Annotated in this window: 45 protein-coding genes (1 of these 45 running past the window's edge); 44 read left to right on the plus strand and 1 reads right to left on the minus strand. The window is 46.8% G+C overall.

Features of this window, described 5'->3' with window-relative positions:
* The first annotated feature begins 246 nt into the window (after window positions 1–246).
* The 29 genes from ACRRU2_RS20710 to ACRRU2_RS20850 all read left to right on the plus strand — a co-directional run bounded on the left by ACRRU2_RS20710 (window position 247) and on the right by ACRRU2_RS20850 (window position 34,663).
* Complete coding sequence (locus tag ACRRU2_RS20710) at window positions 247–1,851, plus strand: spore germination protein (RefSeq protein WP_432504647.1); 1,605 nt, start codon at window positions 247–249, stop codon at window positions 1,849–1,851.
* Window positions 1,838–3,064, plus strand: coding sequence for a Ger(x)C family spore germination protein (locus ACRRU2_RS20715; protein ID WP_432504649.1), 1,227 nt, complete (start codon window positions 1,838–1,840; stop codon window positions 3,062–3,064). Before ACRRU2_RS20710 ends, ACRRU2_RS20715 begins: the two co-directional genes overlap by 14 nt.
* A 6-nt stretch (window positions 3,065–3,070) precedes the next feature.
* Window positions 3,071–3,295, plus strand: coding sequence for a hypothetical protein (locus ACRRU2_RS20720; protein WP_432504651.1), 225 nt, complete (start codon window positions 3,071–3,073; stop codon window positions 3,293–3,295).
* 17 nt (window positions 3,296–3,312) lie between these two features.
* On the plus strand, window positions 3,313–4,476 hold the full coding sequence (locus ACRRU2_RS20725; protein WP_432504653.1) for a GerAB/ArcD/ProY family transporter: 1,164 nt from the start codon (window positions 3,313–3,315) through the stop codon (window positions 4,474–4,476).
* Between the two features lie 124 nt (window positions 4,477–4,600).
* Complete coding sequence (locus ACRRU2_RS20730; protein WP_331697766.1) at window positions 4,601–4,966, plus strand: NADH-quinone oxidoreductase subunit A; 366 nt, start codon at window positions 4,601–4,603, stop codon at window positions 4,964–4,966.
* Window positions 4,957–5,472 (plus strand): NuoB/complex I 20 kDa subunit family protein, encoded by a 516-nt coding sequence (locus tag ACRRU2_RS20735; protein ID WP_331697765.1) that lies wholly within the window; start codon window positions 4,957–4,959, stop codon window positions 5,470–5,472. The genes ACRRU2_RS20730 and ACRRU2_RS20735 overlap by 10 nt, the downstream gene beginning before the upstream one ends.
* Window positions 5,472–5,951, plus strand: a complete 480-nt coding sequence (locus ACRRU2_RS20740) for an NADH-quinone oxidoreductase subunit C (RefSeq protein WP_331697764.1) — start codon at window positions 5,472–5,474, stop codon at window positions 5,949–5,951. Before ACRRU2_RS20735 ends, ACRRU2_RS20740 begins: the two co-directional genes overlap by 1 nt.
* A gap of 6 nt (window positions 5,952–5,957) precedes the next feature.
* Entirely contained in the window at window positions 5,958–7,058 is a 1,101-nt protein-coding gene (locus ACRRU2_RS20745) for an NADH-quinone oxidoreductase subunit D (protein ID WP_331697763.1), read from the plus strand.
* A complete protein-coding gene (gene nuoH / locus ACRRU2_RS20750; protein WP_432504656.1) occupies window positions 7,058–8,071 on the plus strand; it encodes an NADH-quinone oxidoreductase subunit NuoH in 1,014 nt (337 codons plus the stop codon). The genes ACRRU2_RS20745 and nuoH overlap by 1 nt, the downstream gene beginning before the upstream one ends.
* A gap of 19 nt (window positions 8,072–8,090) precedes the next feature.
* Window positions 8,091–8,540, plus strand: coding sequence for an NADH-quinone oxidoreductase subunit NuoI (gene nuoI, locus ACRRU2_RS20755; protein ID WP_331697761.1), 450 nt, complete (start codon window positions 8,091–8,093; stop codon window positions 8,538–8,540).
* Window positions 8,541–9,059, plus strand: a complete 519-nt coding sequence (locus ACRRU2_RS20760) for an NADH-quinone oxidoreductase subunit J (protein WP_331697760.1) — start codon at window positions 8,541–8,543, stop codon at window positions 9,057–9,059.
* Window positions 9,060–9,362 (plus strand): NADH-quinone oxidoreductase subunit NuoK, encoded by a 303-nt coding sequence (nuoK, locus tag ACRRU2_RS20765; protein WP_432504658.1) that lies wholly within the window; start codon window positions 9,060–9,062, stop codon window positions 9,360–9,362.
* Between the two features lie 5 nt (window positions 9,363–9,367).
* Window positions 9,368–11,245, plus strand: coding sequence for an NADH-quinone oxidoreductase subunit L (gene nuoL, locus ACRRU2_RS20770; protein ID WP_432504660.1), 1,878 nt, complete (start codon window positions 9,368–9,370; stop codon window positions 11,243–11,245).
* Entirely contained in the window at window positions 11,245–12,873 is a 1,629-nt protein-coding gene (locus tag ACRRU2_RS20775; RefSeq protein ID WP_432504662.1) for a complex I subunit 4 family protein, read from the plus strand. The genes nuoL and ACRRU2_RS20775 overlap by 1 nt, the downstream gene beginning before the upstream one ends.
* A 4-nt stretch (window positions 12,874–12,877) precedes the next feature.
* Window positions 12,878–14,482, plus strand: a complete 1,605-nt coding sequence (locus ACRRU2_RS20780; RefSeq protein ID WP_432504664.1) for an NADH-quinone oxidoreductase subunit N — start codon at window positions 12,878–12,880, stop codon at window positions 14,480–14,482.
* 114 nt (window positions 14,483–14,596) lie between these two features.
* Window positions 14,597–14,806, plus strand: coding sequence for a hypothetical protein (locus tag ACRRU2_RS20785; RefSeq protein WP_432504666.1), 210 nt, complete (start codon window positions 14,597–14,599; stop codon window positions 14,804–14,806).
* A gap of 250 nt (window positions 14,807–15,056) precedes the next feature.
* Complete coding sequence (locus tag ACRRU2_RS20790; RefSeq protein ID WP_432504668.1) at window positions 15,057–18,278, plus strand: S8 family serine peptidase; 3,222 nt, start codon at window positions 15,057–15,059, stop codon at window positions 18,276–18,278.
* 130 nt (window positions 18,279–18,408) lie between these two features.
* Window positions 18,409–18,639 (plus strand): DUF1146 domain-containing protein, encoded by a 231-nt coding sequence (locus tag ACRRU2_RS20795; RefSeq protein WP_331697752.1) that lies wholly within the window; start codon window positions 18,409–18,411, stop codon window positions 18,637–18,639.
* A gap of 319 nt (window positions 18,640–18,958) precedes the next feature.
* Window positions 18,959–20,371, plus strand: coding sequence for a UDP-N-acetylglucosamine 1-carboxyvinyltransferase (gene murA, locus ACRRU2_RS20800; RefSeq protein ID WP_331697751.1), 1,413 nt, complete (start codon window positions 18,959–18,961; stop codon window positions 20,369–20,371).
* A gap of 788 nt (window positions 20,372–21,159) precedes the next feature.
* Entirely contained in the window at window positions 21,160–22,944 is a 1,785-nt protein-coding gene (locus ACRRU2_RS20805; protein WP_432504671.1) for a polysaccharide deacetylase family protein, read from the plus strand.
* Window positions 22,945–23,073: 129 nt separating this feature from the next.
* A complete protein-coding gene (locus ACRRU2_RS20810; protein WP_432504674.1) occupies window positions 23,074–24,315 on the plus strand; it encodes a DegT/DnrJ/EryC1/StrS family aminotransferase in 1,242 nt (413 codons plus the stop codon).
* A gap of 39 nt (window positions 24,316–24,354) precedes the next feature.
* The gene (locus tag ACRRU2_RS20815) at window positions 24,355–25,374 is read left to right on the plus strand and encodes a dienelactone hydrolase family protein (protein ID WP_432504676.1); all 1,020 of its coding nucleotides are present in this window, start codon (window positions 24,355–24,357) and stop codon (window positions 25,372–25,374) included.
* A gap of 36 nt (window positions 25,375–25,410) precedes the next feature.
* Complete coding sequence (locus ACRRU2_RS20820) at window positions 25,411–26,352, plus strand: carbohydrate ABC transporter permease (protein ID WP_432504678.1); 942 nt, start codon at window positions 25,411–25,413, stop codon at window positions 26,350–26,352.
* 14 nt (window positions 26,353–26,366) lie between these two features.
* The gene (locus tag ACRRU2_RS20825) at window positions 26,367–27,203 is read left to right on the plus strand and encodes a carbohydrate ABC transporter permease (protein ID WP_432504680.1); all 837 of its coding nucleotides are present in this window, start codon (window positions 26,367–26,369) and stop codon (window positions 27,201–27,203) included.
* Window positions 27,204–27,309: 106 nt separating this feature from the next.
* Window positions 27,310–28,683 carry an extracellular solute-binding protein gene (locus ACRRU2_RS20830; RefSeq protein WP_432504682.1) on the plus strand — a complete coding sequence of 458 codons (1,374 nt, stop codon included), beginning with the start codon at window positions 27,310–27,312 and terminating at the stop codon, window positions 28,681–28,683.
* 511 nt (window positions 28,684–29,194) lie between these two features.
* The gene (locus tag ACRRU2_RS20835) at window positions 29,195–31,003 is read left to right on the plus strand and encodes a sensor histidine kinase (protein ID WP_432504684.1); all 1,809 of its coding nucleotides are present in this window, start codon (window positions 29,195–29,197) and stop codon (window positions 31,001–31,003) included.
* Window position 31,004: 1 nt separating this feature from the next.
* Entirely contained in the window at window positions 31,005–32,630 is a 1,626-nt protein-coding gene (locus ACRRU2_RS20840; protein ID WP_432504687.1) for a response regulator transcription factor, read from the plus strand.
* 142 nt (window positions 32,631–32,772) lie between these two features.
* The gene (locus ACRRU2_RS20845) at window positions 32,773–33,477 is read left to right on the plus strand and encodes a glucosamine-6-phosphate deaminase (protein ID WP_432504738.1); all 705 of its coding nucleotides are present in this window, start codon (window positions 32,773–32,775) and stop codon (window positions 33,475–33,477) included.
* A 1-nt stretch (window position 33,478) separates the two neighbouring features.
* Window positions 33,479–34,663: an N-acetylglucosamine-6-phosphate deacetylase gene (locus tag ACRRU2_RS20850; protein WP_432504690.1), complete on the plus strand. Its 1,185-nt coding sequence runs from the start codon at window positions 33,479–33,481 to the stop codon at window positions 34,661–34,663.
* A gap of 12 nt (window positions 34,664–34,675) precedes the next feature.
* Here ACRRU2_RS20850 and ACRRU2_RS20855 read toward each other — a convergent pair whose 3' ends face one another.
* Entirely contained in the window at window positions 34,676–35,866 is a 1,191-nt protein-coding gene (locus tag ACRRU2_RS20855) for an ROK family protein (RefSeq protein WP_432504692.1), read from the minus strand.
* Window positions 35,867–36,088: 222 nt separating this feature from the next.
* Here ACRRU2_RS20855 and ACRRU2_RS20860 point away from each other — a divergent pair, with 222 nt between their 5' ends.
* The 15 genes from ACRRU2_RS20860 to ACRRU2_RS20930 all read left to right on the plus strand — a co-directional run.
* Window positions 36,089–37,105, plus strand: coding sequence for a Gfo/Idh/MocA family protein (locus ACRRU2_RS20860; RefSeq protein WP_432504695.1), 1,017 nt, complete (start codon window positions 36,089–36,091; stop codon window positions 37,103–37,105).
* The gene (locus tag ACRRU2_RS20865) at window positions 37,102–38,010 is read left to right on the plus strand and encodes a Gfo/Idh/MocA family protein (RefSeq protein ID WP_432504698.1); all 909 of its coding nucleotides are present in this window, start codon (window positions 37,102–37,104) and stop codon (window positions 38,008–38,010) included. The genes ACRRU2_RS20860 and ACRRU2_RS20865 overlap by 4 nt, the downstream gene beginning before the upstream one ends.
* Before the next feature lie 213 nt (window positions 38,011–38,223).
* A complete protein-coding gene (locus tag ACRRU2_RS20870) occupies window positions 38,224–39,252 on the plus strand; it encodes a Gfo/Idh/MocA family protein (RefSeq protein WP_331697738.1) in 1,029 nt (342 codons plus the stop codon).
* Window positions 39,253–39,952: 700 nt separating this feature from the next.
* Entirely contained in the window at window positions 39,953–45,403 is a 5,451-nt protein-coding gene (locus tag ACRRU2_RS20875) for a bacterial Ig-like domain-containing protein (RefSeq protein ID WP_432504702.1), read from the plus strand.
* An 849-nt stretch (window positions 45,404–46,252) separates the two neighbouring features.
* Window positions 46,253–47,590: a stage II sporulation protein D gene (gene spoIID, locus ACRRU2_RS20880; protein ID WP_432504704.1), complete on the plus strand. Its 1,338-nt coding sequence runs from the start codon at window positions 46,253–46,255 to the stop codon at window positions 47,588–47,590.
* A gap of 66 nt (window positions 47,591–47,656) precedes the next feature.
* A complete protein-coding gene (locus ACRRU2_RS20885) occupies window positions 47,657–48,409 on the plus strand; it encodes a peptidoglycan DD-metalloendopeptidase family protein (RefSeq protein WP_432504706.1) in 753 nt (250 codons plus the stop codon).
* Window positions 48,410–48,628: 219 nt separating this feature from the next.
* Entirely contained in the window at window positions 48,629–48,919 is a 291-nt protein-coding gene (gene spoIIID / locus ACRRU2_RS20890) for a sporulation transcriptional regulator SpoIIID (RefSeq protein WP_331697734.1), read from the plus strand.
* A gap of 200 nt (window positions 48,920–49,119) precedes the next feature.
* Window positions 49,120–50,109 (plus strand): rod shape-determining protein MreB, encoded by a 990-nt coding sequence (gene mreB / locus ACRRU2_RS20895; protein WP_432504708.1) that lies wholly within the window; start codon window positions 49,120–49,122, stop codon window positions 50,107–50,109.
* Window positions 50,110–50,346: 237 nt separating this feature from the next.
* A complete protein-coding gene (locus ACRRU2_RS20900) occupies window positions 50,347–51,210 on the plus strand; it encodes a flagellar hook-basal body protein (RefSeq protein ID WP_432504710.1) in 864 nt (287 codons plus the stop codon).
* Between the two features lie 52 nt (window positions 51,211–51,262).
* A complete protein-coding gene (locus tag ACRRU2_RS20905; RefSeq protein ID WP_432504712.1) occupies window positions 51,263–52,105 on the plus strand; it encodes a flagellar hook-basal body protein in 843 nt (280 codons plus the stop codon).
* Window positions 52,106–52,112: 7 nt separating this feature from the next.
* Complete coding sequence (locus tag ACRRU2_RS20910; RefSeq protein ID WP_331697730.1) at window positions 52,113–52,652, plus strand: DNA-directed RNA polymerase subunit beta; 540 nt, start codon at window positions 52,113–52,115, stop codon at window positions 52,650–52,652.
* 153 nt (window positions 52,653–52,805) lie between these two features.
* Window positions 52,806–53,324 (plus strand): CDP-alcohol phosphatidyltransferase family protein, encoded by a 519-nt coding sequence (locus ACRRU2_RS20915; RefSeq protein ID WP_331697729.1) that lies wholly within the window; start codon window positions 52,806–52,808, stop codon window positions 53,322–53,324.
* A 156-nt stretch (window positions 53,325–53,480) separates the two neighbouring features.
* The gene (gene fabZ, locus ACRRU2_RS20920; RefSeq protein WP_331697728.1) at window positions 53,481–53,912 is read left to right on the plus strand and encodes a 3-hydroxyacyl-ACP dehydratase FabZ; all 432 of its coding nucleotides are present in this window, start codon (window positions 53,481–53,483) and stop codon (window positions 53,910–53,912) included.
* A 76-nt stretch (window positions 53,913–53,988) separates the two neighbouring features.
* Window positions 53,989–55,713 carry a phospho-sugar mutase gene (locus tag ACRRU2_RS20925; protein WP_432504740.1) on the plus strand — a complete coding sequence of 575 codons (1,725 nt, stop codon included), beginning with the start codon at window positions 53,989–53,991 and terminating at the stop codon, window positions 55,711–55,713.
* Window positions 55,714–55,736: 23 nt separating this feature from the next.
* Window positions 55,737–57,671, plus strand: partial view of a DUF5693 family protein gene (locus ACRRU2_RS20930; protein ID WP_432504715.1) — the 5' portion only. Its footprint extends 192 nt past the window's final position; the window shows 1,935 of its 2,127 coding nt (coding positions 1–1,935); its start codon is at window positions 55,737–55,739; its stop codon lies beyond the right edge, outside the window.

Genomic DNA, 57,671 nt, shown 5'->3' on the forward strand with positions numbered 1-57,671 from the left:
TGATGGCAAGTTAGGTCACCGATAGGTGATTTTGTTCTTAATGATAAGAATTTATAAGTTTTTCTATAAACTTGTTCTTATCATTCATCGGTAAACACGCCTTTCCAAAGACGGCGGAGACGTTTATCTTCGTTCTATTTGCTATTTAAATTGAGTCTGCGTTCACTATGTTAAGAGTCAGTACATAAAATTGCCATCAATAAGCAATGCTAAGAGAGTATTCTTGTACAGAAGGGAGCATTGTTCATGGGCAGCAAACTACAATCTGGGCGTAAAACGCTTCGCAGAAAAAAGCAAATGCCGCTTATTGCAAAGCATGAGCAAGAGCAGGAGCAAGAGTATGCAGGTGTTCCTTTATTCGATTCTATTACTAAAAACCAAGAAAAAATAAAACAGGATTTGGGCGACAGCCGTGACGTATCGATACGGAAGCTTATATTAAATGACGCTGCACAGAACGAGTTCCTTATCGTTTATATCGACGGCATAGTAAGCGATGAAAGTATAAATAAATTTATCGTCGAGCCGTTGCAAATTTACGCTAATGAGGATAATAGTGAAAAAATTACGCCAGACTTGCTGCGAAACCGCTTGGTTGCGATTAGCTCAGTCGAGCTAATCAGCGATTGGGGTATTTTTTATCGTTATTTATTTTTATGCGGCTGCATGGTCTTTATTAACGGCTTTGACACTGCTTTATTCGCAAAGGTACCCGGAGGCGAAGGTAGAGGCATAGAAGAGCCTAAAACTGAAATGACGATTCGAGGCCCGAAGGAAGGCTTTACGGAATCCCTTTATACGAATATGGCTCTAATAAGAAAAAAATTGCGCAGCCCAAAGCTTTGGTCTGAGATGTGGACAATCGGCAAGCTGAGCCAAACGCCTGTCAGCATGGTTTATATCAAAGGACTTGCAGATGAAAAAGTGATGCAAACATTGCGAGAACGGCTGGAAGCAATTGATATAGACGGCGTGCTGGAAACAAACTATATAGAAGAATTAATTACAGATCAGAAGTGGACCTTGTTTCCTACGATTATTAACAATGAGCGGCCGGATGTAATTGCAGGGATGCTGCTAGAGGGAAGAATTGTCATTATGGTCGATGGCTCTCCATTTGCCTTAATTATGCCAGTTTCACTAAATTCCTTCTTCCAAGCAGCGGAAGATTATTACCAGCGCTTTGATATCGCCACATTTTTACGTTTGCTGCGCTTTATTTCTTTTTTTCTTGCTTTGCTGATGCCATCCATTTATGTAGCCATTGTCAGCTATCATCAAGAAATGATTCCAACCCCTTTGCTGCTCAAGCTGGCTGCCCAGCGCGAAGGTGTTCCGTTTCCTGCATACCTGGAAGCATTTTTAATGGAGTTCGTATTTGAAATATTGCGCGAGGCTGTACTACGCATGCCGATAGCCGCAGGCAATACGGTATCCATAGTGGGCGGTTTGGTTATCGGACAATCCATTGTCGAAGCCGGTATTGTATCGCCGGCAGTCGTAATTGTCGTATCTTTCACAGCAATTACAAGCTTTGTTTCTCCGGCTTATAACTTAGGGATTGCGGCTAGATTGCTGCGGTTTCTGCTGCTGCTGGCTGCTTCTACACTCGGCTTTTATGGAATTAGTCTCATTCTGCTGCTTCTTCTTCTGCATTTAAGTCATTTGCGTTCGATCGGCATGCCTTACTTGAAGCCATTTGCTCCATTTCTAGCAAGTGACTGGAAGGATTCTATAATTAGAGCCCCGTTATGGAAAATGAAGCTGCGCCCGCAATTGCTTGCAGGAAATAACCGGCAGCGAGAGCAGGTTCAACAGCCGGAGGAGGAGCAGTCTAATGATCAGACGTAAAAGCAGACTGCTTGCGGTCTTCATGATGGGGGCGCTGATCAGCTCTATGCTGACGCTTGCCGGCTGCTGGGATTTGCGGTATTTGGACAAGCTCGGTGTCGTGATGGCGCTTGGAATCGATGAAGATCCGTCTGGGCAGCATTTGCTGCAGGTTACCGCCCAGGTAGTATTAACGCAGAACGCATCGGCTGATACAAAAGTTGTTTCTAGCGGGCCTCCAGTCACCATATTTACAGAAACCGGGGATACTTTATTTGAAGCCATCCGGAAAATGTCGAGCAAAACATCGAGACGTTTATTTTTCTCTCACACCCAGATGCTTATTATTAGTGAAGGCATTGCAAAGAAAGGCATATATCCGCTGCTGGATCTGATTGAACGCAATCCGGATATACGAGGAGATATATCCGTTGCAATCATTCAAAGCGCCTCAGCCAAAGACCTGCTGGATATGACGATGCAATTAGAGTCAATCCCTGCAAATCAGCTGTATCAATCCATTTTAGTCAATGAGTTTTCCTATGGGAGCAATCATCATGTTACCGTACAGGACATTATTCGTGTAGCGGGTAGGGGCAAGGAGCAGGTAGCTGTTCCGGCCATTAGAATCATAGGGAACAAGGAAAACAAAAGTAAAGAAGATAATATAACGCCCATTCAGCCAGAGTCCTATCCGACTGTTGCTTCGATGGCTGTGTTCAGAAATGGGAAGCTGGCAGGTTATTTGACTCCAACAGAATCAAGGGGCTACGGCTGGTTGAAAAATAAAATTGTAAGTACAGTTGTCAAGCTGCAATGCCCGAACGAAAAGAGAAATCTGATGGTTGAAATTCAAAAATCGATATCGGCTGTGAAAAGCAAAATTGATGATAAAGGCATGCCAGTCATTAAAGTAAGGATAGATATAATGGCCAGTATACGAGAAGTAATGTGCTCGTCTCTATCCGTTACAGATGAAGCCGTACTGAAGCAGATAAGCGACCAGACCAGCAAGGCTATAGAAGAGGAGATTGAAGCCACTGTCCGGACCTTGCAAAAACGATTAAAGTCTGACGTGCTTGGTTGGGGAACGCTTATATACAGAGAACGTCCTAGCCTTTGGAAAAAAATTAATCAAGAGTGGCCAAATCTGTTTTCCAATATAGAATATGAAATTGTGTGCAAAACGATTATTAAAGGCGCCGGTGTAAGAGATGATGCCGTATTGGAGTGACTGCTGATGACGAGCTGCATAATCGCAATAGTGCTGACTATTATAATCAGCATCTTCTATATTTCTTTTTTATCCAAGAAGAAGCAGTATAAGGAATTGACTTTCTCTCTGCTGCTTTTAGCAATCGCCACTTATTTGTATGTGGGAATGCGGTTAAAGTTGACGGTGCCCAATCCTATTAGCTGGATAGAAATAGCGATTACGCCGCTCGTTAAACTAATGAATTTTTAGATTGGAGGTGTTACATAATGAGTCAATTAACAGATATAAATAACACAAAAATATCAGCCAGCCAGCTAGCCAAGCTGTTATATTTGTATTCCATTGGAAGTGCTGTGCTTATCGTTCCCACTATGGTCACAATCGTTGCGAAGCAGGATGCGTGGATTACGATGCTGCTTGTTATTCCTTTGCAAATTTTGGTACCCTTGCTTTACATCTATTTATCAGAGCGTTTTCCGAATCTTTCAATTGCCCAGTATTCTGAAAAATTATTAGGCTGGTTTGGCGGCAAGCTGATTACGGCTTTGTTTGTCTTTTATTTTCTTATGCTAAGCTCATTTGTGTTAAATAACATCTCAGAATTTCTTAATTTGTCTGTACTGCCGATTACGCCTCCTTTGTTTATCAATGTAACGTTTATGCTTGTAGTGTTGTATGGCGTGTTCCTAGGCATTGAAACAATCGCCAGATTAGGCGAGATCATTTATTTCTGGACCATTGCAGTTATTATTGTCGTGGTGCTTGCGTTATACAACCAATTTAATATACACCGTTTTGAGCCGTTATTGTATGAGGGCTGGCTGCCGATTCTTAGAGGAATGAAAGTCTTGATGGGGTTTCCTGTTGCAGAATATGTTTTTATGACATTATTGCTGCCTATGGTTAAGGAGGAAGACCGGCCTAAGCTAAAAAAGAGTATGGTTTGGTCTGTCATAGCGATTGCTGCAACAGGTCTCATCCTTGTGCTGCTTCTGCAAGGAGTGCTTGGCATTTTTGAAACAAGCCGCAGTCAGTTCGCCATATTTGATATGGCCAAAAATATTAATATTGAAGAAATTGTAGTCAGGGTAGAGGTGCTGGTAGCGCTAGTATGGATTGGCTCATCCTTTATGAAGCTGGTCGTATGCGTATATGTGTTATGCTTGTTAACCTCCAAGCTGTTTAAGCTTAGCAATTACAGACCTATTATTTTGCCATATATCGCCGTTATAATACCGCTCTCGATGACGCTTTACCGCAATATTGGACATGCCAAACACTTTTCCCTCAATATATGGGGGCCTTATAGTATTCTGCAAGGAATTGTTATACCGCTTCTCTTGTTTGCAATAGCTGTCATGTTCCATAGAAAGCATCAGTATGATAGTAATGGAGGAGGAGAGAAATTGGCGCAGAAGCTGGAGGAGTGAATGATAATCGAAAGGCAGAGGATAACAGGCATCATAGACGAAGGTGGAAGGTTTTGTTATAATTGTGGGGTAAATTGCATGCGCGGATTCGCTCCGCGGCAAATCATATGACGGAGGCGATTGTATGGACACCTACATGAACAATTACATCGTCGTCGCAGTTTTTATCGTAATGGGAATATTGCTTCCTGTAGTTGCACTTACCGCAGGCCGCTTGCTTAGACCGCATCGTCCTACGCAATCGAAGCAGACTACGTACGAAAGCGGCAATGAGCCGGTAGGCGAAGGCCAGGTTCGATTCAACATCCGTTATTATTTGTTCGCACTTATGTTTGTCATCTTTGAGGTCGAAACCGTTTTCTTATATCCTTGGGCCGTAGCATATCAGAAGCTCGGTCTTTTTGTGCTGTTCGAAATGATCATTTTTGCAGGGATGCTGTTAATAGGGCTTCTATATGCCTGGAAGAAGAAGGTGTTGAAATGGAATTGAATCTGGAGTCTATTTCATTAGAGGATCGCCGGGAGCTGGAGCGAAATGTTTTTTGGGGAACGCTGGAGCAGCTGAAGGGGTGGGCAAGAAGCAATTCGTTATGGCCGCTAACTTTTGGACTGGCCTGCTGTGCGATTGAAATGATGGGTACAGGAGCTTCACATTACGATCTGGACCGATTCGGCGTTATGTTCCGAACCTCCCCTAGGCAATCCGATGTAATGATTGTATCTGGTACTGTAACGAAAAAGATGGGGCCGCTGCTGCGCCGCTTGTACGATCAGATGCCAGAGCCGAAGTGGGTTATCGCTATGGGCTCTTGCGCAACTGCAGGCGGTCCGTATGTCCATTCCTATGCGGTCATTAAAGGCGTTGATCAGATTGTGCCGGTGGATGTGTATATTCCCGGCTGTCCGCCAAGCCCGGTTGCATTAATATACGGAATAAACAAGCTGCAAGAGAAAATTCGTATAGAGTCGCGGCCGGGGAAGAAGGTGACCGGATAATGAGGGAGCAGGAAGAGCTGAGCAAAGTATCTGATTTATTGTCCGAGGCTTTGCCGGCAGGGGCTGTCAAAGCTGCTTATTTGAATGAGCTGAGCGGTCAGATGCCCACGCTGGAGCTCGCGGCAGACAGCTGGCTGGATGCTGCCAGGCTTCTAAAGCATCATGATGCGCTCGGATATCATTATCTTCGCAATATATCCGGTGTGGATTACGAAGAACATATGGAGGCTGTCTATCATTTGTTGTCGATGCAGTCTGGACAGACGCTTGCGATTAAAGTGTCCGTATCACGGGAGGAGCCCAGCCTTCCATCTGTATCCGCTGTTTGGTCAGCAGCTAATTGGAACGAAAGGGAAATATATGATTTGCTCGGCATACAATTTAGAGAGCATCCAGATTTGCGCCGAATTATGATGCCTGATGATTGGGTTGGTTATCCGCTTCGCAAAGATTATAAGCCGCTTGATTCGGAGGTGTAGCAGCCTGTGATACGGACGGAAGAGCTGTTGCTTAATGTCGGTCCGCAGCATCCCAGCACACATGGCGTATTTCGAATAATCGTCAAGCTTGACGGAGAGGTCATCACAGAGGCGACGCCTGTTATGGGGTATTTGCATAGAGGGACAGAAAAGATTGCAGAAAGCTTGAATTATACACAAATTATTCCTTATACAGATCGCATGGATTATGTATCAGCCATGACGAATAACTATGTTCTGGTTCATACCGTAGAAACGATGATGGGGCTGGAGATTCCATTGCGCGCTGAATTTATGCGGCTTATCGTAATGGAGCTGCAGCGGGTCGCCAGCCATTTGGTATGGTGGGGCACTTATTTGCTTGATATGGGAGCGATGAGTCCGTTTCTATATGCTTTTCGCGATAGAGAAATGATCATCAATATGTTCAATGAGCTGTGCGGCTCCAGGCTTACTTATAATTACATGAGAGTTGGCGGCGTGAAGTGGGATGCTCCGCCCGGCTGGATTGACAAGGTGCGCGATTTTGTTCCATATATGGAGAAAAAGCTGGACGAATATGACCGGCTTGTTAGCGGCAATGAGGTATTTCTGGCGCGAATTAAAGGAATCGGCCAATATGACGCCGCAACAGCGATTGATTACGGGCTGTCGGGCGCAAACCTAAGATGCACGGGCGTAGATTGGGATTTGCGCAAGGCTGAGCCTTACTGCTTGTATGATCGGTTTGAATTTGACGTTCCGCTTGGCCGCAATGGAGATTGCTACGACCGTTACCGCATACGGCTCGAAGAAATCAAGCAAAGCCTGCGCATATTGCGACAGGCATTGGAGCAGTTTCCTGAGGATGGGCCAACGATGGGAAAAGTTCCGCGTGTTATAAGGCCGCCGGAAGGGGAAGCGTATGTGCGCATAGAGTCCCCGCGCGGCGAAATTGGCTGCCATATTGTATCGAAGGGCAAGGCAGAGCCGTACCGCTTGAAGTTCAGAAGGCCGTCCTTTATTAATTTGCAGCTGCTGCCCAAGCTGCTTATTGGCGAGACGATGACTAATCTTATTACGATTCTCGGAGGCATTGATATCGTGGTTGGGGAGGTCGACTGCTAATGGGAGATCTGCTGGACGAAGCGATGACTTGGGGCAATGCAGCTATTATTTTTTTATGGGTTGTCGTATTTCTGTTACTTGTGTTAGGCTTCGTTACATACGCTATTTATTTCGAGAGAAAAGTAATCGGCTGGATGCAGCTGCGTAAGGGGCCGAGCCGGGTAGGACCGCTTGGGCTATTGCAAACGGTCGCTGATATAGCCAAGCTGCTGATGAAGGAGGATGTTATTCCGAGGAAGGCAGATCGGCTGCTTTTTATATTGGCGCCTGTTCTTGCTTATATTCCCGCGTTCTCCGTACTGGCTGTGATTCCCTATACACAAAACCTGTATTTTGCAGATTTGAATGTAGGCTTGCTGTATTATGTAGCGTTGTCGGGAATTACGACACTGTCTATGATTATAGGCGGCTGGGCTTCCAATAATAAATATGCGCTGCTAGGCGGCATGCGGTCCGCCGCTCAAATGATAAGCTATGAAGTGCCGCTTGTCATATCTGTTACAGGCGTCATCATGCTGAGCGGCAGCTTGAATCTGAGAGAAATCGTTGCAGCGCAGGGCGGGGGCTGGTTTTGGAATTGGCATTTGCTGCCCCAGATTATCGGCTTTTGCGTATTTTTTATAGCTGCGCTGTCCGAGCTCAATCGTACGCCATTTGATTTGCCTGAAGCGGAATCGGAGCTTGTAGCAGGCTATCATGTCGAATACAGCGGCTTTCGCTTTGCATTCTTTATGCTCGCCGAGTATGTCTATGTGTACGCGATAGCAGCGCTGACTACGGTGCTTTTCCTTGGAGGCTGGCATGCTCCTGCGCCGTTTTTAACATTTATCCCGCCTATTCTATGGTTTCTTTTGAAGTTTCTCTTTATCGTCTTCTCATTGTTTTGGATACGGGCTACGTTCCCGCGTGTCCGGGTCGATCAATTGATGAGCCTGGCATGGAAGGTGCTGCTGCCGCTTGCGCTGCTAAATGTACTGGTAACGGCTGTTTATATGGAATTATGGGTGAAATAGGGATAAAGGAGGAGAGACAATGAATGGCTGGATGAAGGGGCTTGGCGTTACGTTCAAATCTATGACCTCATCAAAAGTTACGACGTCCTATCCCGATGTACCTTTTGAAATGCCGGACCGCTTTCGCGGTATTCAGCATTTTATACCCGAGCTGTGCATCGTATGCAATCAGTGTGCGCGCATTTGCCCTACCGATTGCATTACACTGACAGGCAAGGCTAACCCTGACCCGGAGAAACGGGGCAAAGTTATTGACACATTTGATATTAATTTTGAAATTTGTATTTTATGCGATTTATGCACCGAGGTATGTCCGACTGAAGCTATTGTTATGACGAACCACTTTGAGCTGGCTGCATACAGCCGTGATGAGCTGTACAAGGATGCGCAGTGGCTGTCTGACAACAATACGCTAGTGCGCCAGGATAATAATAATATTGGCGCGCCTAGCAAAGGAGGCGCCAAATAATTGTTTAATATAGCCAATACGGGAGAGCTGTTCGTATTTTTTCTCTTTTCGGTCATGACAATAGGCGGCGCAGTGCTTATGCTCAGCTTAAATAAGGTTGTTCATATGGTGCTTTCCATGTCGGCTGCTTTTATCGGGCTTGCAGGCATATTTATATTGCTGGATGCTGAGTTTGTGGCGTTTGTACAGGTGCTTATTTATGTAGGAGCTATATCCATTCTGATGATATTTGGAATGATGATGACCAATCACAAGCAGGACAGCGAAATACAGCCCAAGGTGCTATACGAGGTATTATGCGCAGTTGGCGCGCTATGCTTGTTTGGCCTATTGTTTTTTGTGATCCGCACGACAGAGCTGCCTGAGCCTGCTGTGGCCCATTATGAAGGAGATCAGACCTTCTCCATCGGGCAGCTGATTTATACCGGTTATGTTATTCCGTTCGAGCTGCTGTCTGTTTTGCTTACAGTTGCTTTTATCGGTGCCATTGCAATTGCCAAGAAGGAGGCGGATGAGTAAATGCTATCCTCCTATTTGACGCTTGCTGCCATATTATTTTGTATCGGCTTATATGGCGCCCTGGTACGGCGCAACGCAATAATCGTGTTGCTGTCCATTGAGCTTATGCTGGGCGCGGCTAATCTTAATTTAATCGCCTTTTCCAAGTATGGGGTTATCCCCTCCTTAACGGGACATATTTATTCCTTGTTCACTATAACAATCGGTGCGGCGGAAGCCGCAGTTGCTATCGCTATCGTAATTGCGCTGTTTCGGGCGCGAGGAACCGTACAGGTTGATGAATTCAATGCGATGAGGAGGTAAAGCGGATGACAGAAACATACTCCCAATCAGCTTGGCTAATTCCGCTGTTTCCACTCGTAGCTTTTCTAGCCTTGATGGCGCTCGGCAAAAATAATAGAGCGGCGGGGGTGCTCGTCGGAACAACGGCATCCTTGCTTTCTTTTCTATTATCCTTGCTAGTGCTAGTTGAGCGCCTTAAGCCAAACGCGACTGAATACAGCTATGATATCAGCTGGCTGTCAGTGGGGCAGTATTCGCTGCGAATCGGTTTTGAAGTAACGAATTTTATAGCTATGATGCTGGTCATGGTATCTTTGGTAAGTCTGCTGGTACATATATATTCTGCAGCCTATATGAAGCGTGACGAGCGCATAACGGTGTTTTACAGTTATTTGTCGCTATTCGTTTTTGCAATGCTCGGCCTTGTATTGTCTGATAATCTGCTGACACTTTATATTTTCTGGGAAATTGTCGGCGTAAGCTCATTTTTGCTTATTGGCTTTTGGTTTGCCCGACCGGCTGCCAAGGCTGCAGCAAAAAAAGCGTTTATTGTAACTAGAGTTGGCGATGTCGGGCTGCTGCTCGCGATCTTGCTGCTGTTCTGGTATATGCCGGACCACTCGCTCAGCTTTACGATGCTGCAAAGCGTGTTTGAAGGGCAGACGGGCACGATTACGACGAGTGTGGCAACGGCTGCGGCACTATTGATTTTTTTGGGCGCGATCGGCAAATCAGGCCAGTTTCCGCTTCATATTTGGCTGCCGGATGCAATGGAAGGGCCAACGCCGATAAGCGCATTGATTCATGCTGCCACTATGGTTGCGGCAGGCGTCTTTTTAGTAGCAAGAACGTTTGATATATTCGAGGCTTCGGCTATCGCAATGCAGACGGTTGCTTATGTTGGCGGCTTTACGATGCTCTTCGCAGCCGCAGTCGCGCTTGGCCAGAAGGACTTGAAGCGAATTTTGGCCTACTCTACGATTAGCCAGCTTGGACTTATGATGATGGCGCTGGGTCTAGGCGCGCTTACAAGCGGCGTGTTTCATTTGCTCACACATGCCTTTTTCAAGGCATTGTTATTTTTAGGAGCGGGCTGCATTATTCAATATGCCGGCACTGGTAATATTTTCGAGATGGGCGGACTTGGGCGTAAAATGCGGCTGACAGCCTGGGCTTTTGCTGCAGGAGCGCTGGCTCTGTCAGGCATTCCGCCATTTTCAGGCTTTTGGTCGAAGGATGCTATTATGGCGGAAGCTTGGCAGAGAGAGCCGCTGTTGTTTTTTGCAGGCATTATCGCAGCTATGCTAACAGCGCTTTATATGACCCGATTATTTGTAATGGTGTTTATGGGCGAGGAAGCGGCAGGCCTACGGCATGACGATCCGGCCAAGCCTTCAGGTGCAATGACGATTCCTTTGGTTGTGCTGGCTGCTATAACGCTGGCTATTGGTTTTGTTGAGACGCCTTGGAAGGGCTGGTTAGGGGAATGGCTGAGTTTGGGCGATTCAGCAGCTGCTCATGGGGGAGGGGCATTCCCGTATATCGCTTTTCTAAGCTCTATATTAGCAGGGTTGGCAGGGATATATTTAGGCATCAAAATGTATGGCGGCAAAAAAACAGCGCCGACTTCTCCGTTTGGCCGCGTTTTAGAAAACGGGCTGTATATAAATGAATTTTATCAATATGTGATCGTGAAGCCGTATCGCGGCGTAGGCAATGCCCTCCTGCTTTTTGATAAAGGCATCATTGGCGGAATTGTGCAGCTGTTTGGCTCTTTCGCTCATGCAGCTGCCAGATGGATTTCAGCCCTGCAGAGAGGGCAGGTTCAGGCTTATGTTCTGACAGGCTTGATCGGCGCAATAATTATTGCTGTAATTATGATCGGAAAGGGGCTGTTGTCGTAATGGAGCTTCAGCAATTTCCGGTATTATCGATTTTGTTGCTACTGCCCTTGCTGGGACTTGTCGTTGTGCTTGCTATTCCCAGTCGAAGCACAAAATGGCTGCGCATAGGCGCTGTAGCTGCTGCTATGCTGCCGCTGGCTTTATCGATATGGCTTTATGTGGATTATGATAAAGTACAGGGCCATTTTGATTATAGAGAGCAGGTCGATTGGGTGTCTGTTCCACTCAATACAGAGGTGCTCTCGGAAGTTGGCGAAGCTGAATTTTCATTCCAGTATGCGGTTGGCATCGATGGCATGTCGCTGTCGCTGCTTCTTCTGACAACAATAGTTACCGCGATGGCAGGACTGGCTGCGGTGCAGATCAAAAAGCGCCGTAAAGCCTTTTATGCTTGGTTTTTTATATTGGAATTCGCCATGCTTGGTGTGTTTATGGCGCAGGATTTATTTTTATTTTTTATCTTTTTTGAAATTACGTTGGTCGCCGCTTACTTTTTAATTGGCATTTGGGGCTTCTTCAATCGCGAGAAAGCTGCCAACCAGTTTTTAATTTATAACGGCATAGGCTCTGCTGTAATGCTGGTTGCTTTTGTTATTTTAGTGAACACGGCCGGTTTTCGCATAGAGGATGCAAACGGTGTGCTTCACATGGTATACAGCGGCAGCTACAGCACGATTATACAGCAGCTGTCTGATCCGGCAGCCTGGGCAAATATGTCGCCTGTTCAGGCAGGCGGAATCAATCCCTTTTACTTGACCGATGGCATGAAATGGACGATGTTTACGCTGCTGCTTATTGCTTTCGCTATTAAGCTGCCTGTTTTCCCATTCCACACCTGGATGCTGAAGGTGCATAAAGAAGCGCCGCATCCCGTTGTTATGATCCATTCGGCTATTTTGCTCAAAATGGGCGCCTACGGCTTGCTCCGCTATGGCGTATTATTGTTCCCCGAGCAGGCAAAGGCCGGTGCGCTGACACTTGCTATTCTCGGTCTTGTCAATTTGCTGTATGGCGCATGGCTTGCCTTTAGGCAGCAGGATTTCAAGCTGGTTCTAGCCTATTCATCGGTCAGCCATATGGGAATCGTGCTGCTTGGCATCGCTGCTATGAACGAGATTGGCATGCAGGGAGCCATTGTGCAAATGGTATCGCACGGGCTTATTTCCGCCCTGCTGTTTCTCATTGTAGGCACGTTGTATGAGCGTACGGAAACGACGGAGCTGAGCAAGCTGGGTGGGCTCGCGCGCAGCATGCCATTCATGAGCGGCATGCTGCTGGTGGCCGGCCTTGCCTTGGCAGGCATACCGGGCTTGTCGGGCTTTATAGGCGAGCTGCTGGCTTTGCTTGGCGTCATGGAGAGCATGAAGCCGGTAGCTATAATCGGCGCTGCAGGCTTGGTTCTCACGGCTGTCTACGTGATGCGCAGTGTTCTCCGCATCACTTACGGCAAGCAGCCAGAGTGGCTTGCCGCCAAAAAGGATGTGCGGCTCATTGAAGCGCTGCCGATGATAATACTGCTTTCATTCATTGTATTGCTTGGCTGCTATCCATCCGTATTGACGGATAAGCTTGATTTTAGCGCTACAGCTTATATACAGCATCTATTAGCGCTGCGGACAGGAGGGTAAGGAGATGAAAGATGGACAATTGCCAGTACCGCTGAGCTGGTCGGATCTCTATTATCTAGCTCCTGAGCTGATCGTCAGCGCCATGTTTATTTTACTAGTCGCAGTTGATTTGCTATTGCCCTCCCGCAGTGGAAGAAGGATGATAGGCTGGTTGGCGCTAGCCGGGCTTGGTTCTGCTATCGGCGTTATCATTTACGACCTTTCAAAGCGCTTTTCAAGCTCTGAAACGGCGCAGTCAATCGAGCTGCTCGGCGCGACCTACCGGGTTGATGATTTCGGCGAGTGGATGAAGCTGATTATTTTACTAGCAGTTATGCTAATCCTTTTATTGGGAATCGGATCGTATCGGCAGGAGCAATATATTACAGCTAGGGGCGAGTATTTTTATATGCTGCTGCCTGCCGCGCTAGGTGCGATGATGCTGGTCTCGTCCGGCAATCTGATTACCCTTTATGTTGCTCTTGAGCTGCTCGGCATATCGAGCTATGTTTTGATCGGATTGCGCAGGAAGCATGCTCTGGCCGCGGAGGCTGCCTTTAAGTATGTAGTAACAGGCAGCATCGCTTCAGCCTTTATCTTGTTCGGCCTGTCTTATCTATATGGCGTAACGGGCTCTGTCGAGCTGCTGGCGATGCAAGAAGCGATGCCAATGGCTCTGCAGCAATACGAGGCGTTCGTGTATACGGGCTTTGCGTTTATGCTTATAGGGATCTTTATTAAGGTTGCTGCCGCTCCGTTCCATGCATGGGCACCGGATGTGTATCAGGGAGCATCGACGCCTGTAGCTGCTTTTCTGTCAGTCGTAGCGAAAGCGGCTGTGCTTGGGTTTGCATTGCGTATATTGTACGCTGTGCTGCTTCGGGCAAGCTATGGGTTATCCTCAACTGCAGAGCAGGATTTATTCAAAATCGTACTTATTATTGCAGCCATTGCGATGCTCGTTGGAACAATCGGCGCGCTGCGACAATGGAATGTGAAGCGGCTGTTAGCTTATTCTGGCGTTGCCAATGCAGGTATTCTGCTCGTTCCGATCGGCATCTCCATTTCGCTGGTCCATAGCAATAATTTGAACGAGTTCATATTTTATCTGGTTGCTTACATGCTGATGAATGTGGGCGCATTCGCTGTATTGACTGTAGTGAGCGAAGCGGCAGGCCATAACGAGCTGCGGGGCTTCGCCGGTATGTACTATAGAGCTCCATGGACTGCCGTTGCGATGATTTTAATCATATTATCCCTTGCAGGCTTGCCTGTTTCCGGAGGATTTTTTGGAAAGCTGTTTATTTTATTAGGAGCAGCCAGTGTGAAAGCTTATTGGCTATTGGCCATTATGGTGCTGAGCAGCGTAATATCTTACTATGTGTATTTTGGCATCATCCGGCAAATGTTTATGCGCAGCGCAGGAGCAACCGAACAGCAAGCTGCTGAAAAACATAGCGGGCGAGAAAGTGTCCAAGCAGATGGCCGTATTCATATTCCAGTCACGACAGGCATCGTTATATGGTTCTGTGCAGCGGGCAGCTTGCTGCTTGGTTTGTTCCCTGGGGCATTGATGGCGATTATTGATCCTATCGTGCAAATATATTTTGATCTTAGAGTAAATATGTAGCAGCACCCCGAAAAAATATAAGCGGCATAATCAATTAAAAGTGCTAAATATCACTTCGCTTGGCTGCGTCTTGTTTTATGATAAAGACATAGAACAGATGAGGGAGCGATTCACATGACTGAAGCTACAGTAACTTATGGTTTATTGCAATATTGTTACAATTGTCCGGATGCTATGAATTGCTGGAATGAAGAGATTTGCCAGAAATGCTGGGAAGAAACTGGAGCGGTGCTTGCTCCGCCTGCAAATAAGGAAAACAAAATAAAAGAAGGCGCTGTTGATGCAACGACAGCAGAGCAGCTTCGCCGCTATTGGATTGATTAACTTGGCTTTGCATATTTATAGAAGCTGAACGCTAGAGGAAATTCTTTCTCATGCGTTCAGCTTTTTTGCTGTCATATGGGTGCTAAATGCTCTAGTTATTCCAGTTAGGTCTTAAGACTCATTGGCGCGAAATATAGGGTGTCTTGTCGGCTAACTATTGGATAAAAGAAGGTATTTGCCGCTTTTTGAACGAATTATTAATAGTAGTAAATCTATTAACCTACTAAAAACAAAAGGCAGATTGCATAATATGAATAAAGCAAAATATTTTTATTTTCGTTTAATTGCAGAGTGCTGTTTATTTACGAGCAGAGTGAAAGGAATTAGAGCTGTGCTTCAGCAGCCTGGCCCTTCGCTGCGCCGCGTGGTGCTCATGCTCCTCATATTTGCCATGCTATTTGCCGGGGGCTGGCCTGGGAGCAACGTCACTCAGGCGGCTACACCTTATAATGCGGCCGAGGCAGCAGAAGGAGTTCAAGAAGCACAGCCGCAAAGCTGGCTGCTCAAGTGGGAGGATGCGGCTCAGGCCCGTGCGCTTGATGGCGTTAAGGTGCTGGGCAGGCAGCCGGAGACAGCCGTAGAGGTTATTTGTCCTGCCGATAGCCATGTCCATGTGCCGGATTGGCTGGAGCGCCTGGAGCGAGAGCCAGGCGTCGCTTACGTGCATCCGAATTACAGCGTTCATATATTGCAGGCAGACGGCGGACCATTTAAGCCGCAGCTTCAGTCCGGTGTGGGCGATGAGTATTCACGAATGGACATCACTGAACAGGAAACGGCAAAAGAGCAAGCAGAGCAGCAGGAAGCTCAGTCAAATACAAGTGACAAGCCAGCACAGCTGGAAGGACAACAAGCTAATGATTTCGAACAAGCTGAGAGCAAGCCTGCGCATCAGAAGACTGCAACAGGCGCCGAGCCTTCGCTTAAGAACGAGGTACAGCTGTCCCAAGCAGCAGCGCTCTCAGCAGTGCAAGCAAATGCAGGAGCTTTTTCCGCTAACGATCCTTTTTCATCCAAGCAAAGTTATTTGTCACAAATTGGGGCACGCAAGGCGTGGGAAACCGCCCGGGAGCAAACGAATATAACTATTGCAATCGTTGATACGGGAGTTGACTTGAATCATCCTGATCTGAAGGCCAATCTGGTCGAGGGGTACAATATTTTATCACCTAAAAAACCGCCTATGGATGATAACGGGCACGGGACAGGTGTAGCAGGAGTACTTGGAGCAGTAGGCAATAATGGCCTTGGAATTTCGGGGATATTGTGGAAAGCAAAGCTAATGCCTATTAAAGCGCTTGATCATCATGGCGACGGGACGGAGCAGGATTTAGGTGAGGGCATATTGCAGGCTGTGCGCAGCGGCGCCAAAATCGTAGTGCTGTCCGTAGGCTTGTATCGTTATTCGCCTTATATGGAGGACATTGTAAAGTATGCAGAGAGCAAGGGGGTTTTGCTCGTAGCCGCTGCGGGCAATGATGGTTTGCTGCTGGGCAGCAAAGTTGCAGTCAAATACCCGGCCGCATATCCAACCGTGTTTGCCGTTGGCGGTGTCAAGCCTGACAATACGGCTGATTCGAGAACAAATAGCGGACCTGAGCTGGATATAGCAGCACCCTGGAATGTATATACGACAGGTCTTGGCGGAGGTTACCGCAAGGATGAAGGAACGTCGCTTGCAGCGCCGCAGGTTGCAGCGGCGGCAGCGCTTGTCTGGGCGCAGCATCCAAAGCTAGAGCCCTATGAGGTGCGTGAGCTGCTTCGTCAGACCGCCAGGGATATCGGTCCAGCCGGACATGATGAGTTATCCGGTTATGGACTTTTGCAAATCGACAAGGCTGTAGCAGCAAAATTGAAAAAGGATGCATATGAACCGAATAACAGGAGCACAGAAGCTGCTAGGCTTCCTTTGCAATCCTATCTGGTTGCGGAGCTGACTGCTCCTAGCGATCAGGATTGGTTTTATATTGACGCTCCGGCTGCCGGTGAAATTGTGTTAAAATATGAGTCATTGGCGGCTAAAGAGCAAGGCACTCAGCCTATTCGCATTACTCATGTCGCAGGAGGGAAGGTACAAAGCTCTGAAAATATTAAACTGGCTTCCAAATCGTTAACGATTTCTGTATCTGAAGGAAAGCAATATTTTCAAATCGCTTTTGCAAACCCTAATAATACGGCTAGCATTCCTTACATGCTGACGAATACTTTTTTACCTGCACCTGATCCTTATGAACCGAACGACAAATCTTATGAAGCATATAATTTGCAGCCTAAATCGCAGGTTATTACAGGCAATTTTCATAAAAAAGCAGATCGTGACTGGTTTGCTATCCAATTCACAGAAAACGGCAAGCTGCAGCTTAATTTAAGCACCGATACGGTTCGAATAGATCCGGGCCTTGCGATTCAAAGAGCAGGCGGACAGCTTATGACGTATGATACCGAAGGAGAAGGAGCTGCTGAGAAGTCCCCGGTCATTTCGGTTACGCCGGGCAAGTATTTAATTCGCGTTCATAACGCTATTTCTACAGAAGCAAGCCCAACCTTAGGCACCTATACGCTTGCAATCGAATATACAAAACAGTATAGCGATCCTAATGAGCCCAATGATAAGTCGTATCAAGCGTTGACGATTAAGAGCGGCACTGAATATATTGGCGTATTCGACACGAAGGCTGATGTCGACTGGTTTCAATATCGTCTGACAGAGCCGGGGACGGTCTCGCTGCAGATGTCCGATATCCCTGGAAATGCGATTGTAACTTTGGAGCATTACGATAAAACATTGACAAAATTGCAAACAACGCAATCAAAAAGCGGCGGCAAGCTGCAAACGAGCGAACAAGTAATGCAGCCGGGCGTATATTATGTTAAGCTGATGTCAAGCCAGGCTTTTGACAGTCAATATTACCGCTTTAAGCTGCAGGTGGAGCCTTTGGTGGCGGGCTTTAGCGATATAAGCAGCCACTGGGCCAGAAAAGAAATTGTCAGCCTGGCAGACAGAGGGATTATTAACGGCGTAGGCAACTATCGCTTTGCTCCTGACCGTTCTATTACACGCGCGGAAGCAGTGGCCATGATTGTCAAAGCCTATAATCCAGTACCGAGGCAATCAGGAAGCCGCAAATTTTTAGATGTCCAATCTACGCATTGGGCCAATGGATATATTGCAAGAGCGGTCCAGCAAGGCTGGATTAATGGCTTCCCTGACGGCAGCTTTAAGCCGGACCGTCCGATCACGCGGGCTGAGATGGCAGTCATTATCGGCAAAGCGGAAGGAATTAAGCCGCTTACGCCATATTCGCGACCCTTCAGTGATGTCGCTGTAACGGATTGGCATGCCTCGATGATTTATGCCATGAGGTCCAGTGGTAAGCTTACAGGCGTTGAAGCTAATGTATTTAAACCGGATAAACGGGCAAGCCGCGCAGAATTTACGGTACTTTTGTATCGGTTTTATGTACAAAAATAGGCTATACGTCGTAGAGACTTATGAAAAAAAAGTTTTTAAAGTATGTTTAGGGTTTATATATGATTAATATATCTGTTATTCATTGCGCTATAATGCATCGTATGGACATATATGGAAAGAAGGAGCAGTTATGAGTGTTGGAGTCGCTGGATTATTTGCAATCGTTGTAACCCTGCTTTGTATTATCCTCGTCTGGGTGTTGTTGCAGGATGTAAAGTGGGATCGACTGTTTCGTTTTCCGCGCGGAGCCAAATCCAGAATGTTCCAAGTTGTAGTCGCCGTCATTATAGGCCATTTGCTAGCACAGTTTTTTTTGCAGTATTGGGATTACACTGTCATGCTAAAAAGCTTGGTGGAATAACTATAGCGAAAGTTGTCAACAATGGAACTACCTAGCTTTTAAAATTTGCTGAAATTAGTCGAATATTTAAAGATCAACTCCGTTTTGGTCGAAAGGCATAATGTGCAAATAAAATGAGCTTGTCGATTAGTGTAACTGAATGCTAAAATGGAATTTAGGTTTAAATTAGGATTATTTAAGTTGATTAGCAATCGAACCTGAGATAAGGTTCTTAGTATGCACGTCCAGCTACATAGAACGGATTCCTGCAATATAATGGAAACAGCTTCTCTGGAACAGGATGGCAGAATAAAATGCTACTCGCGGAGGGAACAGAAAGATGACTAAAATTATCGTCCGCGGAGGTCAGCGACTACAAGGGACAGTCCGCGTCAGCGGAGCAAAAAATGCAGTCTTGCCCATACTAGCTGCCTCATTATTAGCGACGGAAGGTGACAGCGTCATCCATGACGTACCCCTTCTCGACGACGTTATGACGATTCAGAATGTGCTTGAAAGCTTAGGAGCACAAATTTCTTTCAATAATGAAACGATGCGGATTTCCGTGCCAATTATTCATGCCTATGAAGCGCCTTATGAGCTGGTTCGCAAAATGCGGGCATCCTTTCTTGTTATGGGACCGCTGCTTGCCCGAATAGGCAGGGTGCGCATATCATTGCCTGGAGGCTGCGCAATAGGAACGCGTCCTATCGACCAGCATTTGAAGGGCTTTGAGGCGATGGGCGCTGAGATTACACTTGGACAGGGCTTTATCGAAGCCAAAGCGGCTAATCGTCTTAAAGGCGCCAAAATTTACTTGGACGTAGCAAGCGTAGGCGCAACCGAAAATATTATGATGGCGGCTGCTTTGGCAGAGGGCACGACCATTATTGAAAATGCTGCTAAAGAGCCGGAGATTGTCGATCTTGCGAATTATATTAATGCAATGGGCGGCAAGGTTCGCGGCGCTGGAACAGGTATGATCCGCATTGAAGGCGTCGACCGTATGCATGGCGCCAAGCATAATGTCATTCCGGACCGTGTTGAAGCAGGCACTTATATGATTGCTGCTGCCATTACAGGCGGCGATGTATTTGTTGAGGGAGCGATTGCTGATCATCTTACTCCAGTGATTTCAAAGCTGCAGGAGATGGGCGTTGATATCGAAGAAAGCGACAATGGTCTTCGTGTGCGCGCTGGCAGAAAGCTTAAATCGGTAGATGTCAAAACGCTGCCGCATCCAGGCTTCCCTACTGATATGCAGTCGCAAATGATGGCGCTGCTGCTTGCATCTGAAGGAACAAGCGTCGTTACGGAAACTGTGTTTGAAAATCGCTTCATGCATGTTGAAGAATTCAACAAAATGAACGCGCAAATTAAAGTGGAGGGACGTTCAGCCGTTGTAACTGGCGGGGTTCCGCTTATTGGCGCCAAAGTATGCGCTACAGACCTGCGTGCTGGAGCTGCGCTTATTTGTGCCGGGCTGCGTGCTGATGGTGAAACAGAAGTAACTGGCCTGCACCATGTAGATCGCGGTTATGTGGATATTACAGGCAAGCTGGCTGCTCTAGGCGCCGATATTTTCCGCGTGGAAACAGAACCTGTTGCAGAAAGTGCTGAAGCTGCTGCTTCGATTCCAACTGCCGACGTTGTTCAGGCGGCGGAAGAAATGGTCGAGGATAAAGCTGATGCCGTCTATGCCAAGCGGGATAAGGATGTTGCTGTATTGAAGGTACAGCCGTCTTGGGCATAATTTTTAGCCAAGGCTATATAAACACTATAATATTGCAATGGAAACTGCTGTTTCCTGCCTTTAAGGCAGGACCAGCAGTTTTTTTATTTTTAAACGTTTGGTTCATACGCTAAAACTAACTTTTTTGAAACAAGCACTCACGCGCTCAAGCTAACTGTATTTCCTCAGCGTGTTGAAAAAGCTCCGCAGCAGTTAAATAGCCCGGATAACAGACCTAAGCAGTAAGCGGTAAGCCTAAATAACCGAGCAAAAGTCGTAATGCCATCTGTTTAGAATTGTAACGGAACTGAGAGGCTCTATTTTGCAAAAAAAAAAGGTGTTTTAAAACTGTAACGGAACTGTGGAGCGCTATAGGTGATCTTTTCTCCGCTTAGGTAGTGATTTTGAGTAAATAAGGTTTCTCAGTTCCTTTAGATTTTAGAATAAGCTGATTTCCGTACAATAGCGTGCCCAAGGAGACTGTCGATTAATTGGATATAGCAACAAGCAATAGAAAGAGGTGCCACTGCGATCAAGATTGGGATTCCGACCGCTGTTGCAGTCCAATTATTTTGATGAAATAACCCCTGTAAAGGATAAAATCGGCCTACAAAGGCGGACGCTGCCGCTTCACCATTCCCATTCTTGCTCTCCGTTCCCCCTTCTCATTGCTTATCCATCGTTGCCCACAATTAATCGACACCCTCAAGTTCCGTTAGCGTTTTTCAACGGCCTGATTTCCTGTACTTAGTTTTAAGAAACTTGGCGTTTTTGTAATTCACGGTAAATAGTACACGAGAGTCCATCCGTTGCAGAAGAAATTTAGAGGAGAAGTAAAAATATTTTTAAATCGGTCAACGCAGTTTCTTATGGCGTTTTCTGCGGTTTGCTACAATGACTGTACTTACCAACAGAAGAAGGTGCTTGCGTTGAAAATGGCTAGTGTAGTCGTGCTAATCGACTCTGAATCAAAAAAGAAGCGCCATAAATATGGGCTTAATGTATTCGAGCTTTATATAGAAGAAATACTTGCGCATGCAGGTATTCCGTTCCGCACCATTACAGAAATAAGCGGGCTGGATACATGCGATGCCGATATAGTGATAGCCTCTGTCACGGCAGAGGATGAGGAGACGGCGGGGCGACTTTGGAGCTATGCAGACAGCGGCGGTGTTTTGATCTCATACGGTGGCTTGCAGGCACTTGCAGAGCGGCTCGGCGTTCATAAACGTACGCCAGCAGAGACAGGCTACGCGCTGCTGCCAGAATACGAGCTTGCGCCAGTTCCGCTTCGTTATTTGCGGGCTGAGGCGTGGCATACCGAACAATGCGCTGCCGCTTATGGCTCGCTGCACCGTATATCACCAGATGCTGTAGAAGATGGAGCGCTTCTGCAGCAATGGCAAGCTGGCAGCGGTGCTATCCATCGCTGGGCAGTTGATATTCCAACAACCGTAGCGCAGCTGCAGCTAGGAACCAAGCCAGTGCTGGCTGACGGTATTCCTGCACCGGATGGAACGGCTGCAATTAATGAAAATATTTTGAAGGCTGATGATGGTATAGAACTGGACTGGCAATTGGATCGGAAGCACACAGACACTGGCATGCCGTATTTTGCATATCCATATGCCGATTACTGGAGACAGCTGTTAGTAGCGCATCTGATCAGATGCGCGTTAGACCGCGGGCTGACGCTTCCTTTCGTCGGACAATGGCCAGAAGGTACAGAGCAAGTAGCGCTTATTTCGTTCGATAGCGATTTTAACATAGATGAAACGGCGGAAACGACACTCGATGTGCTGCAAAAGCTGAATGTGCCGTCCACCTGGTGCATGATCGAGCCAGGGTACAGCCCGGCTATTTATACTCGCGTGCTGGAGGAGGGCCATGAGCTTGCTTTACACTACAACGCGTTAGAAAAAGAGGATGGCGTGTGGGGTGCTGACGCCTTCAAGCGGCAGCTGGAATGGGTTCGCGCGGCGACCGGTGTCAATCCGATTGTATCGAACAAAAATCACTATACGAGATACGAAGGCTGGGGAGAGCTGTTTAAGTGGTGCGAGGATAACGGCATTGCAGTAGATCAAACAAGAGGGCCTACGAAACGGGGCAATGTAGGATTTCTATTTGGCACTTGTCAGCCTTACTTTCCGATAAGCTGGTTCGATGAGCAAAATCGTTTGTACGATGTGCTTGAAATTGGTTTTGTTACTCAGGACATGAATCATCCGGCCTTGTCAGATACATCGATTGTTGAGCCGCTGCTGGAGCAGATCGCGAAGGTGGGCGGAGTTGCCCATTTTCTATTCCATCAGATTCATATTCATGAGAAGGAGCCTGTGCGCAGAGCGATCGGCGAGCTAGTAGAGAAGGCAAGGGAGCGCGGTTATAGCTTCTGGACGTCTCAGCAGGTGAATGACTGGCAGCGCGAGAGACGAGAAGTTCGCATTACAGGCCTAAATAACAGCGGAGAGGTGCGGCTTGAGTGCAGCTCCGTCAAGCAGCCGGTTATCGTATGGGTACCTGCCTCGGAAAAGCAAGCGGATATGTCCTATTTGTACGGTATCCCATGTGTGCAGCAAGTGTTTATATAAAAGAGCCAGTATTCGTTTTAAGCATGTCCAGAAAGGTTTCTGACGCATTTATTTCGTCGGTCAATATGCATGTCCAAAGGACAGCAAAGTCGTTTATCGTTTTTTACTCAAAAATGGGAGGCGGAAAAAATGATTAACACAAATGAAAAATTAGCTATTAATGGCGGCAGCAAAGTAAAAACAACCCCATTCGGAACAGGCAAACGGTTTGGATTCGAAGAAGTAACCGAGCTGGTAGAGGCGTTGAATCAAAATACGCTGTTCTATCACTTTGGAGCAAAGGTGAAGCAGTTTCTGAAAGATTTCAATGAGCTGTATGGCGTGCGCTACAGTGTAGCTACTTCTTCCGGAACGGCATCGATTCATGTTGCATTAGGCGCTGCAGGCATAACGGTAGGCGATGAGGTGATTACAAGCCCGATTACGGATCAAGGGACGCTCGTCGGCATTTTATATCAAAATGCAATTCCAGTGTTTGCTGATCTCGATCCGCACACCTACAATATGGACCCGGCATCTATTGAAGCAAAAATTACGCCTCGCACGAAAGCGATTGTCGTCGTTCACCTTGCAGGAAATGCTGCCGATATGGATGCGATTATGGCGATTGCGCGCAAGCATAACCTTAAAGTGATCGAGGATTGCGCACAAAGCTATTTGACCCGCTATAAAGGAAGACTTGTCGGAACGATCGGCGATTATGGCTGCTTCAGCACAAACGACTTCAAGCATATATCAACTGGCGACGGCGGCGTAGTAACGGTGAACTCGGGAGAGGAAGCCGATTACCATGTTACACATGCCTTTGCTGACAAAAACTATCAGCGCTTCGGCAGCAGCGTGCAGCGTGATTTGCATGCGCTTGCTCCAAACTATCGCATGACAGAGCTGCAGGGCGCAGTAGGCATTGCCCAATTGAAGAAGCTGGAGCATATTTGCGGACAGCGTCAACGCTATGGGGACCGCATTACTGCAGGCATTGAAAACTTGCCGGGAATCCAGGTGCATAAGGTAGAACCGGGCAATGATTGCACGTACTGGTTTTATATGCTCAGGCTCGATATTGAACAATTAACCTGTACGCGCGCTGAGTTTTGCGCAGCGCTGGAAGCCGAAGGAATTCCGAATATGGCAGGCTATATTCCTGACGTTGTATATATGCAGCCTCTATTCCAGAACAGAACAGCATATCCTGGCTCGCATTTTCCGTTCGACCTTACAGGCATTACTTACGGGCGCGGGCTATGTCCAAACGCTGAGAGCATTTTGCAAACGGCTGTGCGTCTGCAAGTAAATGAATTTTTTACAGATCAGGACATCGAGGATATGATTGCCGGTATTGCAAAGGTTGCTTCCTATTATAAAAAGTAGGCGTATATGCGAGCGTTGCAGTGTGAGGGGGGAGTAAACATGGAAGTATCCGACGAGAAGCAAGTGGGACTGCGTTCCCTAATAGAAGGTTTGCAGAGCCAGGAAGAATGGGCTCACAAAAGAGCCGAAATCAAGCAAAGATGGCTGCATGTAATGGGCGGCCTGCCGGAGCGGGAACTTGTTTCTTATGAACGGCTGGCAACTGCGGAGGAGGCTGGCCATACACGCCATCATATTCGTTACAGAACGGCATATGGCGATCAAGTAACTGCCTATTTGCTAATCCCTCATACTGCTATGCCGCCAAATGGCTTTCCTGCTATTATAGCGCTGCATCCGACGGCGAATTCAGGCAAGGATGATATTGCGCTCCGAAGCGGAAGAGAAGGCAGAAGGTATGCGTTGGAGCTAGCTGAGCGAGGTTACGCAGTATTGGCGCCGGATACGATTACTGCGGGCGAGCGCAAAGCGAACGGCGAGGAGTTTTTTCATACCGCTTCATTCGACAGGCAGTATCCAACCTGGTCCGCAGTAGGCAAAATGCTTGTCGATCATTTGTACGGCGTCGATTTGCTAAGCAGCCTGGCTGAAGTGGATGCGGACAGAATTGGAGCTATTGGTCACTCGCTTGGCGGTTATAATGCTTATTTCCTGGCTGGAATGGATACAAGAATTAAAGCTGCGGCGGTCAGCTGCGGCTTGTCTACCTTCCAAGGAGATCCAGACCCTAATCGCTGGGGAAAAAGAGACTGGTTTTCGCATCTGCCGCAGCTGACTGAGCTAAGGGGCGAAGGGCTGATCGATTTTGACTTTCACGAAATTGCGGCTTTGGCGGCTCCGGCCCCATTATTTTTTTGGATCGCCCAGCAGGATCAATATATGCCGCACTGGCAGACGATTGGAGAGGCTGCGGAACAGCTGCACCAGCTTTATGATTATCTGGGCGCTGGAAGTCTGTTTCAGTCGTATATCGGCACGTCGGCACATGATTTTCCCGATGAGATGCGCAGCCTGGCATACCGCTTTTTGGACCGCATGCTGGCGCAAGGGGCGCATTAAGCGTCTTGAATAAAGAGTGCGAGGTGAACGAGCTAAATGAGTAATCCGTTACAACCACAACAAGCTGCGCTTGCAGTTAACAAACGCAAACGGTTTAGCAAAACGAAGCTGGTTGAAAATTTATATGGCTATTTCTTTATATCTCCCATGCTGATTGGCGTAACTTTATTGACGCTGCTGCCAATTATCATTTCTTTATTTCTCAGCTTTACGGAATGGAACTTCCTGCATGGCTTTAAACGCATAGAATTTGTAGGCTTGCGAAATTTCGAGCGTTTGCTGGCTGATGATCTGTTCTGGAAATCACTGACTAACAATGCGATTCTTATGCTGGTCGTTCCAGCGACTTTAATTATTTCTCTCTTGCTCGCTGTCATTATTAATAAGCATGTTTATTTTAAAGACTTGTTCAAAGTTATTTATTTTATGCCATACATCTCCAGTCTTGTTGCTGTCGCTATGGTTTGGCAGGTGCTGTTCCATCCGTCCTATGGGCCGGTCAACAATGTGCTGGCATCGCTGGGCATGGACAGTCCGCCCAAATGGCTGGCTGATGTACATTATGCGCTGCCATCAGTCATGATGATTATGGTGTGGGTTGCGATTGGCTATAACTTAATCATTTACATTGCCGGTTTGCAGGCTATACCTCAAGAATTGTATGAAGCTGCAGAAATTGACGGCGCGAAGCCAAGGCAGAAATTTTTCAGCATTACGCTGCCGATGCTTTCGTCCACTACTTTTTTCTTATTGATTACAGGCATTATCGGCACGTTTAAGGTGTTTGATATTATTCAAGTGCTTACGAAGGGCGGGCCTGCAAATTCTACATCGGTTGTCGTGTTCCAGCTTTATGAAACGGCGTTCATTCATCTGAAAATGAGCTACGCCTCGACGATGGCGCTTGTCCTGTTCCTGACGATTTTTATCATTACAATTATTCAATGGTTTAGCCAGCGCAAATGGGTGAACTACTAGGGAGGAGGTCAACTATGGAAACTGGCAAATTGCAAATGAGCAAGCTAGCAGCCACCGTACTGCTTTTTGGGTTAGGCTTGATCTTTCTGCTTCCCTTCCTGTGGATGGTATCTACCTCCTTGAAGCCTGAGGCTGATGTATTCAAGTATCCGATCGAATGGATTCCGACTAACTGGAGGGCAATTGAAAACTACAAAGAGGTATGGCTCGGACAATATCCATTATACTTATACTATTGGAATTCAATTAAAGTGACGCTTGCAACTACGTTCGTTTCTGTACTATTCTCATGTATGGCAGCTTATGCTTTTGCGAAAATTGAGTTTAAAGGAAGCAACATCGCGTTTATGATTGTACTTGCTACGTATATGATACCGAATCAGGCGATTCTTGTGCCGCAATTTATTATATTCCGCGAGCTGCAATTATTTGATACACATCTTGGCCTCGTTGTGCTGAACTGCTTCAGTGTGCTGGGGACGTTCCTGCTGCGGCAATTTTTTATGGGAATCAATAAAGAGTATGTAGAGGCTGCTAAAATAGACGGAGCGGGACATTTCCGCATATTTGCCATTGTCGCTATCCCGCTGGTCAGGCCGGCGATCGCGACGTACGGTATTCTTCGCTTTATATGGACTTGGAATGACTACCAAAACCCGCTTATTTTTCTGCGATCGGAAAATCTGCTGACCTTGCAGGTCGGAATTCGCAAATTTGCTGATGCCTACGGAGAATTTTATTCTCTTATTATGGCCGGCTCTGTAATTGCTATTGTGCCGCTGCTTATTATTTTTATAATCGGACAGAAGCATGTTATCGAGGGTTTGTCGCTCGGCGGAGTAAAAGGCTGAGTAGTCAAAAAAATTCAGAACAAGTCAAATAAGTTGACTTTCATAGGAGCGTTTTCTTGATAGGCTGTATGTAAAGCGGTTACATTCTATTTTAGGGGGAAATACATTGAGTAAGAAAAGATGGATATCTACCGTATGCTTGATTATGGCGATTGTCATGCTGGCAGCCTGCTCCTCCGGCGGAGGCGGCACGCCTAGCCCAAGTGAAAGTCCGAAAGGGCAAGCTTCGACTGGAAATGGAAGTTCAGATGGCAAGCAGGTAAAGATTAAGTTTCATGCCGATGGTATTTCATTCAAGCAAGAGGATTTAGCGCCTATCATCGACAAGTTTCAAGAATTGAACCCTGGCATTTTAGTTGAGTTTGTACCTTTAAATGAAGCAAGCGCTGCTGACAACGTAAAGAAGATCGATTTGCTGGCAGCGTCCAATGAGCAGCTTGATGCGATTTTGCTGCCGGATGCCCGCAGCTATTCGCAGCGTGCAGCTAATGGCTTGCTCGAGCCTCTTGATGAATTAATGAAAGCAGAAGGTCTTGTGTATAACGATGAATACAAGATTGATACAGCGATTGAAGGTAAATATTATGGTTTGCCAGGCTCCTTCAGCCAGTGGTTTGTGATTTTGAACAAAGAGCATTTGGATGAAGCTAAGCTAGAGGTACCAAAAGATTGGACTTGGGATGAATATTTAGCTTATGCGAAGGCTATGACCAAAGGGGATGGCCCGAACAAGCGATATGGGACCTACTTCCATACCTGGATCGATTATTTTGTGTTAGGATTATGGAATCAGCCTACTCAAGGCGATTTGGTGCTGGCTGACCACACCGTTAACGTGGATCATCCCGGCGTTAAGAAATCGCTTGAAATCCGCTATCAAGCGGAGCATGTAGACAAATCGGTAACACCGTATCCGGAAATTATTTCACAAAAACTTTCCTATCGTCCTCTATACTTTAACGGGCAAGCGAGCATGCTGCCGATCGGCTCCTGGATGATCGGAGAAGCAGGCGGTACGAATGAATTTACTGCTAACTTTGAAACCGTTTTCGCTCCAATGCCTAAAAACAACAAGGAAGATCCTGATGGCTATACCGCTATGAGCTCCAATTTTGTCGGTGTTGTCTCGACTTCCAAGCATAAGGAAGAAACGTATAAATTCCTGCGCTTCTTCACGACTGAAGGACTTCCAATGATGAAAAAGTATTTGTCATCCTGGAAGAAGGAAGATACGGCTGCTGCGATTGACGTTCTCATCCAAGCTTCCAAGGATCCTTCTAAGGTAGATAAAGAGTCGCTGCTGTACACGCTCAATGCTTCAAAGGCAACTACAAGAGATATTCCGGTTGCTTATACGGAAGAAATCAACAAAGCCTATATGGAGCAATTCGAGCTTATGCTTTTGGGCGAGCAAAATGTAGAGGAATCATTAGCTAAAGCCAAGGAGCAAATTGAAAAGGTAGTAGCTAATAATAAATAGCAACAGCTCAATAAAATAGAATAGACGATCGAGGCAGGGGAGTGAGCAGATGTGCACTCTCCTTCTGTTATAACTCAACGTTCGCAATGCGATTGCCCATCGAGTTGGCTTGCTTCGCCGCAGAGTAAACCGAGCAATGATGAACTTCTAAGGGTTGCCACAAACGCTATTTGTGCAAAAATGACAGCTCAAATTTTCTAACGGTCGCTATTGCGCTTAATTTCCCAAAAAGCATTGATTTTGCTCAATAAATGGTACAATAGCGCCCATGACAACCGTTATAATATTAATTTGGTCAAAAACATCGAAATAGCCTCGCTGGCAACCGTTAACGCAATTTTGACAGTTGATTGTAGGATATGTGTTACGAAGCGGCTGCATGCTAGGCATTATTTGTGCCCCTGACTTCATGAGTCTGGGGGTTTTGTTTCCTGTATCATCGGTAGACGTGCCTTTCCAAAGGACGGCGGAGCCGTTTCACCTTTAAATCAACAACAAAGAGGTCAAACTTATGAAGCAGAATTCATCGATGCGTCGTGTCTCACTGCGCCAGAAGCTTATCCTATCCTCGATCCTATGTCTTATGCTGCCTGCTGTTATTACCCTTATCGTATCCAGTGCCAACACTAAGAGCGTCATTCAGCGCCAAGCAATTGATAATGCGCTAGGTTCGCTAGAAGTAATTGACCGCTATATTGAAAATATGGTTAATAAAATGCTGTATGTCACTAACTTTGTCCAGTTCGATAGTGAGATTCAATCCATTGTGAGGCAAAAATCAAAAGCCGATATAGACGACAGCAAAGCGCAGTTTGTTGTCGATTATTTTAACACCAAAAAAATTACCGAAAAGCTGAACAATGTTTCTTTCCCTGGAGAAAGAACGCATATTTCAATCGTTTTAAATAACGGAACGACCTACACGAATTATACGAACCTGCTTTATGATGCTGCACAGATCGTGCATGAGCCCTGGTTTAAGCATTTAAATGATATCCATTCTTCTTACAACTACTGGATCGGCACGCATCCTGCCTATTTGGAGGATGACCGCGAGGAAGGCCGTTATTATATTACGATTGCCCAGACGATCAAAAGCTTCTCCTCAAAGCCGGATGGATATTTGATCGTCAGCTTGAGCGAAGAACAAATCAGCCATATATTTCCTAAAAATAAATCCAATCATGAGTTTATGCTGCTGGATTCTAACGGCACGATACTTTCTCATATGGATGCAAGCCAAATTGGACAGCCATTTTCTCACTTTGATGAAATAGATGAGCAATCAAGCTCCAGCATTATTAAGGTAGGCCGTGAAAAATTTCTGCTGCTTGACCGTAAGCTATCGATATCGGACTGGAGATTGGTGAGCATGGTGCCCTACGAGGAGGCGCTGTCGCAGATTAACGCAGTGCAAAGTACGAATGTTATTGTGCAGGCGCTGTTCTTTATTCTGTTCTTGCTCATACTCGTTACGTTGGTCAGACAATTTACTAAGCCGATCTTTAAGCTGAGCCGTGCCGTATCGAAGGTAGAGTCAGGCAATTTGCAGTATCGCACCCGTATGCAAGCAAGTGATGAGATTGGCCAGTTGGGGCAGTCCTTTGATCAAATGCTCGATAGGATCGAGGAGATGATTCATCAGGTTACGCTGGAGCAGGCAGGCAAACGCAAGGCGGAGCTGGAAATGCTGCAGGCGCAAATCAATCCGCATTTTTTATTTAATGTGCTTAATTCGATCCGGCTGAAGATCAAGCTGGGCGGCGATGATAAAAATGCGGCTTTAATCAGCTCGTTGTCCTCCTTGCTGCGCATGACGATTAACCGTAACAATGAATTCGTTACACTTCATGAGGAAGTAGAAACGGTAGTACATTATTTTAAGCTGATGAATTTCAGGACGAATGATTCGAACGAGATTCATATCGATATATTGCCAGAGACAGCGCTGATCGAAGTGCCGCGTTTCGTTATACAGCCGATTATTGAAAACTCGCTTATACATGGACTTCAGGATCATTCAGGGCTTATTTCGATTACGGCCCATAATGAGAATGGCTGCTTGCATGTTCAAATAAGCGATACAGGCCGCGGCATGAACGGGGAGGAGCTGAGTCAGCTTCTTGACAGGCTGGCTTCGGATAAGCAAGCGGCTGCAAAAAAGGAAGAGGTTCATAAAGGGCTGTCAGGCATAGGCCTCAAAAATGTATTTGAGCGGTTAAAGCTAATATATGGCGAAGATTTTCAATATGTAATTGAAAGCAAACTAGGCTTAGGGACGATAATTACTTTGAAAATACCTTTAAGGCGTGGTGAATAGCATGCTTAACATTATGCTGGTAGATGATGATTTTCCTGTGCTTGAATATTTGCTGCAGGCAGTTCCCTGGTGCTCGCTAGGCATGCAGGTACAGGGCTGCTATGAAAATGGCTTGAAGGCTCTGGCTGCCGCAGAGGAGCAGCTGCCTGATATTTTAATTACCGATATTGGCATGCCGCATATGAACGGGCTTGAGCTGATTCAAAAAATGAAGGAGCTGCAGCCGCGGCTGAAGGTGGCCATATTATCGTGTCATAATGAATTTTCTTATGCGCAGCAGGCAGTGAGGCTGCAGGTAGACGATTATATTTTAAAAGAAACAATAGAAATAGAGTCCGTCGTCGCGCTGCTTCAGAAGCTTGCCGCACAGCTTAAGGAAATGGATAAGGAAAGCGGCCGTATTAATCGGCTGCAGCAAATGAAAAACGAAAGTGCGTATTTGCTGATGGACAAATTTATGAACGCTTTGCTTTATCATCCGCCTCTATTTCCTGAACGGCTTGCCGAGCAGGCTAAAGATAATGGTATCGATTTTTCGAGAACGGCCTATATTCCTGTCGTTTGCATCATAGACCGATACGAGGAGGCTAAGAAACGGTTCGTTTCTGCGGACAACTTTACATTCGCGATAGGTAATGTGATTGAGGAGCTGACACAGGGACCGGAGAAAGTTGCTATATTTCGCCATTCGTCAGGAAAGGTTATATTGCTTTTCCCTGCTGACTATATGAAGCATCGTCATTATGGCGTCTATGAGCGGGAGCAAATGCTTGGCAATATTCAAAGGGCGCTTACTAAGTTTTTGCGGATTCATGTTTCGTTCGTAATCGGAGACAAGGCGAACGACGAAGTAATGCTTAGAGAAAGCATATTGCGGCTGCTTGCTCATGCAGTGGAGGCGCGTTTCTATTCAAAGCCTGGCGTGCTGATTTGCACTCGTCCTGCACAATATTCCAGTGAGGATCTATATATTCACTATGCAACAGCGCTTAATCAATTTATTCAAATTGCAATCGAGCAAGCTGCGGACCGCGTTGATGCCGTTATTAGCTGCTGGGCTGATTTTATAGCGGGCAAGCTTTATGAGCCGAAAACGGTTAGAGAATGGTTTTTGAAAATTATGATGGATTTGCAGCTGAAATTTAAATCGCTGCAGCATTTCCGCTCAGATTATACGCTGGAGGTGCTGCATCAGTCTGTGCTGAATGCCGAATCGCTGGACCAGCTGCTGGAAATGGTTGCTTCAGTTCTGAACAGTACTTTTCCGGTTATGGATAAGGTCTATATGCAAAATCAGCGTAAAGAAATTACAGACGCGCAGCTTTATGTGATGCGAGCTATCAGCAGAAGAGTGACACAGGAAGAGGTTGCAGATTATTTGCATCTGAATCCGAGCTATTTCAGCAGGCTCTTTAAAAAGGAGACGGGCGAAACGTTTGTAGAGTTTACAACGAGAACAAAGATGGAAAAGGCCAAGGAGCTTATTGACCAAACGGCAAGCACGGTAGAGGAGCTTGCTGAGAAGCTTGGCTATGATAATAAAAGCTATTTTTTGAAATGCTTCAAAGCGTTCACAGGCTTTACGCCGAGCGAGTACGCCAGAAAACAAAGAAGCAATCAGATTTAGGGCATAGCTGCTTTTTTTTAGATTGCAGTGCTGTCAGGGATGATGTATATTAATTAGTATAATATTTATATTAATTGGAGGGAGTGGGTTGAACGTGCAATTCGAGCAGTTGAAGGTACAGGCATTTGCGACTCGCCAGCAGATGGGCGAAGCGGCAGCAGCGGATGTAGCCAATCATATGAAGCAATTGCTGTCAGAGCAGGACAGCATACGTATGGTATTTGCAGCGGCTCCATCGCAAAATGAATTTTTGCATGCGCTAGTCCATACAGAAGGCATCGATTGGTCGAGAGTGACGGCATTTCATATGGATGAATATATCGGCTTGCCGGCTGATGCTCCGCAGCGCTTCAGTCAATTTTTGCAGGAGCGGTTATTCCAGCTGGTTCGTCCGGGACAAGTGCATTTAATTGATTGCAGCAGCACAGTTGACGAGGAGTGCGAGCGTTATAGCAAACTGATTACAGAAGCGCCTATCGATATAATTTGCTTAGGTATCGGCGAGAACGGTCACATTGCGTTTAACGATCCGCCGGTAGCAGATTTTAATGATTCATTTGTTATTAAACCGGTAGAGCTTGATCTGCCTTGCCGCCAGCAGCAAGTCAATGACGGATGCTTCCCAGCGGTAGATGCTGTGCCAACGCATGCTTTGACGCTGACGATTCCAACGATGATGGCCGGCAAACGGCTGTTTTGTATGGTGCCGGGTCCAACTAAGCGTGAAGCTGTAACGCGCACCTTGCATGATGAGATATCAACCGCTTGTCCTGCTACTATTTTGCGGACTCATTCTAATTGTACGTTATATGTTGATGCCGACTCTTATGAAGGGGGGCGCAATTGAGATGGCCTGCGCGGCTGATGCTGCTGTGAAGCAGCTTGAAGGAATTGATTATCGAACAGGCGAAGCCATTCAAATCATATGGAATAATGGTATGATAGATGCTGTAAAACCAACCGAAAAACATCGTGAGATGCCTATTATTGCGCCAGGCTTTGTCGACTTGCAAATTAACGGATTTTGGGGGATAGATTTCAATACCCCTCCTATTGAAACATCAGCTGTGCACGAGGTTACTAGAAAGCTGTGGGCACAAGGCGTAACGACCTATTATCCGACGGTTATTACGAATGCTCCGCATACGATCGAGGAGATGGTGCGCTCTATCGCAAAAGCTTGCGGGGAAGACGCGCTGACAGCGGCCAGCATTGCAGGCATTCATGTGGAAGGGCCTTTTATATCGCCAGAGGATGGCCCGCGCGGCGCTCATAGCAAGCAGTTTGTCAGACCGCCGGATTTTGCCATGTTCGAGCGCTGGCAGGAAGCGGCTGGAGGCTTGATCAAACTGATAACGCTTTCGCCGGAATGGGATGAGGCGCCTGCGTTTATTCGCGACTGTGTCCGTTCGGGAGTGGCCGTATCTATCGGCCATACTGCTGCTAGTAGCGTTCAGCTGGAGGCGGCAGTCGAAGCGGGCGCCAGCTTGAGCACCCATCTGGGCAATGGCGCTCATCAAATGCTGCCCCGTCACCCTAATTATATTTGGGACCAGCTTGCTAACGAAAAATTGTCTGCAACTGTAATTGCTGACGGTTTTCATCTGCCGACAGCTGTACTCAAGGTGATGCTGAAAGCTAAGGGCAACCAATTGTTTTTAGTGAGCGATGCGGTTTATTTGAGCGGTCTGGAACCAGGAGAGTATGAGACGCATATCGGAGGCAAGGTGGTACTGACCGAGGAAGGCAGGCTGCATCTGGCACAGGATGCGCGCTTGCTCGCCGGCTCGGCTCAGATGCTCGGCCGGGGTGTTGAGCATCTGGTATGTACAGAGACGGCTGACTTGAGGCAGGCATGGGATATGGCATCTATCCTTCCGGCAAGCTTTATGGGTCTTCATGCCAGGCAGGGACTTAGTCCCGGAGCGCCAGCTGATTTGATTGCATTTGATTGGGCAGGCAACGAAAATGCTCCATTGAAGATTAAGGAAGTATACAAGCAAGGGAAGCGAGTATTTGATGCGGGCTTGTAAGCAGCCGATCACTTAATCGAATGCGATAAGCACTTCTTCCCATGCTTGAATCACGTTAGCGGCTGCGCCGATGCAGCTTGCAAGCGGGAATAGCTCGGAACGTGCCAGCTGCAGCTTATCAACCGTGCTGGACACGGAGCGTGCTTTAAGTTGTTTTTCTATGATCGGAAATAGATAGTCAGACACTTCCATCAACGGACCGTCGCAAATAATCAACTTGGGATTCAGCAGATTGGTAACGTAGCTTAGCGCTTGTCCGATTTGCTCGCCAACTTGATCCAGCTTCTCGACAACAGGAGAGCTGCCTTGCTTCAGCTCCGCTGCTATCCATTCCATTGCATCAAGCGGTGCTTGATGCGTTGCGGATACGCTATATGGCTTTAAGCGTTTCATAATGGCCGGCAGGCTGATGGATGTTTCCAGGCAGCCGCGATTGCCGCAGCCGCAAAGCTCGCCGCCCGGCTCAGTCACAATATGGCCCAGCTCGCCGGCAGCATTGACGTCGCCGCGCAGGATCATATTGTTCATCATAATGCTGCAGCCAACGCCGTTGCCAAAATAGCAGTAGACGAAGTTGGAAACACCTTGTCCGAGGCCATGCCAAGCTTCGCCCAAGGAAGCAAGCTTAACGCTGTTGTCGAGCTGCATCGGCAAACCGATTTTGTCGCTAAGCAGCTTAAGGAAAGGAATGTTGTTCCAGTTCAGATGGCTGGAGCGGATAATGGTGCCTGTCTCTGCATTCATAAGGCCGGGAACGCCGATGCCCATTCCGATGCAGCTGTCAATCGGATATGTGCGGAGCAGCTCGCGGACGCCAAATTCAATGGCAAGCACGGCATGTTCAGGCGTGCAGGCTTGCAGCGGTACAGAGAAGGAATGAATCGGCTTTGCATGCAAGTCAGTAACTGTCCAATGAATGACAGTCGATGTAAGCTGAATGCCGATCGCCCATTTCTTGCTGGCATTAAAATGAATAATAATTGGCTTCCGCCCAGCGGTCTGCGTTTCTTGAGGACCGCGCTCGATTATAAAATCGTGGGCGAGCATTTCGTCCACGATGGAATTAACTGTATTTTTATTAAGCTTCAGCTCATTGGCAACCTCTACGCGAGAAGTGATGCGCTTTTGCTTAATTAACTGATAGACCAGTCTTCTATTGATATCCTTAGCGATGGTAGGACCACGGCCTCTGGACTTGGTCATTGAAGCTCACCTCGTATTTGAACATAGTCACTTTTTCGAAATAGTCTTATTCGAACGGTGATCTTATCATAGCAGGGAGATTACAAATATTGCAACCAAGGATAAACGGCTTCGCCGTTCTTTAGAAAGGCGCGTTGACCGATGAAATAGAGGAACAAGGGTATAAGTTTAAAACTATACTTTCCTAGTATTTCAAGCAAAAAGCAGGAGAGGGGCTATACGATGGAGAAACTGAAATTTGCAATTATTGGCTGCGAACACGGGCATATTTCAATTTTTATGGAGGAAATGCAGCAGCTTGGACATGAGGGCATAGGCATTTACGAGCCGCGCAATCATGAGCTCGCAGCAGCGATGTCGGAGAAATATAATATTCCGATAATTGACGATGCTGAGCAGCTGATTCAGGAAGCCGATATTGTTGGCAGCGCTGCGATCAACAATGAAAAAATTGATATTGTAGAGCGCTGCGAGCGCGCGGGCAAGCCTATTATGATCGACAAGCCTGCTGTGACTAATCGCCGCGATTTTGAACGGCTGAAGGCGGTAATTGAAAGAGGGAAAATTGAAGTCGGCATGCTGCTTACTGAGAGATTCCACCCTTCGATTTACACGCTGAAGCAAAAGATCGATCAGGGTTTGCTTGGGGATATTGTCACTATAAGCATGCGCAAGCCTCATTTGCTGAATCCTGACAAGCGCCCGTCTTGGTTTTTTTCAAAAGAGCAATGCGGCGGCATTTTAATCGATTTGCTTATTCATGATTATGATTTGCTGCGCTGGTTTACGGATACAGAAATCGTGAAAACGCAGGGGAATATGACCAAGCGTCTGCTTCCTGAACATCCTGGTTTCTATGACACAGTCAGTGTACAGGTCGTTATGGAGGGCGGAGTTACGGCGCAGCTGTATGCCGATTGGTATACGCCGGGCAAAAGCTGGACCTGGGGAGACGGCCGTATTTGCGTAACAGGCACGGAAGGCTTTGCAGAGCTGCGCCTTGCAGGAGATCCTTTTGTAGAGAAAGAATCACTCTTCCTATGTACGACTAATTCTGAAGAGCCGGCTAAGGTGGAGCTTACAGAAGCGGCAGCCTCTATTAGCGGAGATTTTATTAACCGGGTAAGAGGAGAGCAGTTCCTGTTAAGCAGCGAGGATATTCTTGCTGCGACGCTGGCTACGATTGAAGCAGATGAGCAAATTGAAATTATTAACATAAAGGAAGGTGTGCGTATATGAGCGACCAAGCGTTGAAAATTGGCATGATCGGACTGGATACCTCGCATGTAACAGCTTTTTCAGATCTTCTGAATAATAAGGACAATACTTATCATGTGCCTGGCGGAAAAGTAGTTGTTGCTTATCCGGGCGGTTCGTCTGACTTTGAACTAAGCTACAGCAGGGTAGAAAATTTCACGAAGGAGCTTAAGGAGAAGTACGATGTGCAAATCGTGGATTCGCCAGAGGCTGTGGCAGAGCAAAGTGATGTTGTTTTGCTGGAATCGGTAGACGGAAGAGTGCATCTTGAGTTGTTCAAGCGCATTGTTCAGTATGGCAAGCCGGTATTTATCGATAAGCCAATGGCAGTGAGCTACAGCGATGCGGAGGAAATATTCCGTTTGGCGAACGAGAACAATATCCCGATTATGAGCTGTTCGTCCCTTCGCTATGCAGAGGGTTTGCAAGCGGTTCTTGCCGATGATCAGCATGGCGACATTTTCGGCATCGATTGCTATGGCCCGCTCGCAATGCAGGAAACACAGCCTGGCTTGTTCTGGTATGGCATTCATACCGTAGAAATGCTGTTCCGCGCTTTGGGCACAGGCTGTGTGGAAGTACGCTCTGTCACGAATGAGGACCATGATCTCATTGTCGGTACATGGGCTGACGGACGTATCGGCACCATTCGCGGCAACCGCAAAGCAAATCATCAGTTCGGCGCAGTTGTGCATAGAGATAAAGGCAGCCAGTTTGTGGATGTGTACGCACATGCAAAGCCTTATTATGCCAGCATGCTGGAAAAAATTATGGTTCTTTTCCAAACAGGAAAAGCAGATATCGAGCAGGCCGAAACGCTGCAAATTATCCGCTTTATCGAAGCGGCCAACGAGAGCAGAAAGACGGGTCAAACCGTTAAGCTTTAGGTGGACTAGATACATGAAATCCACTTAGAATCGTTTTTTCGATAAAAAAGGTGAATCTAGATGCATAAAATGTAGTTAGTTACCACGGGCACTTGTCTACTCTCCCTTGTATACTTATTCAGCAGCCTGAGGTTATTGGGGCTGGGTTGTACAAGGTAGTCGGCATACAGTTCTTTATTGCAGCTATTTTAAAATTATAATGGGGTGACTCGAGTGAGCAAAACGATGAAATGCGGTATTTTGGGTGCAGGTGTTATTTCGAAAATTCATGCGTTAGCGATTCAAGAAGTTTCAAGAGCTGAAATTTATGCAGTTTGCGATACCGATTTGGAAAAGGGCAAGCAGTTTGCCGAGACCTACGGCGCGCCTCATGTATTTACATCCCTGGACGAAATGCTGCAGCTGGAGGAATTAGATATCGTTCATATTTGCTTGCCAAGCGGTATGCATGAGGCAGCTGCGATTGCATGCGCCAATGCTGGGAAGCATATTTTGTGCGAGAAGCCGCTGGATATTAGACTTGAGAAAATCGACAACATTATTGAAGCTGCGGATCGCAATAAGGTGAAGCTGGGCTGTGTATATCAGCGCAGAACGATGCCGGAGGCAATTGCGGCAAGACAGGCGATCCGTGACGGCAAGCTGGGCCGTATGGTGCTGGGCGACGCTTACCTGAAGTATTATCGTAGTCCTGAGTACTATCAGAGTGCCGGCTGGCGCGGAACATGGGAGCATGATGGCGGTGGAGCTCTTATGAACCAAGGCATTCACGGCATTGACCTTGTTCAATGGATGATGGGAGATATCGTGTCTGTATTCGCTCATACTGCTGCATTGGTACGTGATATTGAAGTAGAGGATACTGCAGTAATCGTTTTAAAATATGCCAATGGCGCATTTGGCGTTATTCAAGGAACAACCTCAGTCTATCCTGCGCAAGAAACTAGGTTTGAGCTGCATGGCGAGAAGGGCTCTATTATATTTGGCGACGAAGGCATTAAAACGTGGGAAGCGATAGATGGCGAGCTTGAAAAGCCTGCTTCGCAAAGCGATGCCGGCAACCCGGGCGCGGATCCTTCCAAAGTTGCGCATGCAGGCCATATCATTCTGCTGGACGATTTGATCGACTGCATTATAGAGGATAAAGAGCCGCTCGTTAGCGGTGCAGAAGCGCGTAAAGCGGTGGCTGTTATTATGGCGATCTATGAATCCTCGCGTACGGGCAAGGAAGTATTCCTGTAATTATATTTAGTTATTAATGAAGATTTAAAGTTAAGCCTTGCTGCTGCAAGGCTTTTTTGTATTAGTAGATCAGCCAACTACTGATTTGTTTTTTTATGTGCTAGCCTAACAGTATGATAGGTATAATCAGAAGCCACTACAAAAGCTACAGTATTTATTCACACAAACTCAACCCAAGCTCTCTTCTCTTGATTTCTAACGAATCGTGAGAGCGTTATTTCGCCTAAAAAGCTCCTTTTGAAAATCTAACGAATCTGTACGATCTTATTTGCCCCTAACAGTGCCAAAATGAGTGAAAAGTTCACACATAGCGCAACAGATCTACGTTACATTTTTAAACCAGCTGATTTTTGCCAAATAGCGCATCTGTGCTTCGTTACATTTCTAAACCAGCTCATTTTCGCTAAGTAGTAACTTCCCTTTCGATTGCTATTGCCGTATCCACAATTAATCAACTTCCTACTGCGCTTCGTTGAATTATGCCAGATCGCGAGCGGTAACAAGAAATAATCGGCTTGATGACGAAGTGTCATTAGAGTACATGCGCGGCAACTGATCTGACGCTGTATAGCTATTAAAGCCGATGGCTACAAGGCTTCAGCAACATATGGGCTAATGATTATTGAGTTTATCAATTGTAAGCGCTTTAATTGGGATGGAAAGCTAATACGAGTGACAAGAAGAAGGAGGAAAGGATAAGATGCAACATAGTAATGCGGGCCCGCTAAAGAGTACTACGTTGTCTGAACATGAAAAATGGCAAAGTTCCAGGACAGGTATGAATGAACATGGTTTAATAAGCAGTACTCCATCGGGGCATGCAAAACCAGCAGTCAGTAGTCAGTACATGCATAACAATCAACCAGCCTATCATATTCAGTCACAAAGCAAAGAACAGTATATGAAGCATTTTTTCAACTGGAGCAGATTACATAAGTCACGGGTGCGCGTGATCGCGGCATGGTTAGTGGTGGTTGTGCTTTTTGCAGCTATTGTGGCGCCTGTACAAGCTATGCCTATATATGAAGCGTTGGAGAATGAAGCATATGCAACTGGGGCACTGGAAAAAGTGGCAGCGGGGGCATTAGATGAGGATGCATCCATTGCGGGGACAGTTGAAGGGGTGTCTTTAGAAGGGTCTTTAGAAGGGGGATCGCAAGAAGTATCCGCAGCAGAAGAACCAAAAGAGGAAGCCTCCACAACAGGTGCACCTGAAGAAGATAACTCTATAGAAGGCGCGGCAGTGCTAGCTGCATTAGAAGCGGAAAATACGGCGTGGGTCTTTCGTGCGTTTGGTTCGAACACGGCCGCTTCCCGTAATCCGGAGCCCGAGCTTCAAGAGGATGGAGCAATCAAGCTTGAGGCTTCTGGAGGAAAAATAGCACAGGGCGACGAAGGCTTATCGTTCTACTTTCAGCAGCTGCCGGCTGAGGAAGACTTTGAGTTAGCAGCAACTGCAAAGGTGGTTCATTTTAATAGTCAAAGCTCGATAAGCACGCCTAATCAAAAGTCGTTCGGCTTCATGCTGCGCAGCGAAGTTGGCGAGCATGGCGATTCCACGAAGCAATCTTCGAATTATGTTGCTGTTGGAGCACTGGACACGGACATGAAGGCTTTTTATCAAAATAATGGTGTGCTTACTAAAGGGATGCCATATAGCCAGGCTAATAAGCCAGGGGCGAATGAGGTTTACCAGATTAGCTTGAAAAAGTCAGGTGAGCTGTATATTGCCTCGGTTAACGGGGAGCTTTCGGTATTTACAGCAGCAAATATGTGGGGCAGCTCGATTTACGCAGGTTTTTTTGTGGCAAGAGATGCGAGCATTCAATTTTCAGATTATAGCCTTACTATAGAGAGCAATAAAGCGGCTTCCCTCGAAATTAATGCGGAAAATATGAAAAAAACATATTTGGTCGGTGAAGCGCTGCAAACAGAAGGCCTTCAGGTAACGGCCGTTTATGAGGATGGAACGCGTGTAAGTCTTACAGAGGATCAATATGTGGTGACGGGCTTTAATAGCGGCATTGAAGGAACCAACTCGATTCAAATTCATTATGGAGGGCAGAGTGCGTCGCTGGCTTTATCGATTGTCCCGCTTTCTATAACTGAGCTTCAAGTGAAATATTATCCTGCCAAAACGGATTATTATATCGGTGATTTTTTCGATCCAGATGGACTGGTCATTACTGCTGCTTACAATAATGATCAAACAGCTGAGCTGGAGAAAGCCGATTACAAGTTACTTATAAATGGTACGGTCGCAGATTCCAGCTATAAATTGCTAGAGGCGGGCAGCTATACGGTATTAGTAGAAGCGAATGATATGCCTGAAATAACGGCATCTTTTGCTATCGAAGTGAAATCTTCATTATTGACAGAGCTGGTGCTGAAGCAAGAACCGGTGAAAAAGCTTTACTACCTAGGGGACGAGCTTGATCTGACAGGCATAATCTTAACTGCACAGTATAATGACGGATCTGAGGTACGCCTCATGAACGGCGAATATACCGTCTCATTTTTAGACAGCTCAACTGCGGGAATGAAAGAAATTACAATCACTTATAAGGACAAGGAGCTTAAGCTTCAAATCGAAGTTAGGGAGAGGAAGCTGCAAGCTATTGCAATTACGCAATACCCGCGTACGACGTACTCGGTTGGCGAGCCCTTCTCTAACTCTGGACTATTAGTATCGGAAGTTTACGACAACGGTGACACCGAATTGTTGGACAGCTCTCAATATACAATCGATGCTTCTCAGTTTGATTCCACTCAAGCCGGGACATACGTAATCTCCATCATTCCTGTAAATACCGAACTTGCGACGGTTTCCTTGCCGGTAACGGTACGCGAAGAAGCTGAGCAAGAGTGGGGCACTATTCGATTTGGACAATCGACCTCTACAACTAATAACAAGGTTACTGTACTGGAGGATGGAACAATCCGGCTGGAGGCCTTGGGCGGGAGCGCAGGCAAAATAACAGGGGATCATGATGGCATCTCCTTTTACTACACGGAGCTCGATGCTATTGCAGACAACTTTGAATTAAGCGCGGATATTAAAGTTATTGAATATGCCAAGCCAAATCATGACGGACAAGAGTCCTTTGGCCTAATGGCGCGCGATGCTATAGGCGCAGCAGGCAATTCCAGTGTGTTTGCTTCGAATATCGCGGCAGTCGGCGGATTCAGCGGCTCGACAACCAATCCGAACGGCACGCAGCTATTTGCCAGAACAGGGGTAGCTTCTCCGGATGGAGCAGGCAGTGAAGGGATCAAGTCAATTATGCTGCGCAACGAGCGGCCGGCTCCGGGCAACACAGTTCCAGCCCAGCCGTATCGCTTGACGCTGGCTAAAACAAACAGCGGATTTATCGGGCGTATTAATGACGAGCCGGAGCAGCTGCTGTTTGAACCGGATATTTTGAGCGTTCAAAATAATCGGTTGTATGTCGGATTCTATGCGGCCCGATTAGCAACTATTGAAGTGAGCAATGTACAGTTAAAAATAAGCGCCGCCGATACGGATGAGCCTCGTCGCCTGCCGCCTCCAGCTGCAATTGAGCCGCAGGTTCAGGTCGTATCCCTGGACAAAACAGCTGACACGAGTTATAAACTGATTGTGAAAGCGAATGTCAATGGTTCCATATCGGTGAAGCAGGGGCAAATATCTATTGCAGATGAAATTGCGGTACAAAAAGATCAAGAGACGAGAATACCTGCTCAGTTGGCGTCAACTGGACATACAAATTTCAGTATTGTATTTTTGCCCGATGATAGCCAGTATTTGACGTCTTACAATAAAATAGTCACTAATTTTACGGTGCGAGTAAAAAGCTTTACCGGGGATATCTACGTCTCCCCAGAGGGAATAAGCTCGGCAGCGGGGACGCGTGAACAGCCTATTGATTTGGATACGGCTATCGCATTTGTCCAGGCGGGCCAGCGGATCATTATGCTTGACGGCCGATATGTGCGCAGCAGCAAGCTAGAAATAGCCAAATATAATGACGGCAAGCCGGGCAAGATGAAGTATCTTGTTGCCGATACGGGTGCTGTTCCTATTTTAGATTTCGATAAAAAATCAGAGGGAGTCGTGCTAAGCGGCAGCTACTGGCATATCAAGGGGCTGGACGTAACCCGTTCAGCTGGAAATACAAAAGGATTTACAATCGGAGGAAGCTATAACATAGTGGAAAGCAGCCGCTTCTATGAAAATGGCGATACAGGGCTGCAAATCAGCCGTACTGACAGTACAGAAAACGACCGCTCAAAGTGGCCGTCCCATAACCTGATCTTAAACAGTACGTCCTTTGACAATCGTGATCCTTCCGACAATAATGCAGACGGCTTTGCTGCCAAATTAACCTCCGGCGTTGGCAACGTGTTTAGAGGCTGCATCGCCCATAACAATATTGACGACGGCTGGGATTTGTATACGAAGGCAGGCACGGGAGCTATAGGGGCTGTATTGATTGAGGACAGCATTGCATACAACAACGGATTTTTAACAAGCGGCGTTACAGGCGCCGGCGATAAGAACGGCTTCAAGCTTGGCGGAGAAGGCATTCATGTGCCGCATAAAATTGTTAATAGCATCGCCTTTGGCAATGGCGCATACGGCTTTACAAGCAACAGCAATCCAGGCGTAATTGCTGTCAACAATATTGCTTTTGATAATAAAGGCGGCAACCTGAGCTTTACAACCTACAGCGGCATTGCGACTGACTTTACGATCGACGGCTTTATTTCCTATCAGAACAGCAGTGCAGCCAAGGATAATTACCCGGCTTCCCTGCAAGCGAACAATAATTACTTGTTTGATGGAGAGGTTTCTAAAAATAAGGCGGGGACGATATTGCAGGACCGCCATTTTGCGAGTTTAATACCGAGTCTGCCTTATCAACGGGCTGCAGACGGGTCTATTATTAGAGGTAGCTTCTTGCAATTTATTGCGCCAGGAACTTATCCTGGAGCAGGCGGCAATAGCGGGATTACTTTGCCAGAGAACAAAGTGAACGGTTCTACAATTGAACTGGTCGCCAAGAGCGATAATGGCAGGCTAATTGCCAGCGTCAGTGAACAGCAGCTGAGACAAGCGATTGAAGGAGCGGAATCCCAAGCGGGCACACAGTTTGTAGTGTTTCAGATGAAGGCAGCTGGGGATGAAAGCGGCTATGAGGTAACATTGCCAGGCTGGGTATTGGCAGGTCAGGAGCAGTCACGCGATATTGTACTGGCATCTGAGCTTGCGACGCTAAGGCTTCCTAGCCGCTTGCTAAACAATACACATTGGCAGCAATCGGATTTGCTTACAATAGCTGTTTCAGCTGACCCTAATAAAAAGATCTGGGAGCTGCGTTTGCTCCATAATGGCGAGCCGATAGACAGCTTCGGCCTGATGGCGCCTTATGAGCTGCACGCCACCTATATGCTGGAAGGGAAAGAGATTGACAATCCGGAGCTACTAGCGATTAAACATGTGGATGAAAATGGTAACACTACAGCTGTAGCAAGTGGAAGATATGATCCGATTAGTGGTGAGGTTTCGTTTACAGCAGTACGGGTCGGTATATTTAAGCTTATATTTGCTCCCAAAACGTTCGCCGATTTGCAGCAGACGCCATGGGCGAAGCGGGATATAGAGGTGATGGCTTCCAAAGACATCATTAATGGAATGTCAGAGGAACATTTCGCCCCGGAAGCAGCTATAAAGAGAGCAGATTTTGTTCGATTAATTGTAAGAGCGCTTCAACTAACCGGCGCTGCAGCCGATGCCTTTGCGGATGTTAAGCAGACTGACTATTATTATGAAGATATTGCGATAGCGAAGCAGCTTGGAATAATAGCCGGCAAAGGAAATAATAGCTTTGATCCGCGCGGAGTTATTACGAGAGAAGAGATGTTTGTTATTATGTCGCGCGCGCTGCAGGCTGCAAATCTATTACAGAAAAAAGCAGATGAGACGCTTTTATTGGATAAGTATACGGATTACAGTCTTGTGGCTGATTATGCGAGTGCTCATATTTTGGCATTAGTGCAAATGGGGATCGTTAAAGGCGACGATAAGCGGCAATTAAAGCCGCAAGCATTATCTACAAGAGCGGAAGCTGCCGCTCTAATTTACAGACTCTACAATATAGCATGGCAATAGCATGAAAAGAAGCTCTGCGGCATTGTGCTGCAGGGCTTCTTCTTTTGTATTCGGCTGGTGCATTCGGCTTTCGATGCGATATCGACGATAAGGTAATAAACAATTGAAAGGAATACTGGGCGGTTGTTGCTTTCAATCAATCGATATGGTCACACGTTCCGCTATTTGCCTTAAAAACGCCGTTTTTCTAGTTTCGCGGTCACACATTCCGCTATATAGCTCTAAACGTGTCTTTATCTGCAATTTGTTGATCAATAACGGAACCTCTGTCACTTTGCTTCCTCAAAACTGCGATTTTGTACACAATAACGGAACCACTGACCAGCTAGAGAGAGTGTCGAGCCAATGGGAATAAAACAGCGAGTAATTGAAAAGAATACTGCTGTGATCCAGTTCGAGCGACCAGCCGCCGTTGCCCACAACGAATCAACACCATAAATTATCGCAAATAGCGCCGGTGGATATCGATTAATTGTGGGCAACTAATGATTAGCAATGTGATCGTAGTAACATCTCTTTCGATTGCTTGTTGCCCTATCCACAATGAATCGACACCTTCATCAGCCTCGTTACAAATTATAAAATTAATAACTTTTAATAAATAGGCTCAGAGGCCGTTTTCTCATGAAATATAAGAGTTTATTAGAACGGCAAAGCATGGCCCCAGGTTCTATCCTATTATTTTTGCACATAGTATAAACCATAAAGCGATTTAAGAGGAAGCAAGCATCAGGTATTAGTATCTAGTAACAAGAATAAACGACTATTGCTGTCCTTTGGACGAGCACGTTTACTGACGAAAGGGAAAAACTAGGCAACGTAATCTTATATAGGCTGAAAGGGGAAAGCATGAGAGTCGGCGCTAGAAGAGCAAACCGTTGGGGAGGCAGAAAGGTTCAGTCTTGGTGGCTGTTGTTCTTAACAGGTTTTATGGGATCAATAGTCCTATTCGCAGCCTATCAACTTAAAAGTGATCCGAGCAAGGAGCTGCTGTCTGCCTCTAAGATGCAGTACAGTCAGCAGAATGAGGAGCAGCAAAGTGAAGCTTATATATACGAGCTGCAAGATGGCAAGCTGCATCGCGTCAGCATGGAGCGGGCGGAAGCAAGCAATCAGATAATAATAGAGGAGCGTACTGGCTCGAGTGAGACGACCGGCACTGACAAAGTTAACACCGGCACATCCGGGGGGCAGAAGCCAGCTGCCAGCCAAAAGCCTCAAGCAAGCAGCAGTTCTGAACAAGCAGGCGGAGGTACGGACACCGGTACTAAGCGGGATCAAGAAAATGCTGAAGCAAATCATAGATGGCAAGATAAAACGGATTTGACCATTCAGGTTTATTTGACAAAGGAGAAAAAAGTAGAGTCGGTTCCGCTTGAAACCTACGTGCTAGGCGTGCTAGCAGGCGAAATGCCTATCGATTTTGAAATAGAGGCGCTGAAGGCGCAGGCAATTGCAGCAAGAACGTATGCGATACGAAGGCTGGAGCTGGGAAGAGATGAGCAAATGGAGAAGCTGGGCGCGGACGTGATGGATACAATTCGTCATCAGGTCTATATTTCCAAAAAGGAGCTTGAACAGCGTTGGGAGGGCGAGACAAAGAAGAGAAATCTGGAGAAGCTGCAGCTGGCGGTCGATCAGACTAGAGGCGAGGTGGTCACTTATAAAGGGGCGGCAATTGAGGCAAGTTTTTTCTCTACGAGCAATGGATATACTGAAAATGCGGAGGACTATTGGGGCAGCAATCTTCCGTATCTGCGCAGTGTAGCCAGTCCATGGGATGAACAGCTGTCACCCAGATTCGAGCAGCAGTTCACTTTTACGAGAGAAGAGCTGTATAAGAGGCTCGGCTTGAAAGGGAAGGAAGCGGGCAAGAAGCTCACGATGAAAGTAATAGAAAAGTCAGAAGGCAAGCGGATAAAAACTATGACTATTAACGGGGTAAAGTTTAGCGGGCGGGAAGTAAGAGAAAAGCTGGAGCTGGCGTCCTCTGAATTTACTTGGAAGATAGGAAAGAAAGAGATCGTATTTTACACACAGGGCTATGGTCATGGAGTCGGAATGAGCCAGTGGGGCGCTAATGGAATGGCTTTGGAAGGAAAGAGCGCCGCTCAAATTATACACTACTATTATAGTGATGTTGAGATAGAACAAGCTTCGAAACTTTCAATTGCGCAAAGCTCTTAAAAAAATAGTTTACCTCACGTATAAACCTGATAGATGTGGCAACAATGGGTAGTGAGGTGATAGAGAATGAATGACCAAAACAAAAATAAGACAAGTCAAAGACCTGAAGAAACTCCCAAAAAAGCAGTGGGAGCAGCGTCTGCCGTCAAATCTAGCAGTGGATGGAAGAGACTATTTGCCAAGCGTTGGGTATCTCCAGCGATCTTCATGGCCGCGGCAGCAATTATTGTAACCTTAATGTGGATCTATCAGGGAACGGACCCATCCGAGAAAACCTCCTTGCCGTCCAATCCAGCTGATGTTTCGCAAGAAGGCGAACCTTCGAAGACGGTGGAAGGAAACACAGACCCAGATCCGGAGGATATTGCGGTCGGCGGTGAGATGATGGAGTGGCCAGTAGCCAATATAATGGCGCTTCAAGTGGACACACCATTCTACGACACTAACGCAACTGCGGCTGAGAAGGAAGCGGCTCTTATTCAAGTGGACACGACCTTTATGCCGCATATGGGGATTGACCTTGTCGATCCGAATGGACAAAGCTTTGATGTAATGGCAGCTATGTCAGGAAAAGTCACTCATGTGCAGAAGCATCCTACGAATGGATCCATTATTGAAATCAGCCACGGCAATGGCCTGGTAACAGTTTATCAAAGCTTGGATAACGTTCAGGTTGAGCTTGGTACGGAAGTGAAGCAGGGAACAGTTATTGCAAAAGCAGGACGCAATGAGCTGGAAAAAGATCTTGGCGTACATTTGCACTTTGAAGCACGGCTGAACGGAGAAAATATTAATCCGAGCCAGTACATTCAAAAATAATGGTTGAAAACTTTTGCTGCGAGCGGCAGAGCTGCAAGCGGCAAAAAATCCAGCAATAGCAAGGAAAATGAAGGCCTTTGGGCAGAGTGAAGCGACTCTGCCTTTTTGGCATTTTATAAAAATGTTGTACATTCGGGCTTGTCAGGCTTGGACACAACGAATATATACTCGCCCCACTCATATAATGTACCAAACTATCTCGAGTAGGGAGGCGGGAACGTGCATGACTACATCAAGGAACGAACGAATAAAATAGGACGTTGTATCGTGGAGACTAGACAAACGGTACGAACGATCGCCAAGGAATTCGGCGTGTCCAAAAGCACGGTGCATAAGGATTTGACTGAGAGGCTGCCAGAAATCAATCCAGAGCTGGCCGATCAGGTGAAGCACATTCTCGAATACCATAAGTCGATACGTCATTTGAGGGGGGGAGAAGCGACCAAAATTAAGTATAAGAAAACAAATGCAAAAAAGCAGCGGGAGGTCCTAACGGCTAGTAAAAAATAATCAAGGATAAACGATTTCGCCTTCCTTTGGAAAGGCGGGCGCGTTTACCGATGAAATATAGGAACAGGAATAAAGTGAAAACTTATACTTTCCTATATTTTAAAAAATATTATGCAAAATAGGAAAATGCATGCAGGTTTTTTGTCTATTTTGGCGAATATTAATTAGGTTATTACTATTCGTTGGAGGACTTAAGCCTTATGCTAAGCAAGGATATTGGGATTGACCTTGGTACGGCCAATGTTTCTATTCATGTCAGAGGGAAGGGCATAGTTCTGGATGAGCCTTCCGTTGTAGCTATTGAAAGCGATTCGAAGAACGTGCTTGCCGTAGGCAGCGACGCGCATCGCATGGTAGGCAGAACGCCGGGCAATATTGTGGCAATCAGGCCGCTGCGCGACGGAGTTATCGCTGATTTTGAGATTACTGAAATTATGTTAAAAGCATTTATCGATCGTGTCGAAGGCCGCAAATGGCTTAGCAGGCCGCGCATTCTAATTTGCACACCAGCCAATATCACTTCCGTAGAGCAAAAGTCAATTCGCGAGGCTGCTGAAAAAAGCGGGGCTAAGGATGTATTTTTGGAGGATGAGCCAAAGGCTGCCGCGATAGGGGCTGGAATGGATATTTTTCAGCCTAGCGGCAACATGGTTATTGATATTGGAGGCGGTACGACAGATGTCGCTGTTCTTTCCATGGGCGATATCGTGACCGCCTCATCCATCAAGATTGCTGGCGACAAGTTTGACATGGCGATTATGAAATATATTAAAGATAAGTACAAGCTGCTAATCGGCGAAAGAACAAGCGAGGATATTAAGATTAAGATCGGCTCTGTTTATAGTGATGGCAGCAATGATGATATGGATATCCGAGGCCGCGATATGGTAACCGGCTTGCCGCTTACCGTTACAATATATACGAATGAAGTGCGCGAAGCGCTATGGGATCCGGTGATGTCAATCGTTTCGGCAGCCAAGTCTGTATTGGAGCAGACACCGCCGGAATTGTCGGCGGATATTATCGATCGCGGTGTAATTCTTACAGGCGGCGGCGCGCTGCTGGGCGGTCTTGACACGTTGCTCGCGGATCAGCTGAAGGTTCCCGTTCTTATAGCGGAGGACCCGATGCATTGTGTGGTGAAGGGTACCGGAATCCTGCTTGATCATCTGGATAAGCTTAAGAAATAGCTTGCGGATGAGCGCTTATTTTTACAGGTAGGACGTCTTAGGGGGACGTGCCGAAGCAGAAATAAGTCTCTGGTCGCATGGACGAGCTATTCAGCAACGCAAGCAGAAATCCGATAATATAGAAAAGATAATGCTTGTTGCAGATAAAAGCTTTGCCAAGATGTTTGCTTTGCAAATACATAGAAGCAAGACGCGCAGGAAAGTGTTTGTGCAAGAGACGCTTAGGAGGTAGACAGCATGCTAAGAGGTTTATACAGCGCCGCATCGGGCCTCATTGCCCAACAGCGCAGGCATGATACAGTAACGAATAATATCGCCAATATTAATACACCTGGCTACAAGCAAGTGGATGCGGTAACGCGCTCTTTTCCAGAAATGCTGCTTTCTGCAACTAGAGAAAATGGTATGCCAAGAACAGAGATTGGACGCTGGAACAGCGGCGTGTTTGCGGAGGAAGGCGTTACTACGCATCGTCAGGGAGATTTGGTTCAGACGAACCGGTTTGCTGACTTTGCTATTCTTTCGAATATAGAGGTGGCAGGTCTAACTTTTGATGCTTCAGGAAAAGCTGTGACTGAGGACGGAGAGATAGCTTATCAGCCGCAAGCTTTTTTTACGGTACAAGGACCTAATGACGAGATCCGCTATACGCGTGGAGGCAAATTTTCTGTTTCGGAGGATGGCTTTTTGCTTAGCAGCGACGGCTATCGGGTACTAGGCGCTAACCGGCAGCCTATACAGCTGCCTGCCAATACGACGATCGATCAGCTTACGCTTACCGAAGACAGAAGATTTATTGACCAAGCCGGCAACGATATCGGCATAGAGATGCTGATTTCCCGCATTAATAATCCGAATGAGCTGATTCGCGAGGGCAATGGCAACTTCCGCTTTGCGGATGAGGAACAAGTGGCGGAAGCGCTCGGAGCAGGCGAGCGTGTAGAGGTGCGCCAGGGCTTTATGGAACGCTCCAACGTTGATGTGTCCCAGGCTGCAATAGATCTGATGGCTGCGATGCGCGCTTATGAAGCGAATCAGAAGGTCGTTCAATTTTATGATCAAAGTTTGCAAAAAGCTGTTAATGAGGTTGGCCGCATCTAATAGGTATTAGAATACAGACCATTCAACCGCTGTAACAGGAGGTAGCAATTTTATGAATAGTTCTATGATTAATGCAATGGTGTCAATGAATGCTATGCAGCGCAAAATTGATGCGATTGCTGATAATGTAGCCAATGTGGATACAATCGGCTACAAGCGCAAGCAGTCTTCCTTTGAAGACTTGCTTACCAATGTCAAGGAGCAGCCGGAAGCTTTTAGACAAGATGGCCGTCTGTCGCCTATGGGCTACAATCAGGGCTGGGGCGCAAGAATGTCCATGCTTGAGATTAATATGAGCCAAGGCTCCATTAAACAGACAGGGCTTTCGACCGATATAGCTATTCAAGGCAATGCGCTGTTCGAGGTTCAAACGGATGATGCAGGAACCCGCGCATTTACTCGCAATGGCGCCTTTCAGTTGACGGTGAGAGCAAACGGTGATACTATTCTCGCAACGGCAGAAGGTTATCCGGTTATAGCTCGTGTACCCGATCAATTCGGAAATATCGTTGAAGGACCTATTGTTATGCCGCAGGGGCATACAATGCGTGTCGATCCAGATGGTACGGTAATTGCGGTGTCGGACACAGGCGCGACTAGAACGCTGGGCAGCATTAAGGTGCTGGAGGTTATGCGTTCAGCGGCATTAACGCCGGTAGCTGATAATTTATTCGTCGTAGCTGACGGTCTCAATCGAGACAGTGTGCTGCAGCAGGTTGTACCTAGCGAGGAGAATCGCATCGCTTTGCTGCAGGGCAGTATTGAGGCATCCAATGTCGAGCTGGCGGATGAAGTGACCGAATTATTGAGTGTTCAGCGGGCCTATCAATTGGCAGCAAGAGCCTTATCGTCCAGTGATACGATGATGGGACTTGCTAACACGATGCGCGCGTAGGAGCAGGATGAAGGTGATACGTATGGCCGATGAACGAATTCAGAGCAAAACCGGGTTCGCGAATCAAACAACTAGCAATAGCTATTCAAGAGGACTAGACCGTGGCACACGCTCAGCCGCAGGGCTAAGTCGTGTACAGACCTATAGCAGCAATCGTCCGAATGCAGCTATTGGCGGGTATGCCATGAGCAGCTCGCAGCGGGATGGCGATGATTCAAAACGCGTGCCGGAGGGCAATATTCGAATACCGGAATCGTCTCGGGCGCAGGCGGAGCTGGGCGAAAGCGCCAGATCCGATAAGGCTTCCGCTGCTGATAAGCAGAGCGGGCAAGACGAACTGGCTGAGGATGAGTATTATGAACGTCCGTTAGGCGTTCGTATTTTGCTGTGGATACTTCGTAAGAGCATTGTGCCGATCATCATGATCATTATGCTGGTAGCAGGCTTGTATATTGGTTATACTGTGTTGGGTGAGCAGCCTAAGGAAGAAGTATTTCAATGGCCTACATGGCGCCATCTGTATGATTTGATATTCGCAGAATCATAAGGGTGCTGTATATATAGCTTGAGCAAGAGATGTTCTGCAATCGACATGGGCGACTTGGCAGGGCATCTCTTGTTTTCATTTTACAATAAGGTAGTTTATAATAGTTTGGGATGATTAAGGTACTTTAGGAATGGGCAGGAGGGAGTGAAGGGATTGAATTTGCCTAATTTTTTAACATCGTTGCGTTTTGTGCTCATACCCATATATATAGGCGTCTTTATGAGCGGCCATATGATACCAGCCTTTCTAATCGTTGCAGCAGCAGGCATTACGGATGTACTGGATGGATATATTGCAAGGCGCAGCGGTCAAATCACGCAGATTGGCATTATGCTCGATCCGCTGGCAGATAAGCTCATGCTCATTACGGTTATCATATCGCTAGTGCTGACCGGCCATATATCGTGGTATGCTGCCGGGGCGATGTTTTTGCGTGATCTTAGCATGATAGGAGCTGGCCTTCGCGCTCACTTCCGCGGCAAGAAAACGGTACCTGCGAACTGGATGGGAAAATTGACGACGGTATTATTGTATATCGCTATTATGTTTATATTCTTCGAAGCTTCATTTGCCCAAACCTTCTTATGGATCGTCATTGCTTTCTCATTTATTACGATGTTTGTGTATATGATTATGTATAAGACACTTAACCGCGTTGCCTCTGATACATAGCGCCATACAGAAAGAAGCTTGACTACAGACACTTCGGGTCAGTAATCAAGCTCCTCTATCTCAACCTCCATAAACTGCAGTTTTATGAAGGATATGTATAGTTTTTCTTTAAATGCTTTATTTTATACTTATGAATATGGAGAGGGGTTTTTTATTTTGCTTAATATAACAGAAATTCAAGAAATCATTCCGCATCGTCCGCCATTTTTGCTTGTAGATCGTATTTTAGAGGTGGAGGCAGGCGTTCGTGCAGTCGGCTTAAAAAATGTAACCATGAATGAGCCTTATTTCGTAGGACATTTTCCAGGATATCCGGTTATGCCCGGAGTTCTTATTGTAGAAGCTTTGGCACAAGTAGGAACTGTTGCTATGCTCCAGGTGGAGGCTAACCGCGGCAAGCTGGGCTTTTTTGCTGGAATTGACGGATTCCGCTTCAGAGGACAGGTAAAGCCGGGCGACACATTAATTCTTGAGGTTGAGATTACAAGGTTAAAAGGCTCGATTGGCAAGGGCAAGGCTACAGCCAAGGTAGACGATCAGGTCGTTGCTGAAGGCGAGCTTATGTTTGCTCTAAGTGACCCGTCATAATGACGGGCAGCGTTCAGATGTTAGTTCCGAAAAAGTACGGAATAAGAACGATAGAAAGAGGTTTTGACTAATGACAATGAAATCCAGCGAAGAGTGGATGTTAAAATATAATGGTTGGCTTAATGATGCGTTGATTGATGAGCATACAAAAGAAGAGCTCAGAGCAATCGCAGGCGACGAGAAGGAAATTGCGGACCGCTTTTACCGCGATTTGCAATTTGGCACAGGCGGGCTGCGTGGTGTTATAGGCGCTGGCACGAATCGGATGAATGCATATACGGTTGGCAAGGCAACGCAAGGTCTGGCGGAATGGCTGCTGGCTCGTCATGCAACGGATGCTGCAGCACCGCCTTCTGTCGTTATTGCCCATGATTCCAGGCATTTTTCGCCTGAATTTGCGCTGGAAGCGGCATTGGTGTTAGCTGGCAACGGCGTTAAAGCGTATTTGTTTGACAGTTTGCGTTCTACTCCGCAGCTGTCTTATTCCGTGCGCCTGCTGAACGCTTCGGCCGGCATTGTCATTACGGCAAGTCATAATCCTCCTGAATATAACGGCTACAAAGCCTATGGCGCTGACGGCGGACAGCTTATACCTGAGGAAGCTGAACAAGTAATAGAGGCTATTGCGCATGTTACCGGCTTTCATGCTGTAAAGCGTGTGAGCAAGGAGCAGGCGATAGCTGCCGGGCTTCTTGAATATTTGGATGAAAAGGCGGATGAAAGCTATATTGAAACGGTCGCGGCGCAAAGTCTGTGCGGCGATCTGCTGCAGGGCGAGCTTGGCGATGCGTTCAACATCGTTTTTACGCCGCTTCATGGAGCAGGGCATATGGCTGTAAGAGAAACGTTGAAAAAAATAGGCTTCCGCCAGGTTCATATTGTATCGGAGCAGCGGGATCCGGATGGCAGCTTCCCTACAGTGAAGTCTCCGAATCCGGAGGAGAAGGATGCTTTTGCGCTTGCGCTCAAGCTGGCTGAAGAGGTTCAAGCCGATATTATTGTTGGAACCGACCCGGATGCCGACCGCATGGGGGCAATTGTAAAAAACAAATCGGGCAGCTATGAGGTGCTGAGCGGCAATCAATCCGGAGCACTTATGATTTATTATATTTTGGAGCAGCTGCAGCGTCAGAATCGTTTGCCGGACAATGGCGTAGTTATTAAAACGGTCGTGACGAGCGAGCTGGGTGCCGTTGTGGCACAATCGTTCGGAGCATCGGTTGAAAATACTTTGACTGGCTTTAAATATATCGGGGAAAAAATGACTCGCTATGAGCAAACTAAGGAGCGCTCCTTCTTGTTTGGCTATGAGGAAAGCTACGGCTACTTGACAGGAGACTATGCAAGAGACAAGGATGCCATTGTAGCGACTATGCTTATTTGCGAGGCTGCTGCTTATTACAGCAAGCAGGGCAAAACGCTTGTTGATGTGCTTGAAGAGCTCTACGAACGCTTCGGCTATTATAAGGAAAGCCAGCAATCTCGCACGCTGAAAGGGATGGACGGGGTTGCTCAAATTGCAGCTATAATGGAAGACTGGCGTACAGCTCCGCCTGCGGCGGCAGCCGGCTCCAGCGTTGTTCAAGCGCTGGATTACAGCCAAGGCATTGATGGGCTGCGCAAGGAAAATGTATTGAAATTTATACTTGCAGACGGTTCCTGGTTCTGTCTTCGTCCTTCCGGAACAGAGCCTAAAATTAAAGTTTATTTTGCTGTAAAAGGTCAAACTGCCGCAGAAGCGGATACTCGGATGAAATCGTTGCAGGCTGAAGTCATGGCACGAGTCGATCGTTTGAGTTAATCTGCGCTATAAAAGAACGGGGGATGAACGTGCGAGGGAAATGGCATCGATTGAACCAGCTGACGAAGCTGATCTTAGTGGCATTAGTAATATTAGGTGTTGGAGCAGCTATTCCGCTTACTGTGCAGCGCATGGATATGGAAAGCTCGTCCAAGCAGATAGAATATGTTTTTGATTACCGTGATTTAATAGAGGTATCAGAGTATCAATCAAGACCGCAGCAGTTTTTGGAGGAAAATCTTCAGCTCCTAAAGGATGCGGGCATTACAAGTATGTCTGTCTACGAGAGCTCGCTGAAGGAGCTTATGCAAGCCGGCAGATTGACGTATTACAACGAGAAGGATGCTGCCTTGCTGCAAGGAAAGTTTCCTGACGAGCGTACTCACTTTACTTATGTTTTATTTACGGGACCGGAAGAGGAGCGTTTGATCGCTCCTATTATTAAGGATGCTTTGGATACATTCCAGGTTTCTTATAGCCCGTGGAGCTTTGAAGGACGCAAAGGCCTTGTTATAGAACAGGCTTCGGCAGATGTTGTGCTGAAGCCGATGGATTACGATCCGATGACGCTGCAAACATTGAAGGAGTTTGGCTTTAATATTTTGCCAAGACCTACAGACCGTATTCCTTATGATTCCGAGAAGGCAGCTGCTCAGTTAAACCGCTTGAAGCAATATGGCGTGAAGAGATTGCTGTTCGACGGCGATAAGGCGACAGGCGCTGCCGACCAGGCTGAATTGAAAAGCTTGGACAGCTTTGGCGAGCTGCTTAATCAGGAAAACATCGGTTTAGTAGCTATTGAGAACTTGAAAAAACCGCAGCAAGGCATAAACAAGCTTGCTTTTATTACTGACTATAATGTAGCCAGATTATATTCGTTGTCGCCAGAGGATAGCGCTGAGATGACGAAGGAAGGCATTGCCGACCGTTTTCTGCTTGCAGCCAAAGACCGCAACATTAGAATGTTCTTTTTGAATACGATGATTAAGCAAAATCCGCAGCGCACCGGCCTTATTCATTCCGCGGACAAGCTTGCCTCCATTATGGGCGGCGAGAATGGCGTGATCGAGCAGCTGACGGAAGCAGGCTTTCCTCCTGGCGATGCCCATGCATTCACCTATAGCGTGCCGTCTTGGGACAAGCCGCTCCGTGCAGTAGTTGCGCTGGGTGCGGTTGCGATTATCGCGCTGCTTATAGCTGCGTTTATACCTGCTGTTATTATCCCAGTGTTCGTGTTAGGCTTGATTGGCTCCGCAGGCTTGTTTGTTCTTAACAGCTCCTTGCTGGAGCAGGGACTGGCCTTAGGGGCTGCCGTAGCGGCTCCAACGCTCGGCGTTATTTGGGTGCTTAACCGAATCTACGCGAGAACGATCGGGGATCGCAGAATGGTTGGCGGCGAGCTTTGGACGGAATCGCCTTCTGTTTCTGAGTCTGGACAGGAAACGAAATGGATTTTCCCAAATCAGTCGATCAAGCGCCGCTTTGGCCTTGCACTGAACTGGTTTATCGTAGCTACACTTATCTCTTTATCTGCTGTTCCGCTAGTAACCGGACTGTTGAACAATATTACGTACAGCCTTGTGCTTGAGCAATTTAGAGGCGTGAGCGTATTGCATTTTGCTCCAATTATTTTAGTAGCGATTTATGTGTTCTTCTACAGCACAAATAGCTTTGGCGGTGTGATCAAGCGCATTCGCGGTGCGCTTTCACAGCCGATTACGGTGCTTTGGGTTTGTATCGCTGTCGTGCTGGCAGCAGTAGGCTTCTATTATTTGTCCCGTACAGGCAACGCCGGCAAGGTATCCGCAATAGAGCTGCTTATCCGCAATTGGCTGGAGTCTTCCTTCGGTGTTAGGCCGCGGTTCAAAGAGTTCATGCTGGGCCATCCGCCAATGCTTTTGGGCTTGTTCCTTGCACTGCGTTATCGTGCGTCGTGGCTGCTCATTATTGCAGGCGTA

Source organism: Paenibacillus sp. GXUN7292 (assembly GCF_050864975.1).
GTDB lineage: Bacteria > Bacillota > Bacilli > Paenibacillales > Paenibacillaceae > Pristimantibacillus.

Coding starts and splice junctions, on each gene's coding strand:
- ACRRU2_RS20710 (WP_432504647.1), top strand. CDS start 247: ATGGGCAGCAAACTACAATCTGGGCGTAAAACGCTTCGCAGAAAAAAG.
- ACRRU2_RS20715 (WP_432504649.1), top strand. CDS start 1,838: ATGATCAGACGTAAAAGCAGACTGCTTGCGGTCTTCATGATGGGGGCG.
- ACRRU2_RS20720 (WP_432504651.1), top strand. CDS start 3,071: ATGACGAGCTGCATAATCGCAATAGTGCTGACTATTATAATCAGCATC.
- ACRRU2_RS20725 (WP_432504653.1), top strand. CDS start 3,313: ATGAGTCAATTAACAGATATAAATAACACAAAAATATCAGCCAGCCAG.
- ACRRU2_RS20730 (WP_331697766.1), top strand. CDS start 4,601: ATGGACACCTACATGAACAATTACATCGTCGTCGCAGTTTTTATCGTA.
- ACRRU2_RS20735 (WP_331697765.1), top strand. CDS start 4,957: ATGGAATTGAATCTGGAGTCTATTTCATTAGAGGATCGCCGGGAGCTG.
- ACRRU2_RS20740 (WP_331697764.1), top strand. CDS start 5,472: ATGAGGGAGCAGGAAGAGCTGAGCAAAGTATCTGATTTATTGTCCGAG.
- nuoH (WP_432504656.1), top strand. CDS start 7,058: ATGGGAGATCTGCTGGACGAAGCGATGACTTGGGGCAATGCAGCTATT.
- nuoI (WP_331697761.1), top strand. CDS start 8,091: ATGAATGGCTGGATGAAGGGGCTTGGCGTTACGTTCAAATCTATGACC.
- nuoK (WP_432504658.1), top strand. CDS start 9,060: ATGCTATCCTCCTATTTGACGCTTGCTGCCATATTATTTTGTATCGGC.
- nuoL (WP_432504660.1), top strand. CDS start 9,368: ATGACAGAAACATACTCCCAATCAGCTTGGCTAATTCCGCTGTTTCCA.
- ACRRU2_RS20775 (WP_432504662.1), top strand. CDS start 11,245: ATGGAGCTTCAGCAATTTCCGGTATTATCGATTTTGTTGCTACTGCCC.
- ACRRU2_RS20780 (WP_432504664.1), top strand. CDS start 12,878: ATGAAAGATGGACAATTGCCAGTACCGCTGAGCTGGTCGGATCTCTAT.
- ACRRU2_RS20785 (WP_432504666.1), top strand. CDS start 14,597: ATGACTGAAGCTACAGTAACTTATGGTTTATTGCAATATTGTTACAAT.
- ACRRU2_RS20790 (WP_432504668.1), top strand. CDS start 15,057: ATGAATAAAGCAAAATATTTTTATTTTCGTTTAATTGCAGAGTGCTGT.
- ACRRU2_RS20795 (WP_331697752.1), top strand. CDS start 18,409: ATGAGTGTTGGAGTCGCTGGATTATTTGCAATCGTTGTAACCCTGCTT.
- murA (WP_331697751.1), top strand. CDS start 18,959: ATGACTAAAATTATCGTCCGCGGAGGTCAGCGACTACAAGGGACAGTC.
- ACRRU2_RS20810 (WP_432504674.1), top strand. CDS start 23,074: ATGATTAACACAAATGAAAAATTAGCTATTAATGGCGGCAGCAAAGTA.
- ACRRU2_RS20815 (WP_432504676.1), top strand. CDS start 24,355: ATGGAAGTATCCGACGAGAAGCAAGTGGGACTGCGTTCCCTAATAGAA.
- ACRRU2_RS20820 (WP_432504678.1), top strand. CDS start 25,411: ATGAGTAATCCGTTACAACCACAACAAGCTGCGCTTGCAGTTAACAAA.
- ACRRU2_RS20825 (WP_432504680.1), top strand. CDS start 26,367: ATGGAAACTGGCAAATTGCAAATGAGCAAGCTAGCAGCCACCGTACTG.
- ACRRU2_RS20835 (WP_432504684.1), top strand. CDS start 29,195: ATGAAGCAGAATTCATCGATGCGTCGTGTCTCACTGCGCCAGAAGCTT.
- ACRRU2_RS20840 (WP_432504687.1), top strand. CDS start 31,005: ATGCTTAACATTATGCTGGTAGATGATGATTTTCCTGTGCTTGAATAT.
- ACRRU2_RS20845 (WP_432504738.1), top strand. CDS start 32,773: ATGGGCGAAGCGGCAGCAGCGGATGTAGCCAATCATATGAAGCAATTG.
- ACRRU2_RS20850 (WP_432504690.1), top strand. CDS start 33,479: ATGGCCTGCGCGGCTGATGCTGCTGTGAAGCAGCTTGAAGGAATTGAT.
- ACRRU2_RS20855 (WP_432504692.1), bottom strand. CDS start 35,866: ATGACCAAGTCCAGAGGCCGTGGTCCTACCATCGCTAAGGATATCAAT.
- ACRRU2_RS20860 (WP_432504695.1), top strand. CDS start 36,089: ATGGAGAAACTGAAATTTGCAATTATTGGCTGCGAACACGGGCATATT.
- ACRRU2_RS20865 (WP_432504698.1), top strand. CDS start 37,102: ATGAGCGACCAAGCGTTGAAAATTGGCATGATCGGACTGGATACCTCG.
- ACRRU2_RS20875 (WP_432504702.1), top strand. CDS start 39,953: ATGCAACATAGTAATGCGGGCCCGCTAAAGAGTACTACGTTGTCTGAA.
- spoIID (WP_432504704.1), top strand. CDS start 46,253: ATGAGAGTCGGCGCTAGAAGAGCAAACCGTTGGGGAGGCAGAAAGGTT.
- ACRRU2_RS20885 (WP_432504706.1), top strand. CDS start 47,657: ATGAATGACCAAAACAAAAATAAGACAAGTCAAAGACCTGAAGAAACT.
- mreB (WP_432504708.1), top strand. CDS start 49,120: ATGCTAAGCAAGGATATTGGGATTGACCTTGGTACGGCCAATGTTTCT.
- ACRRU2_RS20900 (WP_432504710.1), top strand. CDS start 50,347: ATGCTAAGAGGTTTATACAGCGCCGCATCGGGCCTCATTGCCCAACAG.
- ACRRU2_RS20905 (WP_432504712.1), top strand. CDS start 51,263: ATGAATAGTTCTATGATTAATGCAATGGTGTCAATGAATGCTATGCAG.
- ACRRU2_RS20910 (WP_331697730.1), top strand. CDS start 52,113: ATGAAGGTGATACGTATGGCCGATGAACGAATTCAGAGCAAAACCGGG.
- ACRRU2_RS20925 (WP_432504740.1), top strand. CDS start 53,989: ATGAAATCCAGCGAAGAGTGGATGTTAAAATATAATGGTTGGCTTAAT.